Origin of the sequence: Enterobacter cloacae complex sp. IR5412 (genome assembly GCF_049237385.1) — a bacterium.
Classification (GTDB): domain Bacteria; phylum Pseudomonadota; class Gammaproteobacteria; order Enterobacterales; family Enterobacteriaceae; genus Enterobacter; species Enterobacter intestinihominis.
This window is the reverse complement of sequence record NZ_JBMKHQ010000005.1, coordinates 1-57,671: the sequence shown is the minus strand read 5'-3', so window position 1 is coordinate 57,671 and position 57,671 is coordinate 1. Positions and strand designations below refer to the sequence as shown.

The 57,671-nt window shown below is 54.9% G+C and carries 56 protein-coding genes (1 of these 56 running past the window's edge); 27 read left to right on the top strand and 29 right to left on the bottom strand.

Annotated elements, in window-relative coordinates; translation table 11 throughout:
- Positions 1–173 carry the 3' portion of a ribosome assembly RNA-binding protein YhbY gene (gene yhbY, locus ACOTX2_RS10825; RefSeq protein WP_003861814.1) on the top strand. The gene continues 121 nt to the left of window position 1, outside the view, so 173 of the gene's 294 nt are visible here — the last part of the coding sequence; its start codon lies beyond the left edge, outside the window; its stop codon occupies positions 171–173.
- A 151-nt stretch (positions 174–324) separates the two neighbouring features.
- Here the strand turns inward: yhbY and greA are convergent, their stop codons facing one another.
- A complete protein-coding gene (greA, locus tag ACOTX2_RS10820; RefSeq protein WP_023298719.1) occupies positions 325–801 on the bottom strand; it encodes a transcription elongation factor GreA in 477 nt (158 codons plus the stop codon).
- A 228-nt stretch (positions 802–1,029) separates the two neighbouring features.
- Here greA and dacB point away from each other — a divergent pair, with 228 nt between their 5' ends.
- The 3 genes from dacB to pmrB are packed head-to-tail and all read left to right on the top strand — an operon-like array spanning position 1,030 to position 4,168.
- Positions 1,030–2,463, top strand: coding sequence for a serine-type D-Ala-D-Ala carboxypeptidase (gene dacB / locus ACOTX2_RS10815; protein WP_003861817.1), 1,434 nt, complete (start codon positions 1,030–1,032; stop codon positions 2,461–2,463).
- A gap of 2 nt (positions 2,464–2,465) precedes the next feature.
- Complete coding sequence (pmrA, locus tag ACOTX2_RS10810; RefSeq protein WP_063147846.1) at positions 2,466–3,128, top strand: two-component system response regulator PmrA; 663 nt, start codon at positions 2,466–2,468, stop codon at positions 3,126–3,128.
- A complete protein-coding gene (pmrB, locus tag ACOTX2_RS10805; RefSeq protein ID WP_058677035.1) occupies positions 3,125–4,168 on the top strand; it encodes a two-component system sensor histidine kinase PmrB in 1,044 nt (347 codons plus the stop codon). The genes pmrA and pmrB overlap by 4 nt, the downstream gene beginning before the upstream one ends.
- 32 nt (positions 4,169–4,200) lie before the next feature.
- Here pmrB and cgtA read toward each other — a convergent pair whose 3' ends face one another.
- The 4 genes from cgtA to rplU form a co-directional block, all read right to left on the bottom strand.
- Entirely contained in the window at positions 4,201–5,376 is a 1,176-nt protein-coding gene (gene cgtA, locus ACOTX2_RS10800) for an Obg family GTPase CgtA (RefSeq protein WP_003861823.1), read from the bottom strand.
- A gap of 15 nt (positions 5,377–5,391) precedes the next feature.
- Positions 5,392–6,357 carry a DMT family transporter gene (locus ACOTX2_RS10795; protein ID WP_003861826.1) on the bottom strand — a complete coding sequence of 322 codons (966 nt, stop codon included), beginning with the start codon at positions 6,355–6,357 and terminating at the stop codon, positions 5,392–5,394.
- Between the two features lie 95 nt (positions 6,358–6,452).
- Entirely contained in the window at positions 6,453–6,710 is a 258-nt protein-coding gene (rpmA, locus tag ACOTX2_RS10790; RefSeq protein ID WP_003861831.1) for a 50S ribosomal protein L27, read from the bottom strand.
- A 19-nt stretch (positions 6,711–6,729) separates the two neighbouring features.
- Positions 6,730–7,041 (bottom strand): 50S ribosomal protein L21, encoded by a 312-nt coding sequence (gene rplU / locus ACOTX2_RS10785; RefSeq protein ID WP_003025032.1) that lies wholly within the window; start codon positions 7,039–7,041, stop codon positions 6,730–6,732.
- A gap of 257 nt (positions 7,042–7,298) precedes the next feature.
- Between rplU and ispB the strand changes: the two genes are divergently transcribed.
- Positions 7,299–8,270 carry an octaprenyl diphosphate synthase gene (ispB, locus tag ACOTX2_RS10780; protein ID WP_006812126.1) on the top strand — a complete coding sequence of 324 codons (972 nt, stop codon included), beginning with the start codon at positions 7,299–7,301 and terminating at the stop codon, positions 8,268–8,270.
- A gap of 229 nt (positions 8,271–8,499) precedes the next feature.
- Positions 8,500–8,787 carry a DNA-binding transcriptional regulator SfsB gene (gene sfsB, locus ACOTX2_RS10775; RefSeq protein ID WP_022649524.1) on the top strand — a complete coding sequence of 96 codons (288 nt, stop codon included), beginning with the start codon at positions 8,500–8,502 and terminating at the stop codon, positions 8,785–8,787.
- Between the two features lie 63 nt (positions 8,788–8,850).
- Here sfsB and murA read toward each other — a convergent pair whose 3' ends face one another.
- From murA to mlaF, 7 genes are all read right to left on the bottom strand, one after another.
- Positions 8,851–10,110 carry a UDP-N-acetylglucosamine 1-carboxyvinyltransferase gene (murA, locus tag ACOTX2_RS10770; protein WP_006812128.1) on the bottom strand — a complete coding sequence of 420 codons (1,260 nt, stop codon included), beginning with the start codon at positions 10,108–10,110 and terminating at the stop codon, positions 8,851–8,853.
- A 50-nt stretch (positions 10,111–10,160) separates the two neighbouring features.
- Entirely contained in the window at positions 10,161–10,415 is a 255-nt protein-coding gene (gene ibaG, locus ACOTX2_RS10765; RefSeq protein WP_003861840.1) for a BolA family iron metabolism protein IbaG, read from the bottom strand.
- Positions 10,416–10,541: 126 nt separating this feature from the next.
- Positions 10,542–10,835 (bottom strand): lipid asymmetry maintenance protein MlaB, encoded by a 294-nt coding sequence (gene mlaB, locus ACOTX2_RS10760; protein ID WP_022649525.1) that lies wholly within the window; start codon positions 10,833–10,835, stop codon positions 10,542–10,544.
- Positions 10,835–11,470 (bottom strand): phospholipid-binding protein MlaC, encoded by a 636-nt coding sequence (gene mlaC / locus ACOTX2_RS10755; protein WP_006812130.1) that lies wholly within the window; start codon positions 11,468–11,470, stop codon positions 10,835–10,837. The genes mlaB and mlaC overlap by 1 nt, the downstream gene beginning before the upstream one ends.
- An 18-nt stretch (positions 11,471–11,488) precedes the next feature.
- On the bottom strand, positions 11,489–12,037 hold the full coding sequence (gene mlaD, locus ACOTX2_RS10750) for an outer membrane lipid asymmetry maintenance protein MlaD (RefSeq protein ID WP_022649526.1): 549 nt from the start codon (positions 12,035–12,037) through the stop codon (positions 11,489–11,491).
- 4 nt (positions 12,038–12,041) lie between these two features.
- Entirely contained in the window at positions 12,042–12,824 is a 783-nt protein-coding gene (gene mlaE / locus ACOTX2_RS10745) for a lipid asymmetry maintenance ABC transporter permease subunit MlaE (protein ID WP_003861848.1), read from the bottom strand.
- Between the two features lie 7 nt (positions 12,825–12,831).
- Complete coding sequence (gene mlaF / locus ACOTX2_RS10740; protein WP_022649527.1) at positions 12,832–13,644, bottom strand: phospholipid ABC transporter ATP-binding protein MlaF; 813 nt, start codon at positions 13,642–13,644, stop codon at positions 12,832–12,834.
- A 227-nt stretch (positions 13,645–13,871) separates the two neighbouring features.
- Between mlaF and ACOTX2_RS10735 the strand changes: the two genes are divergently transcribed.
- The 11 genes from ACOTX2_RS10735 to npr all read left to right on the top strand — a co-directional run bounded on the left by ACOTX2_RS10735 (position 13,872) and on the right by npr (position 21,791).
- Positions 13,872–14,849: a calcium/sodium antiporter gene (locus ACOTX2_RS10735; protein ID WP_003861852.1), complete on the top strand. Its 978-nt coding sequence runs from the start codon at positions 13,872–13,874 to the stop codon at positions 14,847–14,849.
- Between the two features lie 13 nt (positions 14,850–14,862).
- A complete protein-coding gene (kdsD, locus tag ACOTX2_RS10730) occupies positions 14,863–15,849 on the top strand; it encodes an arabinose-5-phosphate isomerase KdsD (RefSeq protein ID WP_003861853.1) in 987 nt (328 codons plus the stop codon).
- 14 nt (positions 15,850–15,863) lie between these two features.
- Positions 15,864–16,430, top strand: a complete 567-nt coding sequence (kdsC, locus tag ACOTX2_RS10725; protein WP_045622106.1) for a 3-deoxy-manno-octulosonate-8-phosphatase KdsC — start codon at positions 15,864–15,866, stop codon at positions 16,428–16,430.
- Positions 16,427–17,002, top strand: coding sequence for an LPS export ABC transporter periplasmic protein LptC (gene lptC / locus ACOTX2_RS10720; protein WP_022649529.1), 576 nt, complete (start codon positions 16,427–16,429; stop codon positions 17,000–17,002). The genes kdsC and lptC overlap by 4 nt, the downstream gene beginning before the upstream one ends.
- Complete coding sequence (gene lptA, locus ACOTX2_RS10715; RefSeq protein WP_006812136.1) at positions 16,971–17,525, top strand: lipopolysaccharide ABC transporter substrate-binding protein LptA; 555 nt, start codon at positions 16,971–16,973, stop codon at positions 17,523–17,525. Before lptC ends, lptA begins: the two co-directional genes overlap by 32 nt.
- 6 nt (positions 17,526–17,531) lie before the next feature.
- The gene (lptB, locus tag ACOTX2_RS10710; RefSeq protein ID WP_003861862.1) at positions 17,532–18,257 is read left to right on the top strand and encodes an LPS export ABC transporter ATP-binding protein; all 726 of its coding nucleotides are present in this window, start codon (positions 17,532–17,534) and stop codon (positions 18,255–18,257) included.
- A gap of 47 nt (positions 18,258–18,304) precedes the next feature.
- Entirely contained in the window at positions 18,305–19,738 is a 1,434-nt protein-coding gene (gene rpoN / locus ACOTX2_RS10705) for an RNA polymerase factor sigma-54 (RefSeq protein ID WP_022649530.1), read from the top strand.
- A gap of 22 nt (positions 19,739–19,760) precedes the next feature.
- On the top strand, positions 19,761–20,048 hold the full coding sequence (hpf, locus tag ACOTX2_RS10700; RefSeq protein WP_014171818.1) for a ribosome hibernation promoting factor: 288 nt from the start codon (positions 19,761–19,763) through the stop codon (positions 20,046–20,048).
- A gap of 82 nt (positions 20,049–20,130) precedes the next feature.
- Entirely contained in the window at positions 20,131–20,622 is a 492-nt protein-coding gene (gene ptsN, locus ACOTX2_RS10695; RefSeq protein ID WP_003861869.1) for a PTS IIA-like nitrogen regulatory protein PtsN, read from the top strand.
- Between the two features lie 45 nt (positions 20,623–20,667).
- Positions 20,668–21,522, top strand: coding sequence for an RNase adapter RapZ (gene rapZ / locus ACOTX2_RS10690; protein ID WP_003861870.1), 855 nt, complete (start codon positions 20,668–20,670; stop codon positions 21,520–21,522).
- Complete coding sequence (gene npr / locus ACOTX2_RS10685) at positions 21,519–21,791, top strand: PTS phosphocarrier protein NPr (protein ID WP_003861872.1); 273 nt, start codon at positions 21,519–21,521, stop codon at positions 21,789–21,791. The genes rapZ and npr overlap by 4 nt, the downstream gene beginning before the upstream one ends.
- A 39-nt stretch (positions 21,792–21,830) precedes the next feature.
- Here the strand turns inward: npr and mtgA are convergent, their stop codons facing one another.
- From mtgA to lptF, 5 genes are all read right to left on the bottom strand, one after another.
- Positions 21,831–22,556, bottom strand: a complete 726-nt coding sequence (gene mtgA, locus ACOTX2_RS10680; RefSeq protein WP_022649531.1) for a monofunctional biosynthetic peptidoglycan transglycosylase — start codon at positions 22,554–22,556, stop codon at positions 21,831–21,833.
- Positions 22,553–23,206, bottom strand: a complete 654-nt coding sequence (gene elbB, locus ACOTX2_RS10675; protein WP_038416794.1) for an isoprenoid biosynthesis glyoxalase ElbB — start codon at positions 23,204–23,206, stop codon at positions 22,553–22,555. The genes mtgA and elbB overlap by 4 nt, the downstream gene beginning before the upstream one ends.
- Before the next feature lie 232 nt (positions 23,207–23,438).
- Positions 23,439–25,772, bottom strand: coding sequence for an aerobic respiration two-component sensor histidine kinase ArcB (arcB, locus tag ACOTX2_RS10670; RefSeq protein ID WP_032626426.1), 2,334 nt, complete (start codon positions 25,770–25,772; stop codon positions 23,439–23,441).
- Positions 25,773–25,909: 137 nt separating this feature from the next.
- Entirely contained in the window at positions 25,910–26,992 is a 1,083-nt protein-coding gene (gene lptG / locus ACOTX2_RS10665) for an LPS export ABC transporter permease LptG (protein WP_022649534.1), read from the bottom strand.
- Positions 26,992–28,092, bottom strand: a complete 1,101-nt coding sequence (gene lptF / locus ACOTX2_RS10660; RefSeq protein WP_000584142.1) for an LPS export ABC transporter permease LptF — start codon at positions 28,090–28,092, stop codon at positions 26,992–26,994. The genes lptG and lptF overlap by 1 nt, the downstream gene beginning before the upstream one ends.
- Positions 28,093–28,357: 265 nt before the next feature.
- On the opposite strand from lptF, the gene pepA reads away from it, so the two are divergent.
- From pepA to ahr, 5 genes are all read left to right on the top strand, one after another.
- On the top strand, positions 28,358–29,869 hold the full coding sequence (gene pepA, locus ACOTX2_RS10655; protein ID WP_003861882.1) for a leucyl aminopeptidase: 1,512 nt from the start codon (positions 28,358–28,360) through the stop codon (positions 29,867–29,869).
- Positions 29,870–29,987: 118 nt separating this feature from the next.
- Positions 29,988–30,431 carry a DNA polymerase III subunit chi gene (holC, locus tag ACOTX2_RS10650; protein WP_003861884.1) on the top strand — a complete coding sequence of 148 codons (444 nt, stop codon included), beginning with the start codon at positions 29,988–29,990 and terminating at the stop codon, positions 30,429–30,431.
- Positions 30,431–33,286, top strand: coding sequence for a valine--tRNA ligase (locus ACOTX2_RS10645; RefSeq protein WP_063147845.1), 2,856 nt, complete (start codon positions 30,431–30,433; stop codon positions 33,284–33,286). The genes holC and ACOTX2_RS10645 overlap by 1 nt, the downstream gene beginning before the upstream one ends.
- 123 nt (positions 33,287–33,409) lie before the next feature.
- Positions 33,410–33,913: a GNAT family N-acetyltransferase gene (locus ACOTX2_RS10640; protein WP_003861887.1), complete on the top strand. Its 504-nt coding sequence runs from the start codon at positions 33,410–33,412 to the stop codon at positions 33,911–33,913.
- 83 nt (positions 33,914–33,996) lie between these two features.
- Positions 33,997–35,016: an NADPH-dependent aldehyde reductase Ahr gene (gene ahr / locus ACOTX2_RS10635; RefSeq protein WP_022649538.1), complete on the top strand. Its 1,020-nt coding sequence runs from the start codon at positions 33,997–33,999 to the stop codon at positions 35,014–35,016.
- Positions 35,017–35,059: 43 nt separating this feature from the next.
- On the opposite strand, the gene ACOTX2_RS10630 is transcribed toward ahr, so the two are convergent.
- Positions 35,060–36,700: a dihydroxyacetone kinase subunit DhaK gene (locus tag ACOTX2_RS10630; protein ID WP_063147844.1), complete on the bottom strand. Its 1,641-nt coding sequence runs from the start codon at positions 36,698–36,700 to the stop codon at positions 35,060–35,062.
- 137 nt (positions 36,701–36,837) lie between these two features.
- On the opposite strand from ACOTX2_RS10630, the gene ACOTX2_RS10625 reads away from it, so the two are divergent.
- Positions 36,838–38,340 carry a helicase HerA-like C-terminal domain-containing protein gene (locus ACOTX2_RS10625; protein WP_063147843.1) on the top strand — a complete coding sequence of 501 codons (1,503 nt, stop codon included), beginning with the start codon at positions 36,838–36,840 and terminating at the stop codon, positions 38,338–38,340.
- Here ACOTX2_RS10625 and ACOTX2_RS10620 read toward each other — a convergent pair.
- A complete protein-coding gene (locus ACOTX2_RS10620) occupies positions 38,320–39,261 on the bottom strand; it encodes a TIGR01212 family radical SAM protein (RefSeq protein ID WP_100148649.1) in 942 nt (313 codons plus the stop codon). The two genes, ACOTX2_RS10625 and ACOTX2_RS10620, sit on opposite strands and share 21 nt — an antisense overlap.
- Positions 39,262–39,948: 687 nt before the next feature.
- Between ACOTX2_RS10620 and gltB the strand changes: the two genes are divergently transcribed.
- The 4 genes from gltB (at position 39,949) to codA (ending at position 48,545) form a co-directional block, all read left to right on the top strand.
- Positions 39,949–44,409, top strand: coding sequence for a glutamate synthase large subunit (gene gltB, locus ACOTX2_RS10615; RefSeq protein ID WP_022649542.1), 4,461 nt, complete (start codon positions 39,949–39,951; stop codon positions 44,407–44,409).
- Between the two features lie 9 nt (positions 44,410–44,418).
- Positions 44,419–45,837 (top strand): glutamate synthase subunit GltD, encoded by a 1,419-nt coding sequence (gene gltD / locus ACOTX2_RS10610; protein WP_023298729.1) that lies wholly within the window; start codon positions 44,419–44,421, stop codon positions 45,835–45,837.
- Positions 45,838–46,024: 187 nt separating this feature from the next.
- Positions 46,025–47,275 carry a cytosine permease gene (gene codB, locus ACOTX2_RS10605; RefSeq protein WP_038416800.1) on the top strand — a complete coding sequence of 417 codons (1,251 nt, stop codon included), beginning with the start codon at positions 46,025–46,027 and terminating at the stop codon, positions 47,273–47,275.
- Positions 47,265–48,545: a cytosine/isoguanine deaminase gene (gene codA / locus ACOTX2_RS10600; protein ID WP_063147841.1), complete on the top strand. Its 1,281-nt coding sequence runs from the start codon at positions 47,265–47,267 to the stop codon at positions 48,543–48,545. Before codB ends, codA begins: the two co-directional genes overlap by 11 nt.
- A 149-nt stretch (positions 48,546–48,694) precedes the next feature.
- Here codA and ACOTX2_RS10595 read toward each other — a convergent pair whose 3' ends face one another.
- The 10 genes from ACOTX2_RS10595 to rplM form a co-directional block, all read right to left on the bottom strand.
- Positions 48,695–49,399, bottom strand: a complete 705-nt coding sequence (locus ACOTX2_RS10595; RefSeq protein ID WP_022649546.1) for a DUF1120 domain-containing protein — start codon at positions 49,397–49,399, stop codon at positions 48,695–48,697.
- Positions 49,396–49,926: a hypothetical protein gene (locus ACOTX2_RS10590; protein ID WP_032626444.1), complete on the bottom strand. Its 531-nt coding sequence runs from the start codon at positions 49,924–49,926 to the stop codon at positions 49,396–49,398. The genes ACOTX2_RS10595 and ACOTX2_RS10590 overlap by 4 nt, the downstream gene beginning before the upstream one ends.
- Positions 49,923–52,310: a fimbrial biogenesis usher protein gene (locus ACOTX2_RS10585; RefSeq protein ID WP_045308046.1), complete on the bottom strand. Its 2,388-nt coding sequence runs from the start codon at positions 52,308–52,310 to the stop codon at positions 49,923–49,925. Before ACOTX2_RS10585 ends, ACOTX2_RS10590 begins: the two co-directional genes overlap by 4 nt.
- Before the next feature lie 24 nt (positions 52,311–52,334).
- The gene (locus ACOTX2_RS10580) at positions 52,335–53,006 is read right to left on the bottom strand and encodes a fimbria/pilus chaperone family protein (protein WP_022649549.1); all 672 of its coding nucleotides are present in this window, start codon (positions 53,004–53,006) and stop codon (positions 52,335–52,337) included.
- 147 nt (positions 53,007–53,153) lie between these two features.
- Positions 53,154–53,900, bottom strand: a complete 747-nt coding sequence (locus ACOTX2_RS10575; RefSeq protein ID WP_022649550.1) for a DUF1120 domain-containing protein — start codon at positions 53,898–53,900, stop codon at positions 53,154–53,156.
- A gap of 49 nt (positions 53,901–53,949) precedes the next feature.
- Positions 53,950–54,690, bottom strand: coding sequence for a DUF1120 domain-containing protein (locus ACOTX2_RS10570; protein WP_022649551.1), 741 nt, complete (start codon positions 54,688–54,690; stop codon positions 53,950–53,952).
- Positions 54,691–54,959: 269 nt separating this feature from the next.
- Positions 54,960–55,457 carry a ClpXP protease specificity-enhancing factor gene (gene sspB / locus ACOTX2_RS10565; protein ID WP_032622090.1) on the bottom strand — a complete coding sequence of 166 codons (498 nt, stop codon included), beginning with the start codon at positions 55,455–55,457 and terminating at the stop codon, positions 54,960–54,962.
- A gap of 5 nt (positions 55,458–55,462) precedes the next feature.
- Complete coding sequence (gene sspA / locus ACOTX2_RS10560; protein ID WP_003860438.1) at positions 55,463–56,101, bottom strand: stringent starvation protein SspA; 639 nt, start codon at positions 56,099–56,101, stop codon at positions 55,463–55,465.
- A gap of 307 nt (positions 56,102–56,408) precedes the next feature.
- Entirely contained in the window at positions 56,409–56,801 is a 393-nt protein-coding gene (gene rpsI, locus ACOTX2_RS10555) for a 30S ribosomal protein S9 (protein ID WP_003860436.1), read from the bottom strand.
- 15 nt (positions 56,802–56,816) lie between these two features.
- On the bottom strand, positions 56,817–57,245 hold the full coding sequence (gene rplM / locus ACOTX2_RS10550; protein ID WP_003860434.1) for a 50S ribosomal protein L13: 429 nt from the start codon (positions 57,243–57,245) through the stop codon (positions 56,817–56,819).
- Between the last annotated feature and the right edge of the window lie 426 nt (positions 57,246–57,671).

Here is a 57,671-nt window from a genome sequence, read left to right as displayed (position 1 = left end):
TGGAACACCACGAGCTGATCAAGGTGAAAATCGCCTCTGAAGACAGAGACACTAAAAACCTGATCGTGGAAGCCATCGTGCGCGAAACCGGCGCCTGTAATGTACAGGTCATCGGTAAAACGCTGGTGCTCTATCGCCCATCTAAAGAGCGCAAAATCTCGCTGCCACGTTAAGGATATCCTGAATCAAACACATTTTCTGTGTGAAACGAGGGATTTCTTTCAGCAGGCGAGCAAAATGCCATGCTCCTTGAGTTGATAAAAGGCCGCTATGCGGCCTTTTTCTTTTCTTTACAATGTATCAACATCTTAGAAGAGAAGCGAATTACAGGTATTCAACCTTAATAATTTCGTATTCCACTTCGCCACCCGGGGTGCGGATAATCACAACATCATCCTGCTCTTTGCCAATCAGGCCGCGAGCAATCGGGGAGTTCACCGAAATCAGGTTCTGTTTGAAGTCCGCTTCATCATCACCCACGATGCGATAGGTTTGCTCTTCGTCGTTGTCCAGATTCAGGACGGTGACGGTAGAGCCGAAGATCACGCGACCGTTGTTTGGCATTTTAGTGATATCGATAACCTGCGCGTTGGACAGTTTCGCTTCGATATCTTTGATGCGCCCCTCGCAGAAACCCTGCTGCTCACGCGCCGCGTGGTATTCAGCATTCTCTTTCAGGTCGCCATGCTCACGCGCATCCGCGATAGCGGCGATGATTTCAGGGCGACGTACGGATTTCAGAAAATCCAGCTCTTCGCGCAGTTTTTCGGCACCACGTAAGGTCATCGGAATAGCTTGCATTTGTTATACCTCTTAAACATTCCTGTTGGGAGCAGTGTTCCCTGCTCCAGCCCACCTGAACAGGCCAGAAGCAAAAAGAAAACCGACCCGGGAGCAACGCCCCAGGTCAGCAGCAATTTTTCAATTTGATACGCATTTTACCGCGAAGTTCACTATGGGTCATCGTTTACTTTACAGTGCCATGCACCGTAGTATGACGGTTTGTTTTCGGGTTGTTAGCGCGAGATTATGCGATTTTCCAGTTTTATCATCGGATTGACTACCAGTATAACGTTCACCGTTCAGGCCGCGAATGTTGATGAGTACATTAATCAACTGCCCGCCGGCGCGAACCTTGCCCTGATGGTGCAGAAGGTTGGCGCGCAGGCTCCCGAGATTGACTATCACAGTCAACAGATGGCGCTGCCTGCCAGTACCCAGAAGGTGATCACTGCCCTCGCCGCCCTGCTCCAGCTCGGGCCTGACTTCCGTTTTACTACCACCCTTGAAACCAGAGGTAACGTTGAGGGTGGCGAACTGAAAGGCGATCTTATCGCCCGTTTTGGTGGCGATCCCACCTTTAAGCGCCAGGATGTCCGCAACATGGTGGCGGTACTGAAAAAATCCGGCGTAACAAAAATTGATGGCAACGTGCTGATCGACACCTCCATTTTCGCCAGCCACGATAAAGCGCCTGGCTGGCCATGGAACGACATGACGCAGTGCTTTAGCGCCCCGCCAGCCGCCGCCATCGTTGACCGTAACTGCTTCTCCGTATCGCTTTACAGCGCGCCAAAACCCAATGACTTAGCGTTTATCCGCGTGGCGTCTTACTACCCGGTCACGATGTTCAGCCAGGTGCGGACGCTGGCGAAAGGCTCCCCGGAGGCGCAGTATTGTGAGCTCGACGTGGTACCGGGCGATCTCAATCGCTATACGCTCACCGGCTGCCTGACCCAGCGGGCCGATCCCCTCCCGCTGGCCTTTGCCATTCAGGATGGCGCAGGCTATGCCGGTGCCATTTTTAAAGATGAACTGAAGCAGGCGGGCATAACCTACACCGGAACGCTGCTGCGCCAGACGCAGGTGAATGAACCAGGCACGGTGATTGCCAGCAAACAGTCCGCGCCACTGCATGATTTGCTTAAGATTATGCTGAAAAAGTCGGATAACATGATTGCCGACACGGTGTTCCGTATGATCGGGCACGCGCGCTTTGGTGTGCCAGGAACCTGGCGGGCCGGTTCTGATGCCGTACGTCAGATCCTGCGCCAGCAGGCGGGTATCGATCTGGGCAATACGATCGCTGTCGACGGTTCTGGTTTATCGCGCCATAACCTGATCTCACCGGCCACCATGATGCAGGTGTTGCAGTACATCGCTCAGCATGACGCTGAGCTAAACTTTATTACAATGCTGCCGCTCGCCGGACACGATGGGTCACTTCAGTACCGTGCGGGCCTTCACGCTGCAGGCGTGGATGGCAAAGTGTCAGCCAAAACGGGTTCCCTGCAAGGCGTTTACAACCTTGCCGGTTTTATCACGACAGCCAGCGGGCAACGCATGGCCTTTGTGCAGTATCTTTCCGGCTATGCCGTCGAACCGGCTGACCAGCGCAATCGTCGTATTCCACTGGTGCGTTTCGAAAGCAGGCTCTATAAGGACATCTACCAGAATAACTAGCGATGAAACTACTGATAGTTGAAGACGATCTGTTATTACAGGAAGGGTTAGCGCTGGCACTGGGGAATGAGGGCTACGCCCTGGATTGTGCCGCCACGGCGGCTGAAGCAGATGCCTTGATCCAGAGCGGAGAATACAGCCTTGTGATCCTGGATTTGGGACTGCCGGATAAAGACGGCGCGACGCTGCTCTGCCAGTGGCGTCGTCGCGGAGTGGAGAATCCCGTATTGATTCTCACCGCCCGCGATGCCATTGAAGACAGAATTAACGGGCTGGATTCTGGCGCTGACGATTATCTGGTAAAACCCTTCGCCCTTGCCGAGCTACAGGCTCGCGTACGGGCGTTAATCCGCCGCTATCAGGGCCACAGCGACAACCTGCTGACGGACGGGGATATCACCCTCAATCTGCAAACTCAGCAGGTGCTGCGCCAGTCTCAGCCTGTGGAAGTGACCCCAAAAGAGTTCGCTCTGCTGACGCGTCTGATCATGCGCAGCGGGCAGACCGTGCACCGTGAAACGCTGCAACAGGACATCTACTCCTGGCAGGACGATCCAGGATCAAACACGCTTGAAGTTCACATTCATAATCTGCGCCGCAAGATCGGTAAAGATCGCATCAAAACCGTACGTGGCGTGGGTTACCGTCTGGAGAGCCAGAAATGAACAGTATGCGCCGGCGATTAATGGTGTTGCTGGCGGTTATACTGCTATTTTTTCAACTGGTTAGCGTAGTCTGGCTGTGGCATGAGAGCCGCGAGCAAATCGGTTTTCTGGTGAACGAAACATTGTCTGCGAAAGCGCGCAACAACCATGTCGAAAAAGAGATCCGCGAAGCCATTGCCTCCCTGCTGGTCCCTTCTCTGGTGATGGTCGGTTTTACCCTGCTCTTCTCATTCTGGGCAGTAACCTGGATCACCCGTCCACTCAACAAACTTCGCGCCAGCCTTGCGAACCGTTCGGCGGATAATCTGACTCCCCTGCCGATGTATTCAGATATGGAAGAGATAGGCGCTGTGACCACATCGCTCAATCAACTCCTCGCCCGGCTGGACCACACTATTCAACAGGAACGCCTGTTTACCGCCGATGCGGCACACGAGTTACGTACGCCGCTTGCGGGGATCAGGCTCCATCTGGAACTGATGGCTCAGTCCGGTTCCCCGCAGGCCACGCCACTGATAAACCGGATCGATCAGTTGATGCACACGGTGGAACAGCTGCTGATGCTGGCGCGTGCCGGACAGGCGATGGCCAGCGGCCATTACGATACCGTGAACTGGACTGAGACGATCATTGCTCCGCTTAGCCTGGAGCATGAAGCCAGAGAGCATACGGTGATATGGCCTGCTCACAGCCCGCTGACGGTACAGGGCGACGCCGTCCTGTTACGTCTGATGCTAAGGAACCTTCTGGAGAATGCCGCCCGCTACAGCCCGGCAGGCACAACCATTGAAGTGGCATTAACAGCGACGGAAAGCGGTACCCGGGTGAGCGTTACCGATCAGGGGCCGGGTATTGATGAGGCACACCGCCAGTCGATCACCGAACCTTTCCGACGTCTCGACCAGCGCTACGGCGGCAGCGGCCTTGGGCTGAGCATCGTACAGCGTATCGTACAGCTCCATCATGGCCATTTAACGCTGGAGAATGGCGCTGCGGGCGGCCTCATCGCCAGCTGTTGGTTACCGGCGAAAATAGGATAAAAAAAAGCCCCGTTAAGGGGCTTATACTGAGGTTAGTGCTTGTAGATGAACTCGACGCCTTCTTCGTCGTCTTCATCCCAGTCATCGTCCCAGTCTTCATCATCTTCTTCCGCTTCCAGCTCTTCGAGCTGCTGGCGGTGGTAGTCATCCCACATGAATTCGACTTTTTCAGGCTGTTTCGCCTCTTCTGCCTGAACAACCGGATTCTCGATGATAAAGGTCATCACATCCCAGCAGAGATCTTTCACGCCAACCTGGCTGGCGGCAGAGATCAGGTAGTACTTATCTTCCCAACCCATCGCTTCGGCAATCGCTTTAGCTTTCGCTTCAGCTTCCGCTTTATCCATCAGGTCGATCTTGTTAAATACCAGCCAGCGCGGTTTTTGCGCCAGTTTTTCACTGTATTTCTCCAGCTCGCCGATAATGATACGGGCGTTTTCAACCGGATCGGAACCGTCGATTGGATCGATGTCGATGAGGTGCAACAGTACGCGACAACGCTCAAGGTGCTTCAGGAAGCGAATCCCCAGACCGGCGCCTTCTGCTGCCCCTTCAATCAGACCCGGGATGTCAGCGACCACGAAGCTCTTCTCGTTATCCATACGGACAACGCCCAGGCTCGGTACCAGCGTCGTAAACGGATAATCCGCCACTTTTGGTTTCGCCGCAGAGACCGCACGGATAAACGTCGATTTACCGGCGTTTGGCATACCCAGCATCCCCACATCCGCCAGCAGCATCAGTTCCAGTTGCAGGTCGCGCTTATCACCCGGGGTACCCATGGTTTTCTGACGCGGGGTACGGTTAACGGAAGATTTGAAACGGCTGTTACCCAGACCGTGCCAGCCGCCTTTCGCCACCATCAGGCGCTGACCGTGTTTGGTCATATCACCCATGGTTTCGCCCGTGCCCTGATCGATGACACGCGTACCTACCGGCACTTTGATCGTCACGTCTTTACCGCGTTTACCGGTACAGTCGCGGCTCTGGCCGTTCTGCCCACGTTCGGCGCGGAAAGATTTTTCGAAACGGTAGTCGATCAGCGTGTTGAGGTTTTCATCCGCCTCCAGCCACACGTCGCCACCGTCCCCACCGTCACCGCCGTCAGGACCGCCACGAGGAATATATTTTTCACGGCGGAAGCTTACACAACCGTTACCGCCATCACCTGCCACGACCAGAATCGTCGCTTCATCAACAAACTTCATTTTACTCTCCGTAACTCATTCGCCTGAGCGGGGGACTATTACAACCGCTTCATTTTTGCGCCAACGCCCCCAGAGACGATGACCAATGGCGGAATACATCGCGCCCGCAACCACGACAAACGCACCGAGATAACCCAACAGGTTGAGCATCGGCTTGACGAAGACATCGGGCCAGGCCATTGATAACAAATCTGAAAATAACAGCGTAAACAGCGGGGTAAGCGTGATTAAGGCGCTAACCTGTGCTGCCTGCCAGCGCGCCATAGCTTCAGCCAGCGCGCCATAACCGACCAGCGTGTTCAGCCCACAAAAAATGAGGCACGCCAGTTGCCAGTCGCTGAGCTGGGTAATCACCCCCGGCTTAGCTAACGGCAATAATGCCAGTGTACACAAAGTGTACAGCAAAAAGAGGATCTGCTGTGAGGCAAGACGACGCAATAACACCTTTTGCGCGACGCCATAACTCACCCAGACCGTTGCTGCACCCACCCCAAAAATGACACCCCAGGTGTAATCCGTCAGGCGGGTAAAAATCTCGATCAGACTGGTGTTAAAGAACATCACCAGACCGCAAAGCAGCATGCTTGCCCCGATGATCTGCGTACCGCGCATCTTCTCCTTGAGGATGAATACGCTGGCGACCATCATGCCGACCGGTGATAGCTGACCAATCACCTGCGACGCTGTAGGGCTAAGATATTGCAGGGAAGAGCTGAACAGAATGAAGTTACCGAACAGACCGCCCGTCGCGATAGCCAGTAACACCAGCCAGCGCGGTTTTCGGAAGATGCGCAGCGGTGGCAGCTTACCTTTGACGGCCAGAATGGCGCCCAGGCCTATACTTGCCATCAGGAAGCGATAAAACACCACCGTGGGCGGTTCCATCACTTCCAGTACCTGCTTCATTGCAATTGGCAGCGCACCCCAGCACATCGCGGTAGTGAGCGCCAAAAGAATACCAATGCCGGCCTGCTGCTTCATGCCCGTTTTCCCTACAGAAAATTTTCCGGGTTTCCAATGTAAAAAGCCCCGCAACACGTTGCGGGGCTTTAATCCGTTACCGGACCGAGAAAACCTTACTCAGCAACGATGCTGATGTATTTACGGTTGTTCGGGCCTTTAACTTCAAATTTCACTTTACCGTCTGCTTTAGCAAACAGAGTGTGGTCACGACCGCAACCTACGTTGGTACCCGCGTGGAACTTGGTGCCACGCTGACGAACGATGATGCTACCCGCCAGAACGGATTCGCCACCGAAACGCTTAACGCCCAGGCGTTTAGCTTCTGAATCGCGACCGTTACGTGTGGAGCCGCCAGCCTTTTTATGTGCCATTTAAATCTCTCCTCAGGTCTTAGGCGCTGATGCCAGTAATTTTCACATCAGTGAACCACTGACGGTGGCCCTGCTGCTTACGATAGTGTTTACGACGACGAAACTTAACGATTTTAACTTTCTCGCCACGACCGTGAGCAACAACTTCAGCTTTGATAACGCCGCCATCAACGAAAGGAACGCCGATTTTGACTTCTTCACCGTTTGCGATCATCAGAACTTCAGCGAACTCAACAGATTCGCCAGTTGCGATGTCCAGCTTTTCCAGGCGAACGGTCTGACCTTCGCTTACTCGGTGTTGTTTACCACCACTTTGGAAAACCGCGTACATATAAACTCCGCTTCCGCGCACATCCTCGTATGATTCAGAGTGCGCTATAAATATTCACAATAGGGCGCGAATATTACGCAAAACGCGAGCCTTTGACAAGTGCTACCATCAATACATGAAGAAAAAAAACACAACACGTACGGTAACGTTTATCTGAGCCATTTTTTCAGTACAATCAGCAATACTATTTATAAACCGAAACCCTTTGTGTACCCATCTCGTGTGGGATAAACAGGATAAAAAGCCCGGCTTTTGCGATGAATTTAGAAAAAATCAATGAGTTAACCGCGCAAGATATGGCGGGTGTGAATGCAGCAATCCTGGAGCAACTCAACTCTGACGTTCAGCTGATCAATCAGTTGGGCTATTACATCGTCAGCGGCGGCGGTAAACGTATTCGTCCGATGATTGCCATTCTGGCCGCACGCGCGGTTGGCTATCAGGGAAATGCCCACGTCACGATCGCGGCGCTGATCGAATTTATCCACACCGCCACCCTGCTTCATGACGATGTTGTGGATGAATCAGACATGCGTCGTGGCAAAGCCACCGCCAATGCCGCGTTTGGTAATGCGGCAAGCGTTCTGGTAGGGGATTTTATCTATACCCGAGCCTTCCAGATGATGACCAGCCTTGGCTCGCTGAAGGTGCTGGAAGTGATGTCAGAAGCCGTAAACGTTATCGCTGAAGGCGAAGTCCTACAGTTGATGAACGTCAACGACCCGGACATCACCGAAGAAAACTATATGCGGGTAATTTACAGCAAGACCGCACGTCTGTTTGAAGCCGCCGCGCAGTGCTCCGGCATTCTGGCAGGCTGTAGCGAAGCTCAGGAAAAAGGGCTTCAGGACTACGGCCGTTACCTCGGCACCGCGTTCCAGCTGATTGATGATTTGCTGGACTACAGCGCGGATGGCGAAACGCTCGGTAAAAACGTTGGCGATGACCTGAACGAAGGCAAGCCAACGCTGCCGCTGCTCCACGCGATGCGCAATGGCACACCAGAGCAGGCGAAAATGATCCGGGAGGCTATCGAGCAGGGAAATGGTCGCCATCTTCTGGAACCGGTACTGGAAACAATGGCCATCTGTGGTTCCCTTGAATGGACGCGTCAGCGTGCTGAAGAAGAAGCAGACAAAGCCATCGCCGCAATTCAGGTCATTCCCGACAGCCCATGGCGTGATGCGCTAATCGGCCTCGCGCACATCGCCGTCCAGCGCGACCGTTAATCCCCTCCTCATCTCCCTGCGATCTCGTAGGGAGGTTCCAGTACGCACCAATAAATTACATTTACGCGTAAGCTCATCAGGTTACAGGCCGTATGTATAAAGCCGTGCCTTATTCTGAATATTGCTTCTCGTAACATGAACTTTTTAGAACAGATGTTCGAAGTGAGTATAGTAATGCTGTCTTTTCACACGAAACGACGTGGACGATAACGAACACAAGGACAGCATTATGGATACAAAATTCATCGACTGGCATTCTGCTGACATTATTGCGGCACTGCGTAAAAAAGGGACATCGCTGGCTGCCGAATCACGTCGTCATGGGCTGAGCTCGTCGACGCTGGCAAACGCCCTGACCCGCCCATGGCCGAAGGGGGAACTGATTATTGCGACGGCGCTGGATACGCATCCGTGGGTGATATGGCCGTCACGCTATCACGATCCCATTACCCATGAATTTATCGACAGAACGCGCATGATGCGCCAGAGCAAAGCGAAGAAAGCACATCAGGACTGATGCACCCGGATTTACAGGAACAGCAATCCCCCGGCCTGTTCTGGCAGGGGGGTGCCGGAACGATTACTCGCCCTTCACACGCTCGATATTCGCACCCAGCGCGCGCAGTTTGTCTTCAATACGCTCGTAACCACGATCGATGTGGTAGATACGATCGACAACGGTAGTCCCTTCCGCAATACAACCTGCCAGTACGAGGCTCGCAGACGCGCGCAGATCGGTCGCCATCACCTGCGCACCGGACAGTTTTTCAACGCCGTGGCAAATGACCGTGTTGCTTTCAATCTCAGCATGCGCACCCATACGGATCAGTTCAGGTACGTGCATGAAACGGTTTTCGAAGATAGTTTCCGTGATGAAGCCTGTGCCTTCGGCCACCAGGTTCAACAGGGTGAACTGTGCCTGCATATCCGTCGGGAATGCCGGATGTGGCGCAGTGCGCACGTTAACGGCTTTAGGACGCTGCCCGTGCATATCGAGGCTGATCCAGTCTTCACCAATTTCAATGTCCGCACCCGCATCGCGCAGTTTCGCCAGCACCGCATCCAGGGTATCCGGTTGTGCGTTACGACAAACAATCTTACCGCCAGAAATGGCAGCCGCTACCAGGAAAGTACCGGTTTCGATACGGTCTGGCAGTACGCGGTACACACCACCACCCAGACGTTCAACGCCTTCGATGGTGATACGGTCTGTGCCCTGCCCGCTGATCTTCGCCCCCAGCGCGACCAGGAAGTTCGCGGTATCCACGATTTCCGGCTCTCGGGCGGCGTTTTCGATGATGGTAGTGCCTTCTGCCAGCGTAGCAGCCGACATGATGGTTACCGTTGCGCCCACGCTCACTTTGTCCATGACAATGTGCGCGCCTTTCAGGCGACCATTGACGGACGCTTTAACGTACCCCTCTTCCAGCTTGATCTCCGCGCCCAGCTTTTCCAGACCGAAGATATGCAGGTCGACTGGACGGGCGCCGATAGCGCATCCGCCCGGCAGTGAAACCTGTCCCTGACCGAAACGCGCCACCAGCGGGCCAAGCGCCCAGATGGAAGCACGCATGGTTTTCACCAGCTCATACGGCGCTGAGAAGTTGTTCACGTTGCTGGCATCGATCCAGACGGAACCGTTACGCTCCACTTTGGTGCCCAACTGGCCGAGCAACTTCATGGTCGTGTCGATATCTTTCAGCTTCGGTACGTTCTGGATCTCTACCGGCTCTTCTGCGAGCAGCGCAGCGAAAAGAATGGGCAGCGCGGCGTTTTTAGCGCCAGAAATTGTGACTTCGCCCTGGAGACGCGTGGGTCCCTGTACACGAAATTTATCCATCGTTTGCTCTCTTATAAATTCAACCGTGCTGCGGGCGCTTCGCCCTCAGCTCAAAAACCGTTTAGTTTGCGATCGCGTGCCCACTCCTGTGGGGTGAACGCTTTAATCGACAGGGCGTGGATGCGGTTATCCGCAATGTATTCCATCAGCGGCGCGTACACAGCCTGCTGTTTCTTCACGCGACTCATTCCGTCGAACATCTCACCCACAGCAATAACCTGGAAGTGACTGCCATCGCCAGAGACGTGGGCTTCCTGAAGGGAGAGTGCATTCATCAGCACTGTCTGGATTTCATTATTTTCCATGGGGTCTACATCATCTGATAGTGAAAACAAGCTCAACATCTTAGAGCAAAGTGGCGCGGTCTTAAACAAGCAAAAAGCCCCGACGCGTAAACTGTCGGGGCTTTCGGAAGTAACGTACTGAAAAAGTTAGCGAGGTAATACGTCTTCAGGCAAATTGTAAAGCTGTGCAAGGGTTACGACATTATCGCTTACCCCCGTCAGGGTGACGCTACTCCCCTGCTTTTTGCCCGTGGCCACCAGGTGCGCCAGCAGGGCGATACCGGCGGTATCTACCCGCGTGACGCCATGGAGATCAATCAACGTCACGCCCTGCATCGCGTTATGGCGAGCGTCCCACAGCGGGTTAAGCAGATCCTGATCCAGCTCTCCCGTCAGCGTCAACGTCTCGCCGTCACGCGCCCAGCTAAGCTGCTGTGACATTACTTCTTCTCGTCCAGGGTAATTTTCTGACGAGAGATGGACTGAAGCTGAGCCGTCAGGCCATCGATGCCTTTGGTGCGCAGCAGATCGCTCCACTCGTTCTGTTTAGTGGTGATCATGCTGACGCCTTCAGCGATCATGTCGTACGCCTGCCAGTTTCCGGTCTGGCTGTTTTTACGCCACTGGAAGTCCAGGCGTACCGGCGGACGACCGTTTGGATCGATAATCGTCACGCGGATAGGAATGATGGTGGCATCGCCCAGCGGCTGTTCAGGGGCAATCTGATAGGTCTGCCCGTGGTACATCGCCAGCGCCTGGCCGTAAGCCTGTTTCAGGTATTCACGGAACGCCGCAAAGTAAGCCTCGCGCTGCGCCGGGGTCGCGTCTTTGTAGTAACGGCCCAGCACCAGTGCGCCCGCGTACTTGATCTGCACATACGGCAGCAGCTCCTGATCCACCACATCACGCAGATAATCAGGGTTGGAACGGATTTTGGGCTGTTCGTTTTTAAGACGGTCGAAGGTTTTCTTCGCGGCCTCATCCATCAGTTTGTACGGGTTACTCTGATCCGCAGCGTGCGCCGCGGTTAGAGGGGCAATGACCAGCATGGCAACCATTAACAGTCGTTTAAACATGAATGACTTCTCCTGAAATTAATTCGTCGCGCCTGGCGTCGGTTCGACGTTGGTGTGGTCTTCACTCTGCGCAGGGGCATCGTCAGACTTTTTATCATCCCCTTTACTGTTGTAAAGGAACTGACCAATCATATCTTCCAGCACCATCGCTGACTTGGTATCCTGGATTACGCTACCGTCTTTAAGGATAGACGTTCCCAGCTCAGGATCTTCAAAACCAACGTTAAGGGCCAGATATTGCTCCCCCAGCAGGCCAGAGGTGCGGATAGAGAGCGAGCTGGTGTCAGGAATGTGGTTATAGCGTTCTTCGATATCCATTGCGACGCGCGGCAGATAGGTTTTCTCATCAAGCGTAATGTCAGCGACACGTCCAATAACGACGCCACCAATACGGACCGGTGAGCGCGCCTTCAGGCCGCCGATATTATCGAAAGTCGCGTAGACGCGATACGTCGGCTCGGTGCGAACAGAGGTGATGTCCGCCGCGCGCAGGCAGATAAACAGCGCGGCCAGCAGCGCCAGAAGCAAAAACACGCCAACCCAAATTTCATTTTTTCTCGTTTGCATGAACTCAATTCCCAAACATCAGTGCGGTGAGCACAAAATCCAGACCTAAAACGGCCAGCGACGAATGTACGACAGTACGCGTCGTTGCACGGCTAATGCCCGCCGACGTCGGAATGGCATCGTAACCATTAAACAACGCAATCCAGGTAACCGTCACAGCGAAAACCACGCTCTTGATCAGACAGTTCACCAGATCCATCCGCAGATCGATGGCGTCCTGCATGGCAGACCAGAAGAACCCGGCATCAATGCCTTTCCAGTTGACGCCAACCAGCGCGCCTCCCCAGATACCTACCGCCACAAAGAGGATAGTCAGTAACGGTAAGGAGATAACCCCGGCCCAGAAGCGCGGCGAGATCACCCGGCGCAGCGGATCGACCGCCATCATCTCCATACTGGAGAGCTGCTCTGTGGCGCGCATCAGGCCAATTTCAGCCGTCAGCGCTGATCCGGCACGCCCGGCGAACAGCAGCGCTGCTACAACCGGCCCGAGTTCACGCAGCAGCGAGAGCGCCACCAGCATGCCAAGGCTGGTTTCCGCGCTGTAGGTTGTCAGCACCAGATACCCCTGCAACCCCAGCACCATGCCAATAAAAAGACCCGACACGATGATGATAAGCATCGACAGCACGCCGACGTTATAAAGCTGCCGCACCAGTAACGGCGCATGCTTGCGGAACTCCGGTTTGCCAACCAGCGCGTTGAACAACATTAATCCGGCACGCCCGAACGTACTGATGGTTTTTAGGCCACGGTGTCCAAGACCCGCCAACGCATTTAACAGCATGAGTGGATTAACTCCCTATTCCCAGTAAATCGTCATGATAGTCGCCCGCCGGATAGCGGAAAGGCACCGGCCCATCTGCGATACCGTCCAGGAACTGCCGCACGCGCGGATCGCCATTCTCCTGCAACGCCTGAGCGCTGCCGTGGGCGACGATCTTTTTGTCAGCCACAATATAGGCGTAATCAGCAATACTCAGCACTTCCGGCACGTCGTGGGAAACCACCACGCAGGTGACGCCAAGGGCGCTGTTCAGCTCCGAGATTAACTTCACCAGCACGCCCATGGTGATAGGGTCCTGCCCAACGAACGGTTCATCGAACATGATTAAATCGGGTTCCAGGGCAATAGCACGCGCCAGCGCGGCGCGGCGCGCCATCCCACCCGAGAGTTCGGACGGCATAAGTTTCGCAGCCCCCCGCAACCCCACAGCTTCGAGCTTCATCATCACCGTGCTGTGCAACAGCGCAGGAGGAAGATGGGTATGCTCACGCAGCGGATAGGCCACGTTGTCAAATACGTTCATATCGGTGAACAGCGCACCCGACTGAAAGAGCATGCTCATCCGTTTGCGAACCGTGTAGAGGCGCGAGCGAGACATCTCCGGGACGTTTTCACCGTCGAAGAGAATTTCGCCGCTATCAGGGGGGATTTGCCCGCCGATAAGACGCAGCAACGTCGTTTTACCGATCCCTGACGGCCCCATGATGGCGGTGATTTTACCGCGCGGCACGGTCAGCGAAATATCATCAAATATCACCCGGTTGCCGCGAGAAAAACTGACGCCCCGGACATCGACTATATTCGCCATCGTTTGGCTCATTTATGGTTCCTTACTTACCTTGCTTCACTGCTGGCATGAAGCGTAAATCAGCCCTAAACCCCGCATTTTTACAGAATATTCACTATTGGGGTTAGCGAAAGCTGGCATTTGTTTTACTTTTCCGGCGCATAAAGTCAAAATTAGGAATTCGTCACGTCTCAGACTTCATCTGGCGCTAAAATTCGTGCGCAGTGGACCAGCGAGTATACCTGAAGAAAGGACTTTTGATGCTTTTAGCAACAGCACTGTTAATAATTGGTTTACTGTTGGTGGTCTACAGTGCTGACCGTTTGGTCTTTGCCGCATCCATTCTCTGTCGACTCATTGGCATGCCGCCCATCATTATTGGGATGACGGTGGTCAGTGTAGGCACATCGCTTCCTGAAATCATCGTTTCTGTTTCAGCCTCGTTGCATGGCCAGGTCGACCTCGCTATTGGCACTGCGATTGGCTCTAACATCGTCAATATCTTGCTGATTTTAGGCTTAGCCGCATTACTGCATCCATTTCGCGTACATTCCGATGTTTTGCGTCGTGAATTGCCGCTAATGTTAGTCGTCAGTCTGCTGGCAGGCTATGTGCTTTATGACGGGGTGCTGAGCGTCGGTGACGGTATATTCCTGCTCGCCCTGGCCGTGATCTGGTTGCTTTACAGCGTGAAGATCGCACGTCTGGCGGAAAAACAGGGTAATGATAGCCTCACGCGTGAGCATCTCGCCGAGCTGCCACGGGAAGGGACCTTACCCGTCGCCCTGCTGTGGCTGGGCGTCGCGCTGATCATAATGCCAATGGCCACGCGGATGGTGGTCGATAACGCGACGGTGCTGGCGAACGCGTTTGCGATGAGCGAACTGACAATCGGTCTGACGGTCATCGCCATCGGCACCAGCCTGCCAGAGCTGGCTACCGCCATCGCCGGGGCACGTAAAGGGGAAGATGATATCGCCATCGGCAATATCATTGGCTCGAATATTTTCAATATCGCGATCGTGACGGGGCTGCCGGCATTAATCTCACCGGGGCCGTTTAACCCTATGGTCTTCACGCGCGATTACGGTGTGATGCTGCTGGTCAGCGTAATTTTCGCCCTGCTCTGCTGGCGGCGAAAAGAGCAGATCGGCAAAGGCGCGGGCGCGCTGCTGACGGGTGGATTTATCGTATGGCTGGCGATGCTGTACTGGCTCTCGCCACTTCTCTCTGGGTAAACGGAAACGCATTATGTCGCAAATAGAATTGCAGCCGGGTTTTGACTTTCAGAAAGCAGGCAAAGACGTTCTGGAGATTGAACGTGAAGGTCTGGCGCAGTTAGATCAGTACATTAATCAGGATTTTAGTCTGGCCTGTGAGAAGATGTTCTACTGCGCCGGTAAAGTCGTGGTGATGGGGATGGGCAAATCCGGCCATATCGGGCGCAAAATGGCGGCGACCTTTGCCAGTACCGGCACGTCGTCATTCTTCGTTCATCCCGGTGAAGCCGCGCACGGTGACCTCGGCATGGTTACGCCGCAGGACGTGGTTATTGCGCTGTCCAACTCCGGGGAATCGAATGAAATCCTGGCGTTGATCCCGGTGCTGAAGCGTCTGCACGTACCGCTGATTTGCATGACCAGCCGCCCGGAAAGCAGCATGGCGCGTGCGGCAGATATTCACCTGTGCGTGAAGGTGCCGAAAGAAGCCTGTCCGCTGGGGCTGGCGCCGACCTCCAGCACAACCGCCGCGCTGGTGATGGGCGATGCCCTTGCCGTTGCGCTGCTGGAAGCCCGCGGTTTTACGCCTGAAGATTTCGCTCTGTCTCACCCCGGCGGCGCGCTCGGGCGCAAACTGCTGCTGCGGGTCAACGATATTATGCACACCGGGGATGAGATCCCGCACGTCAGCAAAGAGGCCTCTTTGCGCGACGCGTTACTGGAGATCACCCGTAAAAACCTGGGCATGACGGTTATCTGCGACGATCTGATGAAGATTCAGGGCATTTTCACCGACGGCGACCTGCGCCGGGTATTCGATATGGGTGTGGATGTCCGAACGCTGGGCATCGCTGATGTAATGACACCAGGCGGGATCCGCGTCCGTCCGGGCACGCTGGCGGTAGATGTACTGAACCTGATGCAGTCCCGTCATATTACCTCAGTGATGGTTGCCGATGGCGACCAACTGCTGGGTGTGGTACATATGCATGATCTGCTGCGCGCTGGCGTAGTGTAATGAAGGATAAGACAATGAGTAATGCGGGTGCATCCCTTGCAACCTGTTATGGCCCGGTGAGCGCCCACATGATGGCAAAGGCGGAAAATATCCGCCTGCTGATCCTCGATGTGGATGGTGTGCTCTCCGACGGTCTGATTTATATGGGCAATAACGGCGAAGAGCTGAAAGCCTTTAACGTTCGCGACGGTTACGGTATCCGCTGTGCGCTCACGTCCGGTATTGAAGTTGCAATCATCACCGGGCGGAAAGCTAAACTGGTAGAAGATCGGTGTGAAACGCTGGGCATTACACATCTCTATCAGGGGCAGTCTGATAAGATGGTAGCCTTCCGGGATCTGTTGGGAAAACTGGCCATTGCACCAGAGAATGTGGCATACGTCGGGGATGATTTGATCGACTGGCCAGTCATGGCGGAGGTGGGTCTGAGCATCGCCGTGGCTGACGCGCACCCGCTGCTGCTCCCGCGTGCTGATTATGTTACCCATATTCACGGTGGCCGCGGCGCCGTCCGTGAAGTCTGCGATCTGCTTCTGCTGGCGCAGGGCAAGCTTGATGAGGCGAAAGGGCAATCGATATGAGTAAAACCAGACGTTGGGTTATCATTCTGCTTGCGCTTGTCGCCCTGGTACTGATTGGCGTAAACCTCGCCGACCGCGAAGATACGCAAGCGGAAGTGGTTAACACGAGCGACCCGACCTATAAAAGCGATCACAGCGACACCGTGGTCTATAGCCCGGAAGGCGCGCTGAACTATCGCCTCGTTGCTCAGCATGTAGAATATTTTTCAGATGACGGTACTTCGTGGTTTACCCAACCGGTCATGACCACCTTTGATACGGACAAAGTGCCGACGTGGTCTATCAAGTCTGACCGGGCAAAACTGACAAATGACCGTATGCTTTACCTGTATGGTCACGTTGAAGTCAACGCCCTGACCGCTGACGCGCAACTGCGAAAAATTACGACGGATAACGCCCAGATCAACCTGGTCACCCAGGATGTCACGTCGCAGGATTTAGTCACCCTGTATGGCACAACATTTAATTCCAGCGGTTTAAGAATGCGCGGGAACTTACGCAGCAAAAACGCCGAGCTGATTGAAAAGGTTAGAACCTCCTATGAAATTCAAAACAAACAAACTCAGCCTTAAAGTTGTTATCGCCAGCGCGCTGCTGGCGGCCAGTCTTCCCGCGCTTGCTGTGACTGGCGACACCGAACAGCCGATTCATATTGAATCCGATACCCAGTCTCTGGATATGCAGGGTAACGTCGTCACCTTTACCGGCAACGTGGTCATGACCCAGGGCACCATCAAAATCAACGCCGACAAAGTGGTCGTTACCCGACCGGGCGGCGAGCAGGGCAAAGAGATTATCGATGGTTATGGCAACCCGGCCACCTTCTACCAGATGCAGGACAACGGCAAGCCGGTGAAAGGCCATGCCTCGCATATGCACTATGAACTGGCGAAGGATCTGGTCATCCTGACCGGTAATGCTTACCTGGAACAGCTGGACAGCAATATCAAAGGCGACAAGATCACTTATCTGGTGAAAGAGCAGAAAATGCAGGCCTCCAGTGAAAAAGGCAAACGCGTCACGACCGTTCTTGTGCCTTCGCAATTGCAGGACAAGAACAACGGCCAGGCTCCGGCACAGAAAAAGAGTAACTAATTCGTTATGGCAACTTTAACTGCAAAAAACCTCGCGAAAGCGTATAAGGGCCGCCGCGTCGTCGAAGATGTCAGTCTGACCGTCAACTCCGGCGAAATCGTGGGTTTGCTTGGCCCTAACGGGGCGGGTAAAACCACGACTTTCTACATGGTGGTGGGCATCGTCCCGCGTGACGCCGGCAACATCATCATCGATGATGAAGATATCAGTCTGCTGCCACTGCATGCCCGCGCGCGTCGTGGCATCGGCTATCTGCCGCAGGAAGCCTCCATCTTCCGCCGCTTAAGCGTGTTCGACAACCTGATGGCCGTGCTCCAGATCCGTGACGATCTGACCAGCGAGCAGCGCACTGACCGTGCGAACGAGCTGATGGAAGAGTTTCATATCGAACATCTGCGTGACAGCCTCGGTCAGGCGCTGTCCGGTGGTGAACGCCGCCGCGTTGAGATTGCGCGCGCGCTGGCAGCAAACCCGAAATTTATCCTGCTGGATGAACCGTTTGCGGGCGTTGACCCCATCTCCGTTATTGATATCAAACGTATTATTGAGCACCTGCGCGACAGCGGGCTTGGCGTACTGATCACGGACCACAACGTTCGCGAAACGCTGGCCGTGTGTGAGCGCGCCTACATAGTGAGCCAGGGCCATCTGATTGCCCACGGTACGCCGCAGCAAATCCTCGAAGATGAGCATGTTAAGCGCGTGTACCTTGGGGAAGACTTCAGACTCTGATAGGGTAGAGGTTAAGTCACGCCGAACCGGAGAAAAACGCTCTGAACATGAAGCAAGGTTTGCAATTACGGCTCAGCCAGCAACTGGCCATGACGCCGCAGCTACAACAGGCAATCCGTCTGTTGCAGCTGTCCACGTTAGAACTCCAGCAGGAGCTCCAGCAGGCGCTGGACAGCAATCCGCTGCTGGAGCAAACCGATCTTCATGACGAGGTAGACGCTCAGCAGACGCAGGACACAGAAACGCTCGACTCCGTAGATGCGCTCGAACAGAAAGAGATGCCGGAGGAACTGCCGCTGGATGCCAGCTGGGATGAAATCTACACCGCGGGTACCCCTTCCGGGACGCGTGCAGATTACCAGGACGATGAACTCCCGGTCTACCAGGGCGAAACTACCCAGTCGCTTCAGGACTACTTAATGTGGCAGGTGGAGCTGACGCCTTTCTCCGATACCGATCGCGCCATTGCCACCTCGATTGTCGATGCCGTTGACGACACGGGCTATTTGACCGTGACGCTGGACGAGATTCTGGAAAGCATCGGCGATGACGAGATTGAACTGGAAGAGATCGAAGCCGTCCTGAAACGCGTTCAGCGTTTCGACCCGATTGGCGTTGCTGCGAAAGATCTGCGCGACTGCCTTCTGATCCAGCTTTCGCAGTTTGCCAAAGAGACACCGTGGATTGACGAAGCCCGGCTCATCATCAGCGAGCATCTGGATTTGCTGGCAAATCACGACTTCCGCACCCTGATGCGCGTCACGCGCCTCAAAGAAGAGGTGCTGAAGGAAGCGGTGAATCTGATCCAGTCACTCGATCCGCGTCCGGGGCAATCTATCCAGACCAGCGAACCGGAATACGTTATTCCTGATGTGCTGGTGAGAAAACACAATGGCCGCTGGGTCGTTGAACTGAACGCCGACAGCATTCCTCGCCTGCAAATCAACCAGCAATACGCCTCCATGTGCACCAGCGCCCGTAACGACGCTGATAATCAATACATTCGCAGCAACCTTCAGGAAGCACGCTGGTTGATTAAGAGTCTGGAAAGCCGTAATGACACGCTGCTGCGCGTCAGCCGCTGTATTGTCGAACAGCAGCAGGCATTCTTTGAGCAGGGCGAAGAGTTTATGAAACCGATGGTGCTGGCGGACATCGCCCAGGCCGTCGAGATGCATGAATCAACCATTTCCCGCGTGACCACGCAGAAGTATCTGCACAGCCCACGCGGTATTTTTGAGCTTAAGTATTTCTTCTCCAGCCACGTGAACACCGAAGGCGGCGGCGAAGCCTCGTCAACAGCTATTCGCGCACTGGTGAAGAAGTTGATCGCCGCGGAGAACCCCGCGAAGCCACTCAGTGACAGTAAGTTAACCACCATGCTGTCCGATCAGGGTATTATGGTGGCACGCCGTACTGTCGCGAAGTATCGAGAGTCTTTATCCATTCCGCCGTCTAACCAGCGTAAACAACTGGTTTGACACAACCGATAAGGAAGACACTATGCAGCTCAATATCACCGGACATAACGTCGAAATTACTGAGGCTTTACGCGATTTTGTAAACGCTAAGTTCGCGAAACTCGAGCAGTATTTCGAGAGGATCAACCAGGTCTATGTTGTGTTGAAAGTGGAGAAAGTGACGCATATCTCGGATGCGACCCTGCACGTCAACGGAGGGGAACTTCATGCCAGTGCGGAAGGGCAAGACATGTACGCGGCTATCGACGGCTTGATTGATAAGCTTGCGAGACAGCTCAATAAACATAAAGATAAACTGAAACAACACTAATTGTCCGGGCAGTTAACGGGTGCAGGACGGCCTGTTGTGAAACACAACAGGCCATTTGTACAGTTAGCGCTTAGGTGAAATTATGATAAACAACGATTCCGCTCTTCAACTGAGCAATGTCCTTAACCAGGATTGTACCCGCAGTGGCGTTCACTGCCAGAGCAAAAAACGTGCGCTGGAAATCATCAGTGAGCTGGCCGCAAAACAGCTGGGTCTGCCGCCGCAGATCGTGTTTGAAGCCATTCTGACCCGTGAAAAAATGGGCAGTACCGGCATCGGCAATGGCATTGCGATCCCGCATGGCAAGCTGGAAGAAGATACGCTGCGTGCCGTGGGGGTGTTTGTGCAACTGGAAACGCCTATCGCTTTTGACGCCATCGATAACCAGCCTGTGGATCTGCTCTTCGCGCTGCTGGTTCCTGCCGATCAGACCAAAACCCACCTGCACACGCTGTCGCTGGTTGCCAAACGTCTGGCGGATAAAACCATTTGTCGTCGACTGCGCTCAGCTCAAAGTGATGAAGAGCTTTATCAAATTATCACTGAAGCAGAAGGCAATCAGGATGAGGCATAATCGGGAAAGGGCCTTCAGAACGGCTTCCCTGAGGAGAAACGGAACATGGTGCTGATGATCGTCAGCGGTCGTTCGGGGTCCGGGAAGTCCGTGGCCCTGCGCGCGCTGGAAGACATGGGATTTTACTGCGTAGATAACCTGCCGGTAGTGCTGTTACCCGATCTGGCGCGGACGCTGGCGGACAGGCAAATCTCTGCCGCCGTCAGTATTGACGTGCGTAACATGCCGGAATCGCCGGAAATCTTCGAGCAGGCAATGAACAGCCTGCCGGAATGCTTCTCGCCTCAGCTCTTGTTCCTGGATGCTGACCGCAACACGCTGATCCGCCGTTACAGCGATACACGTCGTTTGCACCCGCTCTCGAGTAAAAATCTTTCGCTGGAAAGCGCCATCGATAAAGAGAGCGATCTGCTTGAGCCGCTGCGTTCCCGGGCCGACCTGATTGTCGACACCTCAGAAATGTCCGTCCACGAGCTGGCGGAAATGCTGCGTACTCGCTTACTCGGCAAGCGCGAGCGCGAACTGACGATGGTGTTTGAATCCTTCGGCTTTAAGCACGGTATCCCTATCGATGCGGATTACGTTTTTGATGTGCGTTTCCTGCCGAACCCACACTGGGATCCGAAACTGCGTCCGATGACCGGTCTGGATAAGCCGGTGGCGGCGTTCCTCGACCGACACACAGAAGTACACAATTTTATCTACCAGACGCGAAGCTACCTTGAGCTATGGTTACCTATGCTGGAGACAAACAATCGTAGCTATCTGACGGTGGCGATTGGCTGTACCGGCGGTAAACATCGTTCGGTCTACATTGCCGAACAGCTGGCCGATTACTTCCGCTCACGCGGGAAGAACGTTCAGTCCCGTCATCGCACGCTGGAAAAACGCAAAACATGACCGTAAAACAGACCGTCGAAATCACCAATAAGCTGGGCATGCATGCGCGCCCGGCGATGAAGCTGTTTGAACTGATGCAGGGTTTTGATGCTGAGGTGCTGCTGCGCAACGATGAGGGAACCGAGGCAGAAGCCAACAGCGTGATTGCGCTGCTGATGCTGGATTCTGCCAAAGGCCGCCAGATTGAAGTTGAAGCCACCGGCCCGCAGGAAGAAGAAGCGCTGGCGGCAGTGATTGCCCTGTTTAACGCCGGGTTTGACGAAGATTAACGTTCGCCACGTCGGCGGGTAGCGCTGCGCTTACCCGCTTTACATAAGATTATTTCGCTCCATAAACCCTTCCCCACCCAGCTGACGCATCTGGCGCATAATCCACGCCTGGCGGCTTCGCACGTAGCCTGACGGCGCGCTGGCCTTAAAACGCAGCGGGTTCGGCAGCACGGCGGCAAGCAGTGCCGCTTCGGACATAGTCAGCCTGCTGGCGGGCTTGCCAAAATAGCGCTGCGATGCCGATTCGACGCCAAACACGCCGTCACCAAACTCCGCGATATTCAGGTAGACGGTCAAAATGCGTTTTTTGCTCCACACCGTCTCGACGCCCAGCGTCAGCCCGGCCTCCAGCCCTTTTCTCACCCAGCTGCGACCGTCCCATAAGAACAGATTTTTTACCGTCTGCTGAGAAAGCGTCGACGCACCGCGGACGCGGTTTTCATGACGTTCATTATGATCCAGCGCCTTCTCGATAGCCGCCACGTCAAAACCCCAGTGCTCCGGGAATTTCTGATCTTCTGCCGCAATGACCGCCAGCCCCATCCACGGGGAGATTTCATCCATGCCGACCCAGTCTGAGTGGGCAACATAGCCAAAATCACCCGAGAGCCAGGCGCTAATCTGCCGCTCTGCCATCACGGCCGAGAACGGGACGGGCAGGATGCTGAACAGCGCAATGCCTCCGCCCCAAAAAACGGCCAGGACCAGCACAATACGCAGCAGGATCCGTTTTAACCACCCGCCAGGGGATAATTTACGGCTCATTCGGTAAGAACCAGCACTCTGTCCACCAGCTTTTCAATGCCTGCAGCAGCCTCGGCAATGTTCTGCGCCAGCATATACGCCGGCGTGGTGACGATTTTATTGTCCTCATCCACCACAATGTCGTCTACCGGGCATGGCACGTGTTCGCCGCCCATATCTTCGACAATTTCAGCAGTATCAATGTCGGTTCCGATCGTGAGCCGCAGCGGGAAATCAAAAATCTTCGGCAGCATGGCTGGCGCAATGCAGATAAAGCCCTGCGGCTTACCTGCCGCATGCATCGCCAGCGATAGCGCTTTTAAGTCGGGCTCGACCTGACACGCCGCGCCTTGCGTTGCAAACGTGCTCAGGTTTTTCGCCGCGCCAAAGCCGCCCGGCACGATGAGCGCATCTAGCTCAGCCGCATCGGCCTGTACCAGCGGATGAATATCCCCGCGCACAATACGTGCCGCTTCAATCAGCACGTTACGGCTTTCCGCCATTGGCTCGCCGGTAAGATGATTAACCACGTCTGCCTGCGTTTTATCCGGAGCGAAGCAGATAACGTCGGCCCCCTGGCGCGATAATGCCAGCAGCGTTAATACGGTTTCATGTATCTCTGAACCATCGTAAACGCCACATCCGCTCAGCACGACACCCACTTTCTTCATTCTGACGATCCTTCTATGCAACTCGCTGAAGCACATTAAAAATTCTGATTAAAACGCTATGCTTCACACATTTCACTGATTCATGTAACAAACTGTTTAAGATTTGCTATCTTATCTGCGTGCGGCCTTAATTTTCAGGCGGCGTCCATGCGAAAACAACCCATAAAAATCAGGCGCAGCCACGATTTCCCTGGTGTTGGCGCAGTATTCGCGCACCCCGGTATAGCCGGGGTCATTTTTTTCGGGATTCTACCCAGGCTTTCAGCACTGCCACATCGTTTTGCCACTCTTGTTTCATCTCTTCAACCCAATCACCTACGTTATCTTCCCAGGCAGGTAAATCAGGCGACTGAATCTGTTGGCCCAGCTGCTGGAGATGGCGTAACCCGACTGAACCAGCTGCGCCTTTGATTTTATGTCCCTCTTCGACGATGCCCTTCTGGTCACGCGCCGTCAGGTTGGATTCGAGCACGTTCAGATAGCCCGGCATCATTTTTTCAAACACGGCCAGGCCATCGGTGATCAGTTTGGGTCCCACCAGATCGATATACTGCTCCAGCATGGCGGTATCCAGTATCGTTTGGGTTTTAGCGCTATCAACAGACGTCATGGTGCTCTCCTCTTCATCGCAGGTATCCCAGAACTTCTTGATCATCGCCGTCAGGGCAGGTACTGCCAGCGGCTTGCTGAGCACATCGTCCATACCGGCCTCGAGGTACTCTTTTTTATCTTTCAGCACGTTTGCGGTCAACGCAACCAGCGGCGGCAGCTCGTCAGGAGCATATTTGCGCGTCAGCTCGCGGGAGATATCCAGCCCGGTCATGTCCGGTAGCTGAATATCGAGCAGCACCAGGTCGTACTCGCCCGGCGTGAACATCTCCAGCGCGGCTTTGCCGGTCATCGCGACATCCACGCTGTTACCGAGTTTTTCCAGTACCGACCGGGCGACAATGACGTTCAGCTCAATATCTTCAACCAGCAGGACGTGCAGGGCTGGAAGCGGCATATCGTCGTTCTCAAACGTATCTTCCACTTCTTCAGCAACAGCAGGGGCGTGGACGGTAAGCGTAAAGGTGGAGCCTTTACCCGGCTGGCTGGCAACGGTGATATCCCCACCCATACTTTTCGCCAGACGTTTCGACACCGCCAGGCCAATGCCCGTGCCGGTCGCCGGTTTACCGCCGTGGCTGTCTTTAACCTGATAATACATGGCGAAGATCTTATCCTGCTCATCCTGAGGAATGCCGATACCCGAGTCCTCAACTTCAAAGTGCAGCATGTCCCCCTCATCATAGCGAATGCGCACCGCAACCTGTCCCTTCTGGGTAAACTTCACGGCGTTGCTGATGAGATTCCACAGGATCTGACGCAGACGCGTGCCGTCCGTCACCACTTTATGCGGCAGCGGCAGCGTCGGTTCCATCACGAAGCTCAGTCCTTTCTGCTGGGCCTGCAAACCTGACAGGTTCTCCAGGTCCGCGAGGAAGCCGGTAAAATCAACCGGCTGGTTGTCGAGCTGAACCTTACGGCGCTCCATCTTATCCATGTCGATAATATCATTGAAGATATTGCCCAGCGTGACCGCCGAAACGTGGATCGTTTTGAGGTATTTTTCCTGCTCGCTGGTCAGGTCGGTATCCAGCAGAATACGGCTCAGCCCCACGATACCGTTTAGCGGCGTACGAAGCTCATGGCTGATGGTGGAGATGAAGGTGGTCTTGTCACGACTGGCGCGCTCCAGCGCATCCTGATATCGCTTACGCTCGGTGATATCACGGCCAAAGCCCATCAGACCATGACGTTTACCCACCCGGTCGTAATAAGGCACTTTGCGGATTTCAAAGCAGGCTTTGCGCCCGTCGGGGTAGTCCAGCCACTGCTCATAGGTCAACGAGACGTTATGACGGAACACCTTTTCATCCGTCTCCATCACTTTTGCCGCCGCCTCTTCGGAATAGACATCCTGAGGTTTCAGGTGGATCAGCTGCTTTTCGCTTTTCCCGGTCAACAGTTCCATGGCCCGGTTACAGCCGGAGAACTCTTTATCTTCATTACGATAGAAAACCAGATCCGGCGACGCATCGAGGAACGAGCGCAGGAAAGAGGATTGCTGTTCAAGCTGGATCTGCGTGACCTCACGCTCTTTCATCTCAATTTTCAGCTGCTCCAGCGTGGTCTGACGCTCGGCTTCCGCCTTCTCACGGTCTGAAATTTCCTGATTCAGCTGGGCAATGTTGTCCTTGAGCTGAACGTTGAGTTTAAGATCGCGCTCGCGCATCTCTTCCAGCTTATCCACCAGTTTCGATAAACGCTGTCGGGACTCTTCCAGCTGCTCAACCACCACGGAGAGGAAATAGACCGCCCATGGGGTGATCAGCAGGCCAAAGAAAATAGAGCGGATCACGTCGATGCTCTCGACCTGACCATGCAGAACCATGGTCACGGCCATTTGCACGACGATGGCCAGAACGACCAGCGCCAGCGCCAGCAGCATGGAAAAACGCACCAGCCCGAGCTTCATCATCAGGTCCACGTAGTACTGGGCCAGCATTCGAATTTGCTTCATAGAGGATCCCTTCACGACTTTATCGCTCAATAATACTCAAATTCACGGCGAGGCGTTGAAGGTTGTGAGAAAAAGTGCGGGGTGAAACAGGAGATTAGCCTCGCCCCCGGGCAAGCGGGAGCGAGGAGGAAGGTTTATCAGGAGCGTTTTAGCAGCATCCAGAGGCTGATCAGGAAGAAACTGGCGCTCGGCAACAGCGCGCCGATAATTGGCGGAATGCCATACACCAGCGTCAGCGGACCAAAAATCTGATCGAGGACATAGAACACGAAGCCAAAGCTGATACCGGTTACCACGCGAACCCCCATCGGCACGCTACGTAGCGGTCCAAAGATGAACGACAGCGCCATCAGCATCATCACCGCCACGGACAGCGGCTGGAAGATTTTACTCCACATGTTGAGCTGGTAACGCCCCGCATCCTGCCCGCTCGATTTCAGATACTTCACGTAGTTATGCAGACCGCTGATGGAGAGCGCATCGGGATCAAGCGCCACGACGCCAAGCTTGTCCGGCGTCAGGTCGGTTTTCCAGGTACCGCTAACGGTCTGCGAACCGGTGATCTGTTTCGGGTTAGTCAGGTCAGATTCATCAACCTGGGATAACCGCCACAGCTTGTTGTTTGCATCAAATTTAGCAGAGGCGGCATAACGCACTGACTGCAAACGACGATCGTTATTGAAAGCATAGATACTCACGCCACCCAGTTCGTCATCCCCTTTCACGCGTTCGATATAGACGAAGTTCTGGCCATCTTTCGCCCATAATCCCTGCTGCGTGGAGAGCAGAGAACCGCCGTACATCGCCTGAGCACGGTAGTTACGCGCCATCTGTTCGCCCTGCGGCGCGACCCATTCGCCGATCGCCATGGTCAGCAGCACCAGCGGGATCGCGGTTTTCATCACCGACAGCGCAACCTGCATACGGGTAAAGCCCGATGCCTGCATCACCACCAGTTCGCTACGCTGAGCCAGCATCCCCAGGCCCAGCAGCGCACCCAGCAGGGCCGCCATTGGAAAGAAGATCTGCACATCTTTTGGTACGCTGAGCAGGGTGTACATCCCGGCGCCCAACGCGTCGTAACTCCCCTGCCCGGCTTTTTTCAGCTGGTCGACAAATTTGATAATGCCCGAGAGCGACACCAGCATGAACAGGGTCATCATGATGGTGGTAAAAATTGTTTTACCGATATAGCGGTCAAGTACGCCAAACGCCTGCATTAGATGGCTCCTTTACGCGTAAACCGGGCACGAAGACGACGCACAGGCACCGTGTCCCACAAGTTGAGTCCGACTGCCAGCAGCAGATACAAACCATTCACGACCCAGGTCCAGATCATCGGGTCAATTTTTCCTTTCCCTCCGTTAGACTTGATTGAGGTTTGCAGCAGGAAGAACACCAGATACAGCAGCATCGCTGGCAGCATCGACAGCACGCGGCCCTGACGCGGGTTCACCACGCTCAGCGGCACTACCATCAGCGCCATCATAAATACGGTGAATACCAGCGTGATACGCCAGTGCAGTTCAGCACGCGCACGATCGGTATCAGTATTCATTAAGGTGCGCATATCCATCTGCTCAGTATCCGTTGGATCGAGCGCGACGGCCTGATGACCAATGATGGCCTGGTAGTTCTGGAAATCGGTGATACGGAAGTCACGCAGCATAGCCGTGCCTTCGAAACGCGTTCCTTTGTTCAGCGTGACAACCTGAGAGCCGTCTTTACGCTGCGCCAGCTGACCGGAATCCGCCACTACCACAGAAGGGCGAGCGTTACCTTTCGGGCGCAGTTGAGCAAGAAACACGTCATTGAAGCGGTTGCCATCGACGCTTTCGATAAACAGCACGGAGTTACCGTCGGTCGCCTGCTGGAACTGCCCCTGCGCCAGCGCCGCCAGCCCCGGGTTAGCTTTTGCTTCCGCCAGCACCTCATCCTGATGACGGGACGAGGTCGGCCCCGCCCACATGACGTTAACCGCGGCAACAATGCCCGTAAACAGCGCCAGCACCATGGCTGCCTTTACCAGTACGGCCTTACTGAGGCCGCAGGCATGCATCACGGTGATTTCACTTTCGGTATAGAGCTTACCCAGGGTCATCAGCAGACCAAGGAACAGGCTTAACGGCAGGATAAGCTGCGCCATTTCCGGCACGCCAAGCCCGAGCAGGGAAAGCACCAGATTCGTTGGGATTTCGCCATCAACTGCCGCGCCGAGGATCCTGACCAGCTTCTGACAGAAAAAGATCAGAAGAAGGATAAAGAGGATCGCCAGTTGGCTCTTCAGCGTCTCCCGAACCAGATATCTTATGATTATCACTTTAAATACGCCCGTTAAAACTCGTCTTATGCAGGAATTTAGCTTGTTTCATGGCTTAAACGTCATTTATTCTCTTGAGTCGTCGAAATCATCGCTAAGATTAAAAAACCCGGCGGATTCGCGCTTCATGACATTTATTGACGTGTCGAAACCGTAGTAACGTAAGATTAACACGAAGTCACCACAACGGCGGACATGAGTTACGAAAGGTTTCAATTCTATCCGTAGCCGCCGCCGTTGTCTTTAAGATTCAGGAGCGTAGTGCATGGAGTTCAGTGTAAAAAGCGGTAGCCCGGAGAAACAGCGGAGTGCCTGCATCGTTGTGGGCGTCTTTGAACCACGCCGACTCTCCCCGATCGCCGAGCAACTCGATAAAATCAGCGACGGCTATATCAGCGCCCTGCTGCGCCGTGGCGAACTGGAAGGCAAACCAGGGCAGACCCTGTTGCTGCACCACGTTCCAAACGTCCTGTCCGAGCGTATTCTGCTGATTGGCTGCGGTAAAGAACGTGAGCTTGATGAGCGCCAGTACAAGCAGGTTATTCAGAAAACCATTAATACACTGAATGATACTGGTTCGATGGAAGCCGTCTGCTTCCTCACAGAGCTGCACGTTAAGGGCCGCAACACGTACTGGAAAGTACGCCAGGCCGTCGAAACCGCAAAAGAGAGCCTCTACAGCTTTGATCAGTTGAAGACCACCAAAAGCGAGCCGCGTCGCCCGCTGCGTAAAATGGTCTTTAACGTGCCGACCCGTCGCGAGCTGACCAGCGGCGAGCGCGCCATTCAGCACGGTCTGGCGATTGCTGCCGGTATTAAAGCGGCAAAAGATCTTGGCAATATGCCGCCAAACATCTGTAACGCCGCGTACCTGGCGTCACAGGCGCGCCAGCTGGCTGACGCCTACAGCAAGAACGTCATCACCCGCGTTATCGGCGAACAGCAGATGAAAGAGCTGGGGATGCACTCTTATCTGGCGGTCGGTAACGGCTCCCAGAACGAATCCCTGATGTCGGTCATCGAATACAAAGGCAATCCGTCTGAAGACGCGCGTCCGATCGTGCTCGTTGGCAAAGGGCTGACCTTCGACTCCGGCGGTATCTCCATCAAGCCTTCAGAAGGCATGGATGAGATGAAGTACGACATGTGTGGCGCGGCGGCGGTTTACGGCGTCATGCGCATGGTCGCGGAACTTCAGTTGCCCATCAACGTGATCGGCGTGCTGGCGGGCTGCGAAAACATGCCTGGCGGCCGCGCTTATCGCCCGGGTGATGTGCTGACTACCATGTCCGGCCAGACCGTTGAAGTGCTGAACACCGACGCCGAAGGCCGTCTGGTGCTGTGCGACGTGCTGACCTACGTTGAGCGTTTCGAACCTGAAGCGGTTATCGACGTAGCTACCCTGACCGGCGCCTGCGTGATTGCGCTGGGGCATCACATCACCGGCCTGATGTCGAACCACAATCCGCTGGCGCATGAGCTGATCGGCGCGTCCGAACAGGCTGGCGACCGCGCGTGGCGTCTGCCGCTGGGGGACGAGTTCCAGGAACAGCTGGAGTCTAACTTCGCGGACATGGCGAACATTGGTGGTCGTCCTGGCGGCGCAATTACCGCAGGCTGCTTCCTGGCGCGCTTCACCCGCAAGTACAACTGGGCGCACCTGGACATTGCGGGGACCGCATGGCGCTCCGGTAAAGCCAAAGGCGCGACCGGACGTCCGGTGGCGCTGCTGTCGCAGTTCCTGCTCAATCGCGCGGGTTTTAACGGCGACGAGTGATGAAAAACGCCGGGTAGCGGCTTCGCCTTACCCGGCCTACAACGTCACTCAACCGTAGGCCGGGTAAGCGTAGCGCCACCCGGCTTTGCATTTAAATCCACGACAAGAAACCCCATATATGAAGAATGCAACGTTCTACCTTCTGGACAATGACACCCATCAGGATGGCCTCAGCGCCGTTGAACAACTGGTGTGTGAAATTGCCGCAGAACGTTGGCGCGCAGGTAAACGCGTCCTGATTGCCTGTGAAGATGAGCAGCAGGCGATTCGTCTGGATGAAGCGCTATGGGCGCGCCCGCCGGAGAGTTTTGTTCCGCATAACCTGTCGGGCGAAGGTCCACGCGGCGGGGCACCGGTGGAGATTGCCTGGCCGCAAAAACGCAACAGCAGCGCGCGCGACATTCTCATTAGCCTGCGGACAGACTTTGCAGATTTTGCCACCGCTTTCACAGAAGTGGTAGACTTTGTCCCTTACGAAGAATCTTTGAAACAGCTGGCGCGCGAACGCTACAAAGCGTACCGCCTGGCCGGTTTTAACCTGAATACGGCAACCTGGAAATAATGGAAAAGACATATAACCCACGCGATATCGAACAGCCGCTTTACGAGCACTGGGAACAGCAGGGCTATTTCAAGCCTAACGGCGACGAAAGCAAAGAGTCCTTCTGCATCATGATCCCGCCGCCGAACGTCACCGGCAGTTTGCATATGGGGCATGCTTTCCAGCAGACCATCATGGATACCATGATCCGCTACCAGCGTATGCAGGGTAAAAACACCCTGTGGCAGGCGGGGACTGACCACGCGGGTATCGCGACCCAGATGGTGGTTGAGCGTAAAATTGCCGCTGAAGAGGGTAAAACCCGCCACGACTACGGTCGCGACGCGTTTATCGACAAAATCTGGCAGTGGAAAGCGGAATCCGGCGGCACCATTACCCGTCAGATGCGCCGTCTCGGCAACTCCGTGGACTGGGAGCGTGAGCGCTTCACCATGGACGAAGGCCTGTCCAACGCCGTGAAAGAAGTCTTTGTGCGCCTGTACAAAGAAGACCTGATTTACCGTGGCAAACGCCTGGTCAACTGGGACCCGAAACTGCGTACCGCCATCTCTGACCTGGAAGTGGAAAACCGCGAGTCTAAAGGCTCCATGTGGCACATCCGCTATCCGCTGGCCGACGGCGCGAAAACCGCCGACGGTAAAGATTACCTGGTGGTGGCGACCACCCGTCCGGAAACCCTGCTGGGCGATACCGGCGTGGCCGTTAACCCGGAAGATCCGCGCTATAAAGATCTGATCGGCAAATTTGTGGTGCTGCCGCTGGTGAACCGCCGTATTCCGATTGTGGGCGACGAACACGCCGACATGGAAAAAGGCACCGGCTGCGTGAAAATCACTCCGGCACACGACTTTAACGACTATGAAGTCGGTCGTCGCCATCAACTTCCGATGATCAACATTCTGACCTTCGACGGCGATATCCGCGAAAGCGCAGAAGTGTACGACACCAAAGGCAACGAATCCGACGTTTATTCCAGCGACATCCCGGCTGAGTTCCAGAAGCTGGAGCGCTTTGCCGCGCGTAAAGCCGTCGTAGCCGCCGTGGACGCGCTCGGCCTGCTGGAAGAGATTAAACCTCACGATCTGACCGTGCCGTACGGCGACCGTGGCGGCGTAGTTATCGAGCCAATGCTGACCGATCAGTGGTACGTGCGTGCCGACGTGCTGGCGAAACCGGCTGTGGAAGCGGTTGAGAACGGCAGCATTCAGTTCGTGCCGAAGCAGTACGAAAACATGTACTTCTCCTGGATGCGCGATATTCAGGACTGGTGTATCTCCCGTCAGCTGTGGTGGGGTCACCGTATCCCGGCGTGGTACGACAATGAAGGCAACGTCTACGTTGGCCGCACCGAAGAGGAAGTGCGTCAGGAAAACAACCTGGGCACTGACGTTGCGCTGCGCCAGGACGAAGACGTGCTGGATACCTGGTTCTCTTCCGCGCTGTGGACCTTCTCGACCCTCGGCTGGCCGGAAAACACCGACGCGCTGCGTCAGTTCCACCCAACCAGCGTGATGGTCTCCGGCTTCGACATCATCTTCTTCTGGATCGCCCGCATGATCATGATGACCATGCACTTCATCAAAGACGAAGATGGCAAGCCGCAGGTTCCGTTCCATACCGTCTACATGACCGGCCTGATCCGCGACGACGAAGGTCAGAAGATGTCCAAATCCAAGGGTAACGTTATCGACCCGCTGGACATGGTTGATGGTATCTCTCTGGAAGAGCTGCTGGAAAAACGTACCGGCAACATGATGCAGCCGCAGCTGGCGGAGAAAATCCGCAAGCGTACCGAGAAGCAGTTCCCGAACGGGATCGAATCTCACGGTACCGACGCCCTGCGCTTCACCCTGGCGGCGCTGGCCTCCACCGGTCGTGACATCAACTGGGATATGAAGCGTCTCGAAGGTTACCGTAACTTCTGTAACAAGCTGTGGAACGCCAGCCGCTTCGTGCTGATGAACACCGAAGATCAGGATTGCGGCTTTAACGGCGGCGAAATGACCCTGTCTCTGGCAGACCGCTGGATCCTGGCGGAATTTAACCAGACGGTGAAATCGTTCCGCGACGCGCTGGACAGCTACCGCTTCGACATCGCGGCAGGCATCCTGTACGAATTCACCTGGAACCAGTTCTGTGACTGGTATCTGGAGCTGGCGAAGCCGGTCATGAACGGCGGCACTGAGGCGGAGCTGCGCGGTACGCGTAATACGCTGATTACCGTCCTGGAAGGTCTGCTGCGCCTTGCGCACCCGATCATTCCGTTCATCACCGAAACCATCTGGCAGCGCGTGAAGGTGATTGCCGGTATTAACGCCGATACCATCATGCTCCAGCCGTTCCCGGCATTCGATGCCGCGAAAGTGGATGAAGCCGCGTCTGCGGATACCGAGTGGCTGAAACAGGCGATCGTTGCGGTACGTAACATCCGCGCGGAAATGAACATCGCTCCGGGTAAACCACTGGAGTTGCTGCTGCGCGGTTGCAGCGAAGCTGTCGTTCGTCGCGTCACCGAGAACAACACCTTCCTGAAAACCATGGCGCGTCTGGAAAGCATCACCGTGCTGCCTGCCGATGATAAAGGTCCGGTTTCCGTGACCAAAATTATCGACGGCGCGGAGCTGTTGATCCCGATGGCGGGCCTGATCGACAAAGACGCTGAGCTGGCTCGTCTGGCGAAAGAAGTGGCGAAAGTCGACGTGGAAATCGGCAAAATCGAAAGCAAACTGGCGAACGAAGGCTTTGTGGCCCGCGCGCCGGAAGCGGTCATCGCCAAAGAGCGTGAGCGTCTGGTTGCCTTCGCCGATGCGAAGACCAAACTGATCGAGCAGCAGGCGGTTATCGCAGCCCTGTAATGCTTTTACCCCTTACGCTTCAGGGCGTAAGGGGTATCCTTCCTGAAAACTCCTCGCTTGCACTCCCCTTTCTGCGGTGCTATTAACAGCAGTTGTGTGTCAATTTTTGTCATGAGTAATGCTATGAGCGTGATTACCCCCGTCGCGACGACAATGCGTCGGATCACTGAGCAGGACAACCCGGCTATCGCCGCCGTTATCCGCACGGTATCGGCCGAATATGGCCTGACCGCCGACAAAGGCTACACCGTGGCCGACCCAAATCTGGACGAACTTTTTCAGCTGTACAGCCAGCCGGGCCATGCCTATTGGGTCATCGAGCAGGACGGCCAGGTCGTGGGCGGCGGCGGCATTGCCCCCCTGCTCTGCAGCGAGCCGGATATCTGTGAACTTCAGAAAATGTATTTCCTGCCAACGATACGCGGACAAGGCCTGGCGAAAAAGCTGGCGCTGGTCGCCCTGGAACATGCACGCTCACAGGGCTTTAAACGTTGCTACCTTGAAACCACCGCTTTCCTTAAAGAGGCCATTGGCCTTTATGAACATCTGGGCTTTGAGCATATCGATGCGCCACTGGGCTGCACGGGCCACGTGGACTGCGAAGTCAGGATGCTGAAAAGTCTGTAAGTTTTGTTCCTGCCGTCTTCTGTTAAGCGTCTGTAAACTGAATGCTCTACACTCACAGTTCACACCAAAACAGGGGAAACGCGATGTCGAAGATAAAAAGCTACGCCGCACCGCAGGCGGGTGCAGAACTTGAGCTGTACGAGTACGATGCGGGCGAACTAAAAGCGGAAGACGTCGAAGTACAGGTGGATTACTGCGGGATCTGCCATTCAGACCTCTCGATGATCGACAATGAATGGGGCTTTTCCAGCTATCCGCTGGTTGCCGGGCACGAAGTCATTGGCCGCGTCGTGGCGCTCGGCAGCGCCGCGCAGGACAAAGGGCTGAAAGTGGGCCAGCGCGTGGGTATCGGCTGGACGGCACGCAGCTGCGGCCACTGCGACGCCTGTATTAGCGGTAACCAGATCAACTGCCTTGAGGGCGCTACGCCGACCATCCTGAACAAGGGTGGTTTCGCCGATAAACTACGCGCCGACTGGCAATGGGTTATCCCGCTGCCGGACAGCATTGATATTGAATCAGCAGGTCCGCTGCTGTGTGGCGGTATCACCGTATTTAAACCGCTGCTGATGCATCACGTAACTGCCACCAGCCGCGTGGGCGTGATCGGTATTGGCGGGCTGGGGCATATTGCCATCAAACTGCTGCACGCGATGGGCTGTGAAGTGACAGCGTTCAGCTCTAACCCGGCGAAAGAGCAGGAAGTGCTGGCGATGGGTGCGGATAAAGTGGTGAACAGTCGCGATCCCGAGGCGCTCACCGCCCTGGCAGGCCAGTTTGACCTGATCATCAACACCGTCAACGTCGATCTCGACTGGCAGCCGTACTTTGAGGCCCTGGCCTACGGTGGTAACTTCCACACCGTGGGTGCGGTGATGAAGCCGCTGCCGGTTCCGGCGTTTACCCTGATCGGCGGCGATCGCAGCGTATCCGGATCTGCTACCGGCACGCCATATGAGTTACGCAAGCTGATGAAGTTTGCCGGACGCACAAAAGTGGCGCCGACCACCGAACTGTATCCGATGTCAAAAATCAACGAAGCAATCCAGCACGTGCGCGACGGTAAAGCCCGCTACCGCGTAGTGTTGAAAGCGGATTTCTGATGTGAGTTTGCCGGGTGGCGGCTTCGCCTGACCCGGCCTACTTTCACTGCTGCGCCAATACGTTAAATACTTCCGCTACCGCGACCGCTCCCGGATCCATCACCCCATCCAGGTTCTCTTTATTGACATACGACGAGCGTCCCGCGCCGGCTTTCGCCATTTTTGCCGTTGCTTCGGCGCCCTGCTGCGCAGCCTGCGCCGCCGTCCGCAGATCGCTATCCCTTAACGCCTCCAGCGCCGGTTGCAGGGCGTCGATCAGCGTGCGATCCCCAAGATCTGCACCGCCATACTGCTTCATCTGCGCCAGTCCGCTCAACAATGCTTCTGGTAGCGGCTGTCCATCGTGAAGCTTTTGTCCTGCCGCCGTGAAGAAGATCGACATCAGCACCCCGCTCGACCCGCCCATTACCGTAGCCAGCCGCTCCCCCACCAGCAGGAGTAATGTCGGCACGTCGTTAAGGGGCAGGTTGTTCTCCTCAAGTCGCTGCGCAATATCCCGCGCCCCTTGCGCAAAGGTGGAGCCCGTATCGCCATCGCCTACTTTGGCATCCAGCGCGTTGAGGCGGTTTTCCAGCTGGATCAATGTCTTCGTTACCGAAGCGACGGCCTCGCTCACCTGCGGATTGTCCGATGGGGTATATTCCACGCGGTCACGAAGGGCGCTATGGGGGACGGTACGCAGGGGCGCGAACGCGACGGGCTTCTGCCAGCCCAGCGTCTCGACCTCGGCGTGAATCGCCTTCTCGAAGAAATCGTTGAGCTTTAACAGCGTTAGCGAAAACCCTTTCATATCCAGCGCACTCACCAGCGGCGCCGGGCCAATCAGATACGCAATGTTCTCTTTCAGCGCCGAATGCGCCAGCTCTTTGGTGAGCAGAGCCATCTCAAGCGCTGACACGCCGCCGAGGTTGTTGATCAGCACCGCAAAGCGCCCGTCACCCGCCTGCGCGCGTAACGGCGTCACCAGCGTGTCGATAATGGCTTTGCTGTTTTGCGTATCCACGACGGAAGCTCCCGGCTCGCCGTGAATGCCCAAACCCAGCTCGACATGGCCTTGTTTTATGCGCCCCTCTTCATCATCGCTGCCCGGCAGGTTGCACGTTTGCATCGCCACGCCCAGGCTCCAGAGGTTATCGCAGGCCTGTTGCGCTATATCCCGCACGTCGTTTAGCGATTTCCCCTGCTCTGCCGCATATCCCGCAATCTTATGCACCAGCGCCGTTCCCGCGATACCACGCGGCTGCTTGTTATCCGGCAGGGCAATATCATCCGCGACGATAACCATCTCCACCTTCAGGCCGTAGCGTTTGGCTTTTTCCGCCGCCAGGCCAAAGTTAAGCCGGTCGCCGGTGTAGTTTTTCACAATCAGCAGGCAGCCACGATCGCCCGTCACCGCCACAATGGCATTGAGGACCGCATCCACGCTTGGGGAGGCGAACAAATCGCCACACACCGCTGCGGTAAGCATGCCTTTACCGACGAACCCGGCATGTGCCGGTTCATGGCCGGAGCCGCCACCGGAGATCACCGCCACGCGGCTTTTATCCCAGTCGCCGCGTGCCACCACGCGGATGGCCGGATCGATATCCAGTTTGACGAGATTACCGTGCGGCGCGGAGAGAAGTATGCCTTCAATGGCATCGTTGACAAGCTGTTTGCGGTCGTTAAAAAAGAATCTGGACATAGTTTCCCAAAATTTTGTTTACCGTATGCAAAAGCATAGTCCGCACTGGATAATGCGCCGCAAAGTGAGGAATTTACGCAGACATTTTGCCGTCAGGTTGCCTATACTCCACCCAGGACTACGAGAGGACGTGCATCATGAGTACACCATTGTTAATCGCCAGGACGCTGGAAAAAGAGCTGTTTTTACTGCCCGCGATGGCGAACCGTCATGGCCTGATCACCGGCGCGACCGGGACGGGAAAAACCGTCACCCTGCAAAAGCTGGCTGAGTCGTTGTCCGAGGCTGGCGTGCCGGTTTTTATGGCTGACGTGAAGGGCGATTTAACCGGGGTGGCTCAGGAAGGCACGGCGTCAGAAAAACTGCTCGAGCGCCTGAAAAATATCGGCATCACGGACTGGACGCCGCACGGTAATCCAGTGGTGGTCTGGGATATATTCGGCGAAAAAGGGCATCCGGTGCGCGCCACCGTCTCCGACCTCGGCCCTTTGCTGCTGGCCCGTCTGCTTAATCTTAACGACGTGCAGTCCGGGGTGCTGAACATTATTTTCCGTATCGCCGACGATCAGGGCTTACTGCTGCTCGACTTCAAAGATCTGCGCGCCATCACCCAGTACATTGGCGATAACGCCAAATCCTTCCAGAACCAGTACGGCAATATCAGCAGCGCCTCGGTGGGCGCCATTCAGCGCGGGCTCCTGACGCTGGAGCAACAGGGCGCCGAGCATTTCTTCGGCGAGCCAATGCTGGATATCAAAGACTGGATGCGCACCGACAGCAGCGGCAAAGGCATCATCAACATTCTGAGCGCAGAGAAGCTCTACCAGATGCCGAAGCTCTACGCCGCCAGCCTGCTGTGGATGCTCTCTGAACTCTACGAACTACTGCCGGAAGCAGGCGATCTGGAAAAACCCAAACTGGTGTTCTTCTTTGACGAAGCGCACCTGTTGTTTAACGACGCGCCGCAGGTGCTGCTGGATAAAATTGAACAGGTTATCCGCCTGATCCGCTCCAAAGGCGTCGGGGTCTGGTTTGTGTCGCAAAACCCGTCGGATATTCCGGACAACGTACTGGGGCAACTGGGTAACCGCGTGCAGCACGCCCTGCGCGCCTTTACGCCGAAAGATCAAAAAGCGGTGAAAGCCGCGGCGCAAACCATGCGTGCCAATCCGGCCTTTGATACCGAAACCGCCATTCAGGCGCTGGGCACCGGTGAAGCGCTGATTTCGTTCCTCGATGCAAAAGGCAGCCCGACAGTTGTCGAGCGCGCGATGGTGATTGCGCCCTGCTCGCGCATGGGGCCAGTAACGGACGATGAACGCAACGGCCTGATCAAGCTCTCCCCGGTGTACGGGAAGTATGAAGACGAGGTGGATCGCGAATCCGCGTTCGAGATGCTGCAAAAAGGGGTGCAGGCGACTGCCGAATCGCAGGATGCGCCTGCCGCCAAAGGGCAATCTGTAGCCGTGGACGACGGTATTCTCGGCGGGCTGAAAGATATTCTGTTCGGCAGCACCGGGCCGCGCGGCGGCAAACGCGATGGCGTGGTGCAGACCATGGCAAAAAGCGCGACGCGTCAGATTACCAACCAGATAGTGCGCGGCATGCTGGGAAGTCTGTTAGGCGGCCGTCGCCGGTAGCGGTGGAACCCACGGGCGGCCAAGCGCCGACCCCTGTACGCCGTTCTCCTGTAGATAGCGGTCGATTTCCAGCATCCCCGTCCAGCGGTTCTCACACCAGAGCGGTGCCAGAAGCGTTGGGCGGCGGGCGCTTGCCGAGATGCGGTGGTAAACAATCTCCGGCGGCGTGTGGCGAATCATCTCCCCCGCCGTCACCGTATAGTCGTCGAGTTCGATACCATTTAATCGCCCCGCTTCCCAGGCTTTCGCCATAATGCTTCCCGTAACAATATGCAGCGGGTGCAGCTTAATGCCGTCCACGCCGGTCTCAACAACTTTTTCCAGCGTTTCAAGGCCATGCTGCTGCCCTTCTCCCGGCAAGCCGACAATCAGATGCGAGCAGACTTTTAATCCACGCTCGCGGGCGAGACGCGTGGTGCGCTGGTAGCAGGCAAAATCATGCCCGCGATTGATACGGTGCAGGGTTTTGTCGTGCGCGGTCTGCAAGCCCAGCTCCAGCCAGATCTCGTAGCCCTTCTCTTTGTACTCGCTAAGTAAATCCAGCACGGCGTCCGGCACGCAGTCCGGACGCGTCCCCACGCACAGCCCGACAATGTTCGCTTGAGCAACCGCCTGTTGATACATAGCGCGCAGCACCTGCACCTCCGCCCACGTGCTGGTGTAGGCCTGGAAATAGGCCAGATATTGCTTCGCGCGGTTCACCAGACTCGCCTGATGGGCGAGCTGTTCAGCGATAGATTTATGCTGTTGAGCTTCATCAGCAAACGAGGCCACGTTACAGAAGGTGCAGCCACCACGCCCGATGGTGCCATCGCGGTTCGGACAGCTAAAGCCGCCGTGCAGCGTCAGTTTGTGAACCTTTTGTCCGTAGCGCTGCAAAAGATCCCCACCAAACATATTGACTAATTTCTGTAACTGCATAATCTGATAGACCGTCCCGAAGAAAGGGGACAAGCCTGCCATTTTTAGCCTCTGTCGGCGATGACCTGGATCAATCGCCCTGGACGGCCTTTACCTATTTGAATAAATAATCACGATTACCGAGATTTCATTCACCCTGCACGTAATTACTTTTCCTTATGTTCTGATGGTTTTTTTCATTTATAGCGCCAGGTCTGAAAAACAGTGATTTTATGCGGGTTTGAATGCCACCCCAGATTATTATTCTGCTATAAATCTGCATTTCAGCACGCTGCATTGATAATACCGCTTTCATATAGTGAGTCAGATCACACTCCCCTGCACCTTCCCGGCGCTTTAAGTGGTTGTAAAAATAGTGAAATCATCAATAAAAACAACAACATGATCATTCTTTAGCACGTTTTTGTATAAATAAGATTGCCATTTGACCTGTGTACCAATTCCCGATAAGTTGGAAATCCGCTGGAAGCTTTCTGGATGAGCGGCCTGCTCATCATATTTATGCAGTAATTGAGATTCCCTCTGAAGCAAGTCCTCAAACTTGTTTACCTGCGCGAAAGGATGAAAAAGAGGGCGAATGCGAGGTCCGCGTATGAAACGCTAACCCCGTCGCCATGCTCTTTCTGCGCCTGTGCGCCACGGTAAAGTTCAGTGGGAAGCCCGACGAGCCTGGGGAGGTTCACTGATATGTTGTACGATAAATCCCTTGAGAAGGATAACTGTGGTTTCGGCCTGATCGCCCACATAGAAGGCGAACCTAGCCACAAGGTAGTGCGTACTGCTATTCACGCACTGGCCCGTATGCAGCACCGTGGCGCCATCCTTGCCGATGGTAAAACCGGCGACGGTTGCGGTCTGCTGCTGCAAAAACCGGATCGTTTCTTCCGCATCGTGGCGGAAGAGCGCGGCTGGCGTTTAGCCAAAAACTACGCTGTCGGTATGCTGTTCCTGAATCAGGATCCTGAAAAAGCTGCCGCGTCACGCCGCATCGTTGAAGAAGAACTTCAGCGTGAAACCCTGTCGATTGTCGGCTGGCGCGATGTGCCAACCAACGAAGGGGTGCTCGGTGAAATCGCCCTCTCCTCGCTGCCTCGTATTGAACAGATTTTCGTCAACGCGCCTGCGGGCTGGCGTCCGCGTGATATGGAACGCCGTCTGTTTATTGCCCGCCGCCGCATTGAAAAACGTCTTCAGGACGATAAAGAGTTCTACGTCTGTAGCCTCTCTAACCTGGTGAACATCTATAAAGGTCTGTGCATGCCGGCTGACCTGCCGCGCTTCTACCTGGACCTGGCGGATCTGCGTCTGGAATCGGCCATTTGCCTGTTCCACCAGCGCTTCTCCACCAACACCGTTCCACGCTGGCCGCTGGCTCAGCCGTTCCGCTACCTGGCGCACAACGGTGAGATCAACACCATCACCGGTAACCGCCAGTGGGCCCGCGCCCGTACCTATAAGTTCCAGACCCCGCTGATCCCGGACCTGCACGATGCCGCGCCGTTCGTGAACGAAACCGGCTCGGACTCCAGCTCAATGGATAACATGCTGGAACTGCTGCTGGCGGGCGGGATGGATATCGTGCGCGCCATGCGTCTGCTTGTACCGCCGGCCTGGCAGAACAACCCGGATATGGACCCTGAGCTGCGCGCGTTCTTTGACTTTAACTCCATGCACATGGAGCCGTGGGATGGCCCGGCAGGCATCGTTATGTCCGACGGACGTTTTGCCGCCTGTAACCTGGACCGTAACGGTCTGCGTCCGGCGCGCTATGTCATTACCAAAGACAAGCTCATCACCTGTGCCTCTGAAGTGGGTATCTGGGATTACCAGCCAGACGAAGTGGTCGAGAAAGGCCGCGTCGGACCGGGCGAGCTGATGGTGATTGACACCCGCGGTGGGCGTATTCTGCACTCTGCTGAAACCGACAACGATCTGAAGAGCCGCCATCCGTACAAAGAGTGGATGGAGAAAAACGTGCGTCGTCTGGTGCCGTTTGAAGATCTGTCAGACGAAGAAGTGGGTAGCCGCGAGCTGGACGATGACACCCTCGCGAGCTTCCAGAAGCAGTTTAACTACAGCGCGGAAGAGCTGGACTCGGTTATTCGCGTGCTCGGCGAAAACGGCCAGGAAGCGGTCGGCTCAATGGGTGACGATACCCCGTTTGCTGTGCTCTCCAGCCAGCCACGCATTATTTACGACTATTTCCGTCAGCAGTTTGCGCAAGTCACCAACCCGCCAATCGATCCGCTGCGCGAAGCCCACGTCATGTCGCTGGCCACCAGCATCGGCCGTGAGATGAACGTATTCTGTGAAGCCGAAGGCCAGGCGCACCGTCTGACCTTTAAATCACCGATCCTGCTGTACTCCGATTTCAAACAGCTCACCACCATGACCGAGGAGCACTATCGCGCCGACACGCTCGATATCACCTTCGACGTGACCGAAACGAGCCTCGAAGAGACGGTGAACGCGCTGTGCGACAAAGCCGAGCAGATGGTGCGTAACGGCACCGTTCTGCTGGTGCTGTCTGACCGCAACATCGCGAAAAACCGTCTGCCGGTACCTGCACCCATGGCGGTGGGGGCTATCCAGACGCGTCTGGTGGACAAGAGCCTGCGCTGCGATGCCAACATCATCGTTGAAACTGCGAGCGCGCGCGACCCGCACCACTTTGCGGTGCTGTTAGGCTTTGGCGCCACGGCGATCTACCCGTATCTGGCCTACGAAACACTGGCCCGCCTGGTGGATACCCGCGCGATCGATAAAGACTACCGTGCAGTGATGCTGAACTACCGTAACGGCATCAACAAAGGTCTGTACAAGATCATGTCCAAAATGGGCATCTCGACCATCGCCTCATACCGCTGCTCGAAGCTGTTTGAAGCGGTCGGTCTGCATGACGACGTTGCCAACCTCTGCTTCCAGGGCGTGATCAGCCGTATTGGTGGCGCAGGCTTTGCTGACTTCCAGCAGGATCTGGTGAACCTGTCGAAACGCGCCTGGCTGGCACGTAAGCCGCTGGAACAGGGCGGTCTGCTGAAATACGTTCACGGGGGTGAGTATCATGCTTATAACCCGGACGTGGTGCGCACACTGCAACAGGCGGTGCAAAGCGGCGAGTACAGCGATTATCAGCAGTATGCTGAGCTGGTGAACAACCGTCCGGCGGCGACGCTGCGCGATCTCATTGCCCTCAATCCGGGTGAGGAAGCGGTCAGCATTGACGAGGTTGAACCCGCATCTGAGCTGTTCAAACGTTTCGATACCGCGGCGATGTCCATCGGCGCGCTGAGCCCGGAAGCCCACGAAGCGCTGGCGGAAGCCATGAACAGCATCGGCGGCAACTCCAACTCCGGCGAAGGCGGTGAAGATCCTGCCCGTTACGGCACCAATAAAGTGTCCCGTATCAAGCAGGTAGCGTCCGGCCGTTTCGGCGTAACGCCTGCGTACCTGGTTAACGCCGACGTGATCCAGATTAAGGTCGCGCAGGGGGCAAAACCGGGTGAAGGCGGTCAGCTGCCGGGTGATAAAGTCACCCCGTACATCGCTAAGCTTCGCTACTCGGTGCCGGGCGTGACGCTGATCTCCCCGCCGCCGCACCACGATATTTACTCTATCGAGGATCTGGCGCAGCTGATTTTCGACCTGAAACAGGTCAACCCGAAAGCGATGATCTCCGTGAAGCTGGTTTCCGAGCCGGGCGTTGGCACCATCGCCACCGGCGTGGCGAAAGCCTATGCGGATTTGATCACCATCGCCGGCTACGACGGCGGCACCGGCGCAAGCCCGCTCTCCTCCGTAAAATACGCGGGTTGTCCGTGGGAGCTTGGTCTGGTGGAAACCCAGCAGGCGCTGGTCGCCAACGGCCTGCGTCACAAAATCCGTTTGCAGGTAGACGGCGGGCTGAAAACCGGCCTCGACATCATCAAAGCGGCGATTCTGGGTGCGGAAAGCTTCGGCTTCGGTACCGGCCCGATGGTTGCGCTCGGCTGTAAATACCTGCGTATTTGCCACCTGAACAACTGCGCAACGGGCGTTGCTACCCAAGATGAAAAGCTGCGTAAGAATCACTATCACGGCCTCCCGTTCAAAGTGACTAACTACTTTGACTTCATCGCCCGTGAAACCCGCGAGCTGATGGCGCAGCTGGGCGTGAAGCGTCTGGTGGATCTGATTGGCCGTACCGACCTGCTGAAAGAGCTTGAGGGCTTCACGGCCAAGCAGCAGAAGCTGGAGCTGTCTAAGCTGCTGGAAACCGCTCAGCCGCATCCTGGCAAAGCGGTTTACTGCACCGAGAACAACCCGCCGTTCGACAACGGCGTGCTGAACGCGCAGCTGCTGCAACAGGCGAAGCCGTACGTGGATGAGAAGCAGAGCAAAACGTTCTGGTTTGATATCCGCAACACCGATCGTTCCGTGGGTGCATCCCTCTCCGGTTACATCGCGCAAACGCACGGTGACCAGGGCCTGGCGTCGGATCCGATTACCGCGCACTTCAGCGGTACCGCGGGTCAGAGCTTCGGTGTGTGGAACGCGGGCGGCGTTGAGTTATACCTGACCGGTGATGCCAACGACTACGTCGGAAAAGGCATGGCGGGCGGTCTGCTGGCGGTGCGTCCTCCGGTTGGTTCAGCCTTCCGCAGCCATGAAGCAAGCATCATCGGCAATACCTGTCTGTACGGTGCAACCGGCGGTCGTCTGTTTGCCGCGGGCCGTGCGGGCGAGCGTTTTGCGGTGCGTAACTCCGGTGCCATCACCGTGGTGGAAGGCATCGGCGATAACGGCTGTGAATACATGACGGGCGGAATTGTGTGCGTCCTGGGTAAAACCGGCGTGAACTTTGGCGCGGGCATGACGGGCGGTTTTGCCTACGTCCTGGATGAAGACGGTGAGTTCCGCAAACGCGTGAACCCGGAACTGGTGGAAGTGCTGGACGTTGATACGCTGGCCATCCACGAAGAACACCTGCGCGGCTTAATTACCGAACACGTGCAGCATACCGGTTCTTCGCGCGGCGAAGAGATCCTGGCCAACTGGCCGGCGTTCTCTGCGAAATTTGCGCTGGTTAAGCCGAAGTCCAGCGATGTTAAAGCCCTGTTGGGTCACCGTAGTCGTAGCGCAGCAGAGCTGCGCGTGCAGGCGCAGTAAGGAATTCAGATGAGCCAGAACGTTTACCAGTTTATCGACCTTCAGCGTGTTGATCCGCCAAAGAAACCGCTGAAGATCCGTAAAATTGAATTTGTTGAAATCTACGAGCCGTTTTCAGAAGGCCAGGCCAAAGCACAGGCAGACCGCTGCCTGTCCTGCGGTAACCCTTACTGCGAATGGAAGTGTCCGGTCCATAACTACATCCCGAACTGGCTGAAGCTGGCCAACGAAGGGCGTATTTTTGAAGCCGCCGAGCTGTCTCATCAGACCAACACCCTGCCGGAAGTGTGCGGCCGCGTGTGCCCTCAGGATCGTCTGTGTGAAGGCTCCTGTACGCTGAACGACGAGTTTGGCGCGGTGACCATCGGCAACATCGAACGTTATATCAACGATAAAGCGTTCGAAATGGGCTGGCGTCCGGATATGACCGGCGTGCGTCAAACCGACAAGCGCGTGGCGATTATTGGCGCGGGCCCGGCAGGCCTGGCCTGTGCGGACGTGCTGACCCGTAACGGCGTGAAAGCGGTGGTCTTTGATCGCCACCCGGAGATTGGCGGCCTGCTGACCTTCGGTATCCCGGCCTTCAAGCTGGAGAAAGAGGTGATGACCCGCCGCCGCGAAATCTTCACCGGCATGGGCATTGAGTTCAAACTCAACACCGAAGTGGGCCGCGACGTGCAGCTCGACGACCTGCTGAAAGATTACGACGCCGTGTTCCTGGGCGTAGGCACTTATCAGTCCATGCGCGGTGGTCTGGAGAACGAAGATGCGCCAGGCGTGTACGACGCGCTGCCGTTCCTGATTGCGAATACCAAACAGCTAATGGGCTACGGCGAGACCGCCGATGAGCCGTTCGTCAGCATGGAAGGCAAACGCGTGGTGGTGCTGGGCGGCGGTGATACCGCGATGGACTGCGTGCGTACCTCCATTCGTCAGAACGCGGCGCACGTCATCTGTGCTTACCGTCGTGACGAAGAGAACATGCCGGGCTCTAAGCGCGAAGTGAAAAACGCGCGTGAAGAGGGCGTGGAGTTCCAGTTCAACATCCAGCCCCTGGGTATTGAGGTGAATGCCAACGGTAGAGTGAGCGGCGTGAAGATGGCGCGCACGGAGATGGGTGCGCCGGATGCGAAAGGCCGTCGTCGCGCGGAGATCGTGGCCGGTTCTGAACACGTGATCCCGGCTGACGCCGTGGTGATGGCGTTTGGTTTCCGTCCTCACAGCATGGAGTGGCTGGCGAAGCACAGCGTAGAGCTGGACTCTCAGGGCCGCATAATTGCGCCGGAAGGCAGCGACAACGCGTTCCAGACCAGCAACCCGAAAATCTTCGCCGGTGGCGACATCGTTCGCGGCTCTGACCTGGTGGTGACGGCGATTGCCGAAGGCCGTAAAGCGGCTGACGGGATCATGAACTTCCTGGAAGTGTAAGCCCCTCTGACTCCCCGGCAGAAGCATAAAGCGGAACGCTGGGGAGCCTGTTTTCAGTAGCCTGCCCTTAAGTTAATGATACCTTTTTAAGCAAAAAAGCAGCATGAATCCCGACGTAAACGTTTGCTTTCATGAAAAAAATGTATATTATGCGGCGGATTTTTTGGCCAAAATTCAAGGAGGCGTTGTGTCGCAAGATAACAATTATAGCCAGGGCCCCGTCCCTCTGGCGGCGCGGAAAGGCGTGATTCCACTCACTTTTGTGATGTTAGGGTTAACCTTTTTTTCCGCCAGTATGTGGACCGGAGGTACGCTCGGTACCGGTCTTTCCTATAATGATTTCTTCCTCGCAGTTCTCTTCGGCAATCTCCTCCTCGGTATCTACACTGCTTTTCTTGGCTACATTGGCGCAAAAACCGGCCTCTCAACCCATCTTCTTGCGCGTTACTCGTTCGGTATAAAAGGTTCCTGGCTTCCCTCCATGCTTTTAGGCGGTACGCAGGTAGGATGGTTTGGCGTCGGCGTAGCGATGTTTGCCATCCCGGTGAGTAAAGCCACGGGCATCGACGTCAATATCCTGATCGCGGTATCCGGTCTGTTGATGACTATGACCATCTTCTTTGGTATCTCAGCGCTGACGATTCTGTCGATCATCGCCGTTCCCGCGATAGTTATCCTCGGCAGCTACTCCGTCTGGCTGGCGGTGGACGGCGTGGGCGGGCTGGATCATTTAAAAGCGATGGTGCCACAGACCCCGCTCAATTTTTCAGGCGCGCTGGCGCTGGTCGTCGGCTCCTTCATCAGCGCCGGAACGCTGACCGCCGACTTCGTCCGCTTTGGGCGTAACGCGAAAGGCGCCGTGGTGGTGGCAATGGTGGCGTTTTTCCTTGGCAACTCGCTGATGTTTATCTTCGGTGCGGCAGGCGCCGCGGCAGTTGGACAGGCGGATATCTCGGACGTGATGATCGCTCAGGGGCTACTGCTGCCCGCCATTATCGTTCTCGGCCTGAACATCTGGACAACCAACGACAACGCGCTCTATGCGTCGGGTCTGGGCTTTGCCAACGTGACCGGCCTTTCCAGCCGCACGCTGTCGGTGGTTAACGGTATTATCGGCACGCTCTGCGCGCTGTGGCTGTACAATAACTTTGTCGGCTGGCTCACCTTTCTGTCGGCGGCGATCCCTCCCGTCGGTGGGGTGATTATCGCCGACTATCTGATCAACCGCCGCCGCTACGCCAGCTTCCATAGCGCTACCTTTGTGCCGGTCAACTGGGTAGCCATTCTTTCGGTCGCGCTCGGCGTGGCTGCCGGGAATATTATTCCCGGTATAGTGCCGGTGAATGCGGTCCTCGGTGGCGTATTCAGCTACCTTCTGTTAACCCCCTTTGTCAGACGTACCTTTGCTACCGCCCCGGAGGCTCCCCATGCAGAATAATACCCTCACCATTCGTCAGGCCCGTTTACAGGGGCAAGAGGGGTTATGGCAGATCGCAATTGAAAACGGGCGCTTTAGCCGTATTGAACCGCAGGACGCGGCATCGTCACCTGTGGGCCAGGTGCTTGATGCTGAAGGCGGGCTGATCATTCCCCCTTTCGTTGAGCCGCATATCCATCTGGATACCACTCAAACGGCTGGTGAACCGAACTGGAACCAGTCTGGTACCTTATTCGAGGGGATTGAGCGCTGGGCTGAACGTAAGGCGCTGCTCACCCACGAAGATGTTAAGACCCGCGCAATGCAGACGCTGAAGTGGCAGATGGCCAACGGCATTCAGCATGTGCGTACTCACGTTGACGTCTCCGATCCCACGCTGACGGCGCTGAAAGCGATGCTGGAAGTGAAGCAGGAGGTCGCCCCGTGGGTCGATCTGCAAATCGTGGCGTTCCCCCAGGAGGGCATTCTTTCTTATCCCAACGGTGAAGCGTTGCTGGAAGAGGCGGTGCGTATGGGGGCGGACGTCATTGGCGCAATTCCGCACTTTGAATTTACCCGCGAGTATGGTGTGGAGTCGTTGCACAAAACCTTCGCACTGGCGCAGAAGTACGACAGGCTGATCGACGTACACTGCGACGAAATCGATGATGAACAGTCGCGCTTCGTGGAAACCGTCGCCGCGCTGGCGCACCGTGACGGGATGGGCGCGCGCGTTACCGCCAGCCATACCACAGCGATGCACTCCTATAATGGCGCCTACGCGTCCCGCCTGTTTCGTTTGCTGAAAATGTCGGGCATCAACTTCGTCGCCAATCCGCTGGTGAACATCCACCTTCAGGGCCGTTTCGACACCTATCCTAAGCGCCGCGGCGTAACGCGCGTGAAAGAGATGCTGGAGGCGGGGATCAACGTCTGCTTTGGGCATGATGACGTTTTCGATCCGTGGTATCCCCTGGGCACCGCCAATATGTTGCAGGTGCTGCATATGGGTTTACACGTCTGCCAGCTGATGGGGTACGGGCAGATTAACGACGGGCTGAATCTGATCACCACCCACAGCGCGAAAACGCTCAACCTGCAGGACTACGGCGTGAAGGTGGGTAATTCTGCGAACCTGGTTGTTTTACCGGCCGAAAATGGCTTTGATGCGGTTCGTCGCCAGACGCCAGCGCGTTATTCTGTTCGTCACGGGCGGGTTATCGCCGAGACGGTACCCAGCCAGACAACGCTGCATCTGACGCAGCCGGAAGCGGTGACCTTTAAACGGTAATTATCGCTTCAGGAAATCTCATCCGGAGACGTATCAGCCTGTTTACGCTTTATCAGGTCTACAAATCGCAGCCTCTTTGCAGACCTGGTAAGCGCGGCGCCAGCGGTGAACTGGCGCGTCTATTTTCGATATTCTTTTGCAGAAAGAGATTATAAATAGACCAGCGTAATCACCGCCTCGCCGTCCAGCTTGATTTCTTGCCCGCTGCCAAGCCCGTTGGCGACTGCGGCACTCACCTGTAGCGGAACGACCGCCGATGAGATCGGCTGCGGAATATCCGTGCCTTTTTGCACAAACGTATAGAAAAAGTCCTGCTGGGTCGGCAAGGGCAATAGCGTCGTGCGCGTCCATGGACCATTTTTGGTCGCGGCCCCGGCGATCTCCACCTGAACAGCGGCACTTTCGTCGGCTGCCGTCACGCCTGCCGCGTTAATTTGCACCCCATAACTGCCAATCGGCTTCTGCTCGCTGGTCAATCCTAAACCAAACAGGCGGGTCGTATCACGCACATAGGCACCGTTATTTATCTGGAATTTTACCCCTTCTTGCCCGGATTTATCTTTGCCAACGACCACGGAACTGGCGCGGGTATCACGCGCGGTAATCGCAACTCCCGTAGAAGATTCACACGTCACCGATAGTGTAAGATCGCGAGTACCAAGCTGTGTGAATGCGCTGGAGGAGAGCGACCCCGCATAGCGCGTGCCGAAATCTGCCACACCGCCATTGCTCAACGCCGGTGTACAGGCGGCAGCGTCAACGGTGACATCCACATCAATATTGACCGTATCAGTTGCCCATACCGCTGAAGCGGCAGACATTCCGCAGAGTAATAGCGCTATACGCTTTTTCATTGTACATCCATCCTTACGCGTAAATTTCCGCGCCACACTTCTCTGTCCGTAATATGGTTACTTTTGAAGCGCGGTTTGATGGTAAGCGTGACAGACGCCGTTTTTCCCCGCAGCTCCTGACCGTTGATAAACGCAATCCCTTCGTTAAGCGCTGGCGCGATCTCTCTCACGCCGCCATTGGTAACCCACGGGTCGCCGGCATGGATAGCCGCCAGATTGACTGTACGATCGTCCACCGTTGCCTGCGCGGCAGTAACGCGCATGACGCCGTTATCACCAAAACCAAATTCATGCCCTTTCGGTACGTTACTGCCCAGAAAGAGACGAATACGCGACGGTTCATCGCATATCACGTTCAGGACAATCTGTTTCTCCGGCATCTCAATCAACCTGTTCCCTTCCGCCTGGCGCTCTGCGGCACTCATACGGCCATAGCTGAGTTTTTGCTGGCTTGATACTAACTGGCAGTCAGCCATAGCATGCAGAGAAAACGCCATTGCGCACACGGCTAAAATAAGCGCCTTCATTTACACACCTCATTGACAGTTTCATAGAATGTATCGGTATTTGCCTCTTTCGGAAGCTTCAGACCAAATGCACAGGTACCGTTATCCAGTTTTGCCACCACCTGTTGAGCAGGTTCAACATCGTTAAAAAAGACCACGCCGTCATCCACTGAGGTCGTAAGATAATTTCCGTGCGAATCCTCAAGGGCGATCCCTTTCGGCAGCTTTTTACCGTTTGCCAGGGTAACGTTCACCAGTGCACGTCGCTGGGTTAACGCAGTAAAATCAAGATGCCCTACCGCTCCTTTGCCAAGCGTGACGACACGGGTTCCATTCCCGATATCCATATTTTTCGGCAATGTTTCCGTATCCACTTCTACCCGCGCTGGGCGCCAGGCTCCCACTGACGGTACCACTGCCTGACCACGGAAGTCGGTCCATACCGGCCCCTGGGGCGTGTCAATCCTCACACCGGAGACGGGTTTATCCAGAGCAGCGATCGCGAACGTGTCGCGGATCGCCCATGGAGAGAACGTAACGCCTTGTCCATGAACCGCGATGCCCCCCTGTAGCGATCCTGAATAGCTGCGGCTATTCTCGTTATCCGAACTGGCGCTCAGGCCAAGCTGCGTATAGTGAAGGTTGCTGCTTATCCCACCGTTTACATTATCGCGATTCGTGGCCTGATCGTGTTCAGCTCCCAGCGACCAGGATGTGGTATCACTTACAACGCCAAGCGCAGAGGCGCCATACCGCGTTTTATGGTCATCATGACGGCTGTACAGGCTTACGCTATTGCTGGCACCAAAAGGAATACTGAGGTTGACGTAGAACAGATCGCCATCATCCTCATTCTCCTCATCTGCACTCAACTGATGTTGCCAGTTCATGGAAATCGTGGCGTACTTGAATGACTTGTTCCAACCCGCAGAGATGAAGCGGGAATCATCTGACTTATCATAACCCTGCGTTTGGTAGTAGCTGGTGCTAAGCGTGCCTAAGTAGGGCACACTCCAGGTCAGCCCGGCGGAATACTCATTTTTATTACCGCTGTCGAAATCATCATCCAGTGCTTCAAAAAGTTCGCGATAGTCTTGCGATTTATGCGTAACAGAGGCGTTAGCCCCCATGCCAAATGCGGGGTCAGAACTCCATGTTGCCGATAGCGTGTACCTCTGCCCTTTCAGTGAATCTTTCGAATCGTTGGACTGGTTCGCCTGGAGTGAAACAAGCCAGGCTGGTAGCGGCACTGTATCAAGGCTGGTGGCGACAGCCTGGTAATCTTCGCCTACGATTGAGCCTGCGTTGACATTCACCCGTTCGCTTAGTTTCCAGCCTCCAGAAAGGCTGGCTACCCATGGCGTTTCACTATAGCTATCGCTCACTCGTCCCAGCGCGAAGTGATATCCTGAAGGCGCCCCTGCGCTCTGGTTATACAGCGCTGCGGGCACCACATAGCTGTGCTGGCTGCCATCGGTTTCCACTACCGTCACGTTCAGATCGCTAACGCCGTTACGTACCGGCACATCGGTGAGATTAAACGGCCCGACCGGCACCAGTGTGCTGTACACCAGAACATTTTGCTGACGCACTTCAATACGGGCCTGAGGCGTATTGGCGATACCGGACACGCTCACTCCGCTACCGCCCTGTTGTAAGGCGCTCTCCGGTGAAAGCTCGATACCATAGATTCCCGTTCCCTGAAGAAGGGAGTTATTGATATTGACCTCGCCCGCCCTCAGGGTACTTTTCAGGGGGACAAAAGTATGCTGCAAATAGGTCGACGAGTTATTACTCTCGAATTCTCCGTCGCTCCGGCTCAGCAGTTGCTGAGTACGTAAGATCCAGTCGTCGAAATTGACCCCACCGTCCAGCATGGCCTGTGAATAGTCAGAGTGCCCGTCACCAAACTCATTGCGCGAGGAGAGAAGAGAATAATTCAACAGCGCAGCAGTGCCACCGGAAGTATAAGCTCCGATATCCGATTCGCTGTTTGCTATCCGATCCGCCGGTACAACCAGACTTAGAGATTCTTGCGCAGGCGAAGCCTCCACAATAGCGCTCGGGATATGACCGGTATAATCGTAGCAGCCGGACTCATAGTCAGAGGGAACTTTTAATCCTGCCTGCTCCATAAAAGGTTTGTCGAAACAGAGATCGCCGTTGTTGTCGAAACGAGCAATAACGTTGCCTTTATTATCACCATTCACCTTCAGAGCGACGGAAACGCTACCCGGTAAATACTTCGTCTTGCGGGAGAAATAATTTGATACGTCCGGGTTTATCCCCAGTGAACGAAGCGTTTCCTGATCAAAATTAATGGCAGCAGTCTCCATCTGCTGAGCCATCGCCTGGCCAGAACAGACCAGGCCAATGAGACAGGCGAGTAACGTTTTTTGCTGCATATCCTTTGCTGTCCTTATAGAGGCTTACTTCAAATCTGTAGTAAAGCGATCCCCTTTATAGCCGTAACGACTCGCCGGATAGAATTCAACTTTATTATCAGAGAAATTTGGTAATGTTGTTTTTATCGAGGTGTGAGGAAGGATGTAGGTCTTATCCAGCACACCCGCTTTTCCTGAGGGTAATGTTTTAAAGGATGCCGTTATACGAACAACGTAATCGCTGGGATTGTTGATAACCAGGCCATCACCCTTTTTGTTCCATGTCAAAAATTTCCATGGCTGCGTCTCCTCAGGTAGACCCGCAGGATGAATTACAACAGGAAGATCCTGGCGGATAGTCAACGCAACTTTATCTTCTCCTTTCTCCTTTGGAGGAATGCCTTCGAACGTGACGCGTTTAAGTTCTTCATACTTCATGGGTTTGCTGGTTTGCAGCAGAAAACGCATTCGCTGTGTTTCCCCGGCGTCGACACGGACTACAGGTTGAGAAACGATTAAACGAATAGATTTATCGCTATCAGGTAAATCTACAATGTTTGTATAAAGCAATGCAGGTTGCGAATCCGTATTTTTAACATTCATACTGGCTTCGCCTTTTTGTGCATCGACTAATAAAACCGATGTTTCTGGAACCATACCGGTGGCACAACACTTTGTCGCTACAGCCAACAACGCAAGATATAGAATTTTCTTCATGACTTTCCACTCACATAAATAAATAAAAATCATACCGGCATTATTTTTATTATTCTTGCGGCAGAGAAAGCTATTTTAATGCAAAAAAAGCGTGACAATGGCTTTTAAATACTCTAACCATTGCCACGTTAATTAAGCGTTAAATTATTAGAGATATACCAGACTAATGGTTGCGTTACCGTCCAGCGTAATTACGTCAGTCGTACCTAATACCGAGTTATCCTGCACTGCAGAGGTAACCAGCAACGGCACGCTAAGCTGTTTGAAGGCTTTTGGCTGCGTGGTACCGGCTGTTGCTACGGTATTCGCTTTTTGGTAGCCCGTGCAGCCATTAAGCGAGCAGAGGTAACCCAGGCCTGGCGCAACTTTCTCCCAGGAACGCTGGCCTTCAGTGATGCTCCCTGTTACCAGGGTGTCAACATTCGCGCCATCCGCTGTGACCGCTTCAGTATTGATGGCAACGGTGTAAGCACCAATGCTCACGCCAGCGGTGGTTTTACCCAGACCAAAGGCACCAGCGGTGTTGCTGAAGTCTGATTTATCCGTACCGCTACCTGCGATAAACGCGGTTGAAGACAGGTTAACGCGACTGTCCAGGCGGTTATCGGTGGAGGTAAAAGCAACGCTCATGTTGCTTTCGCAACTGATATTTAGCGTGATGCTTTTCTGCCCCAATTGTACCAGCTTGTTTGTCGCACCGGTCGGTGCAATATTTTGGTTCAGTACCGTTCCATAATCTACAACGCCGCCATCAGGCAGGGTCGGCGTACATGCAGCCGGGTTAATCGTACCGACAACTTTCAGCGTAACATCGTTAGCGGCCTGGGCAGCAAAAGCGGATAAACCGAAGGCTACGGCGACGGTTGCTGCCGAGAGTACTTTTTTAAATTCCATTATTTTCATTTCCCGATTTATTTTCTACAGCATTTAGCAATAACGAATATCAAAGATAAACAAGGCTCAGCGTGGCATTACCGTCAAGCGTGATAGTATCGCCTGTACCCAATACAGTGTTGTCCTGAAGCGCAGTTGTAATGCGTAACGGCATATTCATAACTTTAAAAGCTTTTGGTGTGGTGGTTCCCGATGCAGCAGCCGTAAAGACACGTGTCTGGCCTGTGCCACTGTTAACTGGTGCAAAAGCACCCGTACTGGATTTTACCCAGGTATAATTTGATGTATCGGTACCTGTGGCTGCAATGAGATCAGCGACAACACCATCTGTTGTTGTATTAACGGGATCTGCTGCAATGACATAGGAGCCAATATTCACACCCGCACTCGTTTTACCCAAGCCATAGGCGTTTCCTGAAGCGTTAGCATTTACATTATCGAAAAACCCATTTTCAATATAAGCGGCGCTCCCCAGGCCCACACGAGTATCATGGCGGTTATCCGTAGAAGTCACCCCAACGCTGGTATCGCTGTCACAGGTAATAGTGAGAGTAATACTTTTAGCCCCCAACTGAACCAGTGTATTCGCCGTGCCAGTTGGATTGATGGTAGAAGCTGGCATTGTGCCATAATCTACCACTCCACCGTTTGGCAGTGAGGGTACGCAGGAACCAGGAACGATATTACCAATAACTTTCAACGTCACATCATTAGCCGCGTGTGCATTTGACATGGCGAGGGCTGCACAAATAGCAGCAGATGAAAATAATTTTTTAAAAGTGATATTCATAATTTGTCCTTAAAAGAAAATCCGTTTTTGTTAACGCACATATATATTTTCACAGGGTGATATCGGATACAATCAAATTAAAATAAAACATTATTGAAGATAAGTTTAACTGTCCTACAGAAAATAACCCAACAAGATTAATCCCATGCCAATTAATAGACCGATATCTTTTGCAAAGACACAAGTTTTTTAGAGAGTAATTTTATGCAGAAAATAAAAAAACCTGCACAGTTGTGCAGGTTCGGAAAAAATATTGTGCTTTATGAAGTTTATTTGACGACACGGAGTGCCGGACGACCACCGCGCGGAGGCGGATCGTCATCAGGGTCATTGTCGTCGTGATGGTCGGGTTTATCGCCATCAATCACAGACATTACCGTGTCGCTTTCACGTTCATCGGATGTCCCATCATCGTTCAGGCTGGCGACCTCTTCATCATAAGCCGCTTCCGGTTCGAACATGGTACCTGCACCGTTTTCACGGGCGTAGATAGCCAGAACCGCAGCCAGCGGAACGGAAACCTGACGCGGCACGCCGCCGAAACGCGCATTAAAGCGCACTTCGTCGTTAGCCAGTTCCAGGTTACCCACTGCACGTGGCGCAATATTCAGTACAATCTGTCCGTCGCGTGCGTATTCCATTGGAACCTGCACGCCCGGCAACGTCACATCCACAACCAGGTGCGGCGTGAGCTGGTTATCCAGCAGCCATTCATAGAAGGCGCGCAGCAGATACGGACGGCGTGGTGAAAGTTGTGACATTTCCACAGTCATTAGCCTCGGCCGAGACGCATTTCGCGCTCCGGTTCAGTTAAGGATGCCAGGAAAGAGTCGCGTTCGAAGACGCGAGTCATGTAGCCTTTCAGCTCTTTCGCGCCAGGACCGCTGAATTCTACGCCCAGGGTTGGCAGGCGCCACAGCAGCGGTGCCAAGTAGCAATCTACCAGGCTGAACTCATCGCTCAGGAAGAAAGGTTTTTGACCAAATACCGGCGCAATCGCCAGCAGCTCTTCACGCAGCTGTTTACGCGCAGCATCCGCTTCTGAAGAGGAACCGTTAACGATAACGTTCATCAGCGAGTACCAGTCTTTCTCGATACGCTGCATGTACAGGCGGCTTTCACCACGCGCAACAGGGTAAACAGGCATCAGCGGCGGATGCGGGAAACGCTCATCCAGGTATTCCATAATGATACGGGATTCCCACAGGGTCAGCTCACGATCCACCAGCGTCGGTACGCTTTGGCTCGGGTTGAGATCGATCAGATCCTGAGGCGGGTTATCCTTTTCCACATGCTCGATCTCAAAACTGACACCCTTCTCGGCCAGCACGATACGAACCTGATGGCTATAAATGTCAGTAGGACCAGAAAACAGCGTCATTACCGAACGTTTGTTGGCAGCGACAGCCATGAAAACCTCCAGGTATATTCAGAATTTTTACTGCTACCAGCCCAACGGGGCCAGCCAGATGATGTATCGCCCATCCCAGAGAAAACACATTGTTCAAGAATCGAACAAAAATCGAGTATTCACCGATATTTGGGCATAAAATTGGATGATAGTTTACCAGATTTTGATGGCTTTGTGGTGAGGGGATGCCGGAAATGTGGAAAAAGAGAAGATATATGAAATGTTACTGTGGATAACCTGCGCATTATCCATAAAAAAACCCGCCGAAGCGGGTTTTTCGCCAATCGTTCTGCGTAAGCAGAATAGATTAACGTTTGGAGAACTGTGGACGACGACGTGCTTTACGCAGACCCACTTTCTTACGTTCAACCTGACGAGCGTCACGAGTAACGAAGCCAGCTTTACGCAGTTCAGAACGCAGGGATTCGTCGTACTCCATCAGCGCGCGGGTGATACCGTGACGGATCGCACCTGCCTGACCGGAGATACCACCACCTTTAACGGTGATGTACAGATCCAGTTTTTCTACCATATCAACCAGTTCCAGCGGCTGGCGAACTACCATGCGGGCAGTTTCGCGACCGAAGTATTGTTCCAGAGAACGCTGGTTAATTACGATTTTACCACTGCCCGGTTTAATGAAAACGCGAGCTGCGGAACTTTTGCGGCGACCAGTGCCGTAGTATTGATTTTCAGCCATTGCCTATAATCCCGATTAGATGTCAAGAACTTGCGGTTGCTGTGCCGCGTGGTTGTGCTCGTTGCCTGCGTAAACTTTCAGTTTACGGAACATAGCACGACCCAGCGGGCCTTTTGGCAGCATGCCTTTAACCGCGATTTCAATCACACGCTCAGGACGGCGGGCAATCATCTCTTCAAAGGTCGCTTCTTTGATACCACCGATGTGGCCGGTGTGGTGGTAGTACATTTTGTCAGTACGCTTGTTGCCGGTAACAGCAACTTTGTCAGCGTTCAGAACGATGATGTAATCACCGGTATCAACGTGCGGAGTATATTCCGCTTTATGCTTACCGCGCAGGCGACGAGCCAGTTCAGTAGCCAGACGGCCCAGAGTTTTACCGGTCGCGTCAACAACATACCAGTCGCGCTGTACGGTTTCTGGTTTAGCTGTAAAAGTTTTCATTAAAAGCTTACCCAAATAATAAGTTACACGTTGGTGAACACCCAAACGTTTAGTCAGTTGAGGTTCACACGACAAAGTCCGGCAAACCTACCCCTTCGAATAGCACATGCCGACACATAGAAAGTTTCGGGAAAAAAACCTTCTCGTAACGTGGGGTCGCAAGATTATAGAGAAGTTGAGGTCAAAGATCGACCCTTAAATGTGATTTGGGATGGGTTTTTCGGGGTTGCGTACTGTGCGGTCTGGTGCCCTCACCCCCAGCCCCTCTCCCACGGGGAGAGGGTAGCGTTTGTTAAGGCCTGGTGCCCTCACCCACAGCCCCTCTCCCACGGGGCTGAGGGTTCCCCACAAATTAATGCGAGCACTGAGCAATCCCCTCGCCCCTCCGGGGAGAGGGTTAGGGTGAGGGGAACATACGGCGGTGGT

Coding starts and splice junctions, on each gene's coding strand:
- ACOTX2_RS10735 (WP_003861852.1), top strand. CDS start 13,872: ATGCTTTTAGCAACAGCACTGTTAATAATTGGTTTACTGTTGGTGGTC.
- ACOTX2_RS10575 (WP_022649550.1), bottom strand. CDS start 53,900: ATGGAATTTAAAAAAGTACTCTCGGCAGCAACCGTCGCCGTAGCCTTC.
- pmrA (WP_063147846.1), top strand. CDS start 2,466: ATGAAACTACTGATAGTTGAAGACGATCTGTTATTACAGGAAGGGTTA.
- ACOTX2_RS10595 (WP_022649546.1), bottom strand. CDS start 49,399: ATGAAAAAGCGTATAGCGCTATTACTCTGCGGAATGTCTGCCGCTTCA.
- kdsD (WP_003861853.1), top strand. CDS start 14,863: ATGTCGCAAATAGAATTGCAGCCGGGTTTTGACTTTCAGAAAGCAGGC.
- elbB (WP_038416794.1), bottom strand. CDS start 23,206: ATGAAGAAAGTGGGTGTCGTGCTGAGCGGATGTGGCGTTTACGATGGT.
- ACOTX2_RS10625 (WP_063147843.1), top strand. CDS start 36,838: ATGAGTACACCATTGTTAATCGCCAGGACGCTGGAAAAAGAGCTGTTT.
- pepA (WP_003861882.1), top strand. CDS start 28,358: ATGGAGTTCAGTGTAAAAAGCGGTAGCCCGGAGAAACAGCGGAGTGCC.
- ahr (WP_022649538.1), top strand. CDS start 33,997: ATGTCGAAGATAAAAAGCTACGCCGCACCGCAGGCGGGTGCAGAACTT.
- mlaC (WP_006812130.1), bottom strand. CDS start 11,470: ATGTTTAAACGACTGTTAATGGTTGCCATGCTGGTCATTGCCCCTCTA.
- lptB (WP_003861862.1), top strand. CDS start 17,532: ATGGCAACTTTAACTGCAAAAAACCTCGCGAAAGCGTATAAGGGCCGC.
- sfsB (WP_022649524.1), top strand. CDS start 8,500: ATGGATACAAAATTCATCGACTGGCATTCTGCTGACATTATTGCGGCA.
- ACOTX2_RS10590 (WP_032626444.1), bottom strand. CDS start 49,926: ATGAAGGCGCTTATTTTAGCCGTGTGCGCAATGGCGTTTTCTCTGCAT.
- npr (WP_003861872.1), top strand. CDS start 21,519: ATGACCGTAAAACAGACCGTCGAAATCACCAATAAGCTGGGCATGCAT.
- rapZ (WP_003861870.1), top strand. CDS start 20,668: ATGGTGCTGATGATCGTCAGCGGTCGTTCGGGGTCCGGGAAGTCCGTG.
- ACOTX2_RS10645 (WP_063147845.1), top strand. CDS start 30,431: ATGGAAAAGACATATAACCCACGCGATATCGAACAGCCGCTTTACGAG.
- rpoN (WP_022649530.1), top strand. CDS start 18,305: ATGAAGCAAGGTTTGCAATTACGGCTCAGCCAGCAACTGGCCATGACG.
- kdsC (WP_045622106.1), top strand. CDS start 15,864: ATGAGTAATGCGGGTGCATCCCTTGCAACCTGTTATGGCCCGGTGAGC.
- rpmA (WP_003861831.1), bottom strand. CDS start 6,710: ATGGCACATAAAAAGGCTGGCGGCTCCACACGTAACGGTCGCGATTCA.
- mlaD (WP_022649526.1), bottom strand. CDS start 12,037: ATGCAAACGAGAAAAAATGAAATTTGGGTTGGCGTGTTTTTGCTTCTG.
- lptA (WP_006812136.1), top strand. CDS start 16,971: ATGAAATTCAAAACAAACAAACTCAGCCTTAAAGTTGTTATCGCCAGC.
- lptC (WP_022649529.1), top strand. CDS start 16,427: ATGAGTAAAACCAGACGTTGGGTTATCATTCTGCTTGCGCTTGTCGCC.
- mlaE (WP_003861848.1), bottom strand. CDS start 12,824: ATGCTGTTAAATGCGTTGGCGGGTCTTGGACACCGTGGCCTAAAAACC.
- ACOTX2_RS10795 (WP_003861826.1), bottom strand. CDS start 6,357: ATGAAGCAGCAGGCCGGCATTGGTATTCTTTTGGCGCTCACTACCGCG.
- ptsN (WP_003861869.1), top strand. CDS start 20,131: ATGATAAACAACGATTCCGCTCTTCAACTGAGCAATGTCCTTAACCAG.
- ibaG (WP_003861840.1), bottom strand. CDS start 10,415: ATGGAAAATAATGAAATCCAGACAGTGCTGATGAATGCACTCTCCCTT.
- holC (WP_003861884.1), top strand. CDS start 29,988: ATGAAGAATGCAACGTTCTACCTTCTGGACAATGACACCCATCAGGAT.
- ispB (WP_006812126.1), top strand. CDS start 7,299: ATGAATTTAGAAAAAATCAATGAGTTAACCGCGCAAGATATGGCGGGT.
- sspA (WP_003860438.1), bottom strand. CDS start 56,101: ATGGCTGTCGCTGCCAACAAACGTTCGGTAATGACGCTGTTTTCTGGT.
- rpsI (WP_003860436.1), bottom strand. CDS start 56,801: ATGGCTGAAAATCAATACTACGGCACTGGTCGCCGCAAAAGTTCCGCA.
- dacB (WP_003861817.1), top strand. CDS start 1,030: ATGCGATTTTCCAGTTTTATCATCGGATTGACTACCAGTATAACGTTC.
- codA (WP_063147841.1), top strand. CDS start 47,265: ATGCAGAATAATACCCTCACCATTCGTCAGGCCCGTTTACAGGGGCAA.
- ACOTX2_RS10570 (WP_022649551.1), bottom strand. CDS start 54,690: ATGAATATCACTTTTAAAAAATTATTTTCATCTGCTGCTATTTGTGCA.
- mlaF (WP_022649527.1), bottom strand. CDS start 13,644: ATGAGCCAAACGATGGCGAATATAGTCGATGTCCGGGGCGTCAGTTTT.
- ACOTX2_RS10585 (WP_045308046.1), bottom strand. CDS start 52,310: ATGCAGCAAAAAACGTTACTCGCCTGTCTCATTGGCCTGGTCTGTTCT.
- pmrB (WP_058677035.1), top strand. CDS start 3,125: ATGAACAGTATGCGCCGGCGATTAATGGTGTTGCTGGCGGTTATACTG.
- ACOTX2_RS10630 (WP_063147844.1), bottom strand. CDS start 36,700: ATGTCCAGATTCTTTTTTAACGACCGCAAACAGCTTGTCAACGATGCC.
- mtgA (WP_022649531.1), bottom strand. CDS start 22,556: ATGAGCCGTAAATTATCCCCTGGCGGGTGGTTAAAACGGATCCTGCTG.
- ACOTX2_RS10640 (WP_003861887.1), top strand. CDS start 33,410: ATGAGCGTGATTACCCCCGTCGCGACGACAATGCGTCGGATCACTGAG.
- arcB (WP_032626426.1), bottom strand. CDS start 25,772: ATGAAGCAAATTCGAATGCTGGCCCAGTACTACGTGGACCTGATGATG.
- rplU (WP_003025032.1), bottom strand. CDS start 7,041: ATGTACGCGGTTTTCCAAAGTGGTGGTAAACAACACCGAGTAAGCGAA.
- gltB (WP_022649542.1), top strand. CDS start 39,949: ATGTTGTACGATAAATCCCTTGAGAAGGATAACTGTGGTTTCGGCCTG.
- cgtA (WP_003861823.1), bottom strand. CDS start 5,376: ATGAAGTTTGTTGATGAAGCGACGATTCTGGTCGTGGCAGGTGATGGC.
- ACOTX2_RS10620 (WP_100148649.1), bottom strand. CDS start 39,261: ATGCAGTTACAGAAATTAGTCAATATGTTTGGTGGGGATCTTTTGCAG.
- gltD (WP_023298729.1), top strand. CDS start 44,419: ATGAGCCAGAACGTTTACCAGTTTATCGACCTTCAGCGTGTTGATCCG.
- greA (WP_023298719.1), bottom strand. CDS start 801: ATGCAAGCTATTCCGATGACCTTACGTGGTGCCGAAAAACTGCGCGAA.
- murA (WP_006812128.1), bottom strand. CDS start 10,110: ATGGATAAATTTCGTGTACAGGGACCCACGCGTCTCCAGGGCGAAGTC.
- hpf (WP_014171818.1), top strand. CDS start 19,761: ATGCAGCTCAATATCACCGGACATAACGTCGAAATTACTGAGGCTTTA.
- ACOTX2_RS10580 (WP_022649549.1), bottom strand. CDS start 53,006: ATGAAGAAAATTCTATATCTTGCGTTGTTGGCTGTAGCGACAAAGTGT.
- mlaB (WP_022649525.1), bottom strand. CDS start 10,835: ATGTCACAGCAGCTTAGCTGGGCGCGTGACGGCGAGACGTTGACGCTG.
- rplM (WP_003860434.1), bottom strand. CDS start 57,245: ATGAAAACTTTTACAGCTAAACCAGAAACCGTACAGCGCGACTGGTAT.
- lptG (WP_022649534.1), bottom strand. CDS start 26,992: ATGCAGGCGTTTGGCGTACTTGACCGCTATATCGGTAAAACAATTTTT.